The organism is Candidatus Palauibacter sp., from assembly GCF_965197445.1.
Classification (GTDB): domain Bacteria; phylum Gemmatimonadota; class Gemmatimonadetes; order Palauibacterales; family Palauibacteraceae; genus Palauibacter.
The window spans coordinates 576,716-633,946 of sequence record NZ_CBDANE010000003.1; the positions used below are offsets into that span (position 1 = coordinate 576,716).

Genomic DNA, 57,231 nt, shown 5'->3' on the forward strand with positions numbered 1-57,231 from the left:
CGGGCTAGCTGATCGAAGAAGAGGTGAACGAGTTGGTCGATGGTATGGTAGTGCCAGGGGTTGAACCGGATGAGCGTGGGAGACGGGTCTCCTGCGGACGAATCGGTTGTCTCAAGACTTTCATGGAGGAGGTTCAGGAAAGATGACTTGCCGGCACCCCAGGGAGCATGTAGAGCGAGCACGAGCGGCTCCTCGCTGCTGCTTGCCAAGAGATGCGCCGCAATCACATCTACGAGTTCCGACCGAGAAAGGAGTGGAGTTACCCCGGCGGTCTCAAGCGGTGAACGCAACATCTTGGCAGCGGCTGTTCAACTGCCGGGAGGTATGCGATGCGCCAACGGGAGAAGTACGGGAGGCTGAGCGAAGCGGACCGGGTCGAGATCGGGGACCGGATCAAGAACGGGCAAACACACGCCGAGATCGCCGCGGCGGTCGGGTGTTCGACCAAGTCGATCCAACGGCTGTTGATACGCACCGGCGGACTCGCGCCCCGGGGTCGAAATCGTTCGCCGCACCACCTTACGGTTGCCGAGCGAGAGGAGATCTCGCGGGGCCTGACGGCGGGAGACTCGTACCGGGCGATCGCCAGATCTGCGTCTGGGCAGGGCGCCGTCGACGATCTCGCGCGAAGTTGCCGCCAACGGCTCGAGAAAACGATACCGGGCCTGGAGGGCGGAGCGACGGGCGTCCGGGAAGGCCCGGCGCCCGAAGGTGGCGAAGCTCGCCCGGTGCCCCCGGTTGCGGCGGAAGGTGGAGCGTCTGCTCGCCGAGCGCTGGTCTCCGCAGCAGATTGCCCATCGCCTTCGGCTCGATCATCCCTCGGATCCCGAGATGCGCGTGTCTCACGAGACGATCTACCAGTCGCTGTACGTGCAGACGCGGGGAGCGCTCAGAAAGGAACTCACGGCCTGCCTGCGCACCGGCCGGACGCGACGACGATCCCCGAGGCACAGGCCCGGAGAGGGGCGGCTGAAGGACATGGTCTCCATCTCCGAGCGGCCCGCCGAGGCCGCGGACCGGGCCGTGCCGGGCCACTGGGAAGGGGACCTGATCCTCGGCAAGCTGGGACGATCCGCGATCGGAGTCCTCGTCGAGCGCCGCAGCCGCTACGTGCTCCTTCTGCACCTTCCCGGCGGACGGACGGCCCCGCATGTGCGCCGCGCGCTGGTCGAGCGGATGGTCACGCTGCCGGACCAGCTCAGGCGCTCGCTCACGTGGGACCAGGGCAAGGAGATGGCCGAGCACGTCCGCTTCGGCATCGAGAGCGGCGTATCGGTCTACTTCTGCGATCCGCGGAGCCCCTGGCAGCGCGGGACCAGCGAGAACACCAACGGCCTGCTCCGCCAATACTTCCCCAAGGGCACCGATCTCTCCACGCACTCGCAGGCCGACCTCGACGCCGTCGCCCGGCAGCTCAACGGCCGCCCTCGACAAACCCTCCACTGGCTGAAACCATGTGAAGTCTTCGCCAGGACCGTTGCGTTCACCGGTTGAGACCGCCGGGGTAAGTCCAGAGGTCGCGAGAGGTTGAGATCGGCTCGTCGGCGCCAAAGGCCGTGCTTGAGGGGCACACGTGCGGTTTCTCCTGTCGAGGTTGCCTCATGAAGGCTGGGGGTACGGGATTAGTGGCCATGAGCAGTCGGGTCGAAGGTACTACCTGCGGCGCTCGTACATCTCCGAGATACTAACGCAGACACGCACCGGTCTACGGCACCAGGGGCTGGATCCGTCCAAACTCGTAGTCCGGGGGCGGCTCGGCGCCGAGGAGGTGGCGGACGAAGTAGTCCCAGCGGCGGCGCATCATGTAGGGCTCGTTGCCGAAGCCGTGGCCGCGGTTCGGGAAGAGCAGGAGATCGAAGTCCTTGTTCGCGGCGATGAGGGCGTCCACGACGAGCATCGTGTTCGAGTGTGGGACGTTCGTGTCCATCGTGCCGTGCGCGATGAGGAGCTTGCCCTTCAGGTTCTCCGCCACGAGCTGGTTCGCCTGGTTGTCGTAGTTCGTGACCCCGTCGGCGTACTCCTCGAGCAGCCCCTGGTACTTCTCGCCCCAGTCGTCCTCGTAGTTGCGGTTGTCGTGGTTCCCCGCCTGGGAGACGGCGACCTTGTAGAAGTCGGGGTAGCGCAGGATCCCGGAGGTGGAGGCGAAGCCCCCGCCGGAGTGTCCGTAGATCCCGACCCGGTCGATATCGATCCAGGCGTGGCGCTCCGCCAGTTGGCGGATGCCGGCGATCTGATCGGGCAGCCCGTTGTCGCCCATGTTCCCGTAGTAGGCGTCCTGGAAGGTCTTCGACCGCCTCGGCGTCCCCATCGCGTCGAGTTCGATGACGACGAAGCCGAGTTCGGCCAGCGACTGCAGGTCGCGACGTGCCGCCTGGAAGCTGCGCGGGCCCACGCTCCCGCTCTGCGGCCCCGGGTAGAGGTAGTTGATGACCGGATACCTGGCGGTCGGATCGAAGTTCGAGGGACGGAACATCAACCCGTACAGATCGGTCTCCCCACCCCGGGCCTTCACGGTGAAGGGGATGGGCGGCTGCCAGCCGGCCCGCTCCAGGCGCGAGATGTCGGCCTGTTCGACGGTCTGCAGCACTTCGCCGTCCATGTTCCGCACGACCGTCACCGGCGGGATCGTGGGCGTGGAGTACTGGTCGACGAACGTCTCCCCGTCCGGCGCCAGCCAGACCACGTGGTTCGCGCTGTCGGGCGTGAGCAGCGAGACCTCGCCCCCGTCCAGAGACGCGCGATAGAGGTACGGGAAGTAGGGATCGCCCGGTTCCCGCCCGTTCCCCATAAAGAGGATCTCGCGGGCCTCCTCGTCGATCCTCTCGATGCGGTCGACGTTCCAGGCGCCCGACGTTGCCTGCCGCTTCAGTTCCCCGCTGCTCGCGTCGTAGAGGTAGAGGTGTCCCCAGTCGTCCCGCTGCGAGTACCAGAGGATCTCGTCGGAGGCGGAGAGATAGCGCCAGTTGGCGTGAGACTCGAAGAACGTCTCCACGACCTCCTCGAACAGGTCGCGGACCGCGCCCGTGCTCGCGTCGGCGACGCGGACGAGCGCCCGCTTGTGGTCGCGCGAACTCGAAACGAAGACGAGCCGGGAGCCGTCGGTGCTCCACTCGACGTCCGAGAAGGTCCCGCGGCACGCGACATGGTCGCACACGGTGGAGCGGTGCTGGTCCGGGGGCATGTCCAGGCGGACGACGCGGCTTCCCGCCGGCGCCTCCGTATCGATCACCACTCGGTGGATCCTGAAGATGACCGAGTCCTCCGGGAGCGGGTAGCGCCAGGCCTCCAGTTCGGGGTGCCCGACTTCGGTCGTGACCATGTACATCATCCCCACGCCGCGGCCGTCGTGCTGGAAGGTCGCGATGCGGCGCGAGTCGGGAGACCACTTGAGCACGGGGCGGTCGCTCTTCACCCAGCCCGCGTTGTTCGTCGCATAGCCGAAGTTCTCGATCCCATCCTCGGTGAGCTGGGCCGTCTCTCCCGTCGTCAGGTCGCGGAGCCACAGGTCGTGGTCGCGGATGAAGGCCGCCTTCGCCCCATCGGGCGACACGATGTCGAAGCGGCCGGCCGGCGTGGCCTCGGGCGACGGCACCGCCTCGCAGCGGTCGGGGTCGAGCCCGCAGGTGTACGTCTCCCCTTCGACCTCGACCTCGAAGCGAACCGACCCAGCCTCCGGAGCGAGATCTCCCAACGGGAGCGCGAAGGCGGTGTACTCCCCGCCGCTCGCCCCGGTGAGCGCGGCGGCCATGCGCGCATGGTCGAAGGCGCGCTCCCGCGTCCCCGCGGCCGGATCGATGATGACGTACTCGGTGCCACCCTCGAACCGGTTCCGATACCAGAACCGCCCGTCGTCCAGCCAGACGGGGAGCACGGAAGCCCCGAGCACGAGCGGGTTCGTGTGGTTCCCGAGCCGCCCTTCCGCCCGTGCGTAATCCGCCTCCGCCAGCGCTTCGGTAGATTCCTGCCCGGAAGCCGAGGAGGCGGGGACCGAGAGAACTGCCGACAGAACGAACGTGGCAACTACCGGGCGTGGGAGGGAGTACGCCGAGGAGTCCGAAGTGCGACGTACGCTGGACACGCGAAACATGATCACCGACCCTCCCGGTTGGGGACACGACGACTGCGCAGCGGGAAGGAAGATGTCGGCTGCCGGCTCGACGGGCCACCGCGAAACTGCCATGACGGGGCATCTGCCATGAAGGACTTGCCTCACCGGACGGTTGATCGGCGAAGTCACCCGCCGAGCCTTAGAAGCGGCCGCGAGTCTTTCCGGGTGGCCGGCAAGGCGGCGGATTTCACACTGCGCGACTATTGGCGTTGGAGCGGCTCGGATCTTCTTAGCAACGCGCAGAGGGGCGTCATGGCCGAGTTTCTGGTCGCCCGCGCACTCGGAACAGCGGAGACCCCCCGGCTCGAATGGGGCGCCTTCGACGTCCTCACACGCGAAGGTCACGCGATCGAGGTGAAGAGCGCAGCCTACTGGCAAAGCTGGCCTCAGGCGCGGCCATCGGTCATCGAGTTCGATATCGCGCCGCGCAAGCAGGCATGGGATCCCCTGACCAACGAGACGGAGACTTACGATCCGCCGCGTCGTACGGCGAGAGCCTATGTCTTCTGTGTCCTCGGCAACCCCGACCGCCCGAGCCCCGATCCGCTCGATGTTGACGAGTGGCGGTTCCTCGTCCTCGCCACTTCCAGGCTCGACTCCGAGAGACCTGAACAGCAGAAAATCAGGCTTAACCCTCTCCTGACACTAGGCCCGCGGGACGTGTCCTATGCCGGGTTGCGCGGGGCCGTCGAGGCGGTCATCGGGCTCGGCCGGTAAACATCTGCCCTGTCCCGTGCGTGGTCGCATCATGACCGTCCCCCCCGTCCGGCGAACGTTCCGCCACCCGCCACTCCCAACTGGTAGCGGCCTCCCGGCCCAGATCTTCGAGATCGAAGCCTTCGGGTATTCTGTTTCCCACATCGGACTTCGTGATGAAGCGCGTCACGGGCGACGCCGTGATCCCCCGCTCCCACAGCGCATCGCGGACGCGCACTCCGAACCGGTTCCTGACAGCCGGGTCGATCTGGCCCACCTCCCCTTCGTACACGGACCAGATATCCACGACCTCGTCGCCGTACCATGATTCGCGTCCGCGGATCCAGATGTCCGTGAACGTGACCTCCGGGAACGTCTCCCGCACCATTCGCCGGAGCAGCTCCCTGATTTCGGGCAGGTTGTCCTTCGTAATCGTGGCAATCATCGTCCGATCTCCTTTCGCCGGGTTCCACAGGCGATCCGACCTTCACCGCACCCACGTTGCACCGGACCCCCAACGTACCCCCAACTACGGTGTGTGACCGGTTTCGCGGAGGACGGCGGTCGATAGGTTGCAATGGTGGCCTCCGGGGAATCGACGCGGGCTGGCCGTGCGTGAACGGGGCGATGAAACCGAATGATGACCGACGCGCTGCAAGATCCTGAGCTTCTTCGCGTGGCAAAGCGCATGGTGTGGTTCAAGCCGCCAGAGGAGACGCTGCGCGACCCCGTGCTCTTCCTGAACCACGTCATGACCTGGGGTACGGTCGAGGACATCCTCGTCGCCCGGTCGCATTTCGACGACGACGACTTCCGGGCCGCCTTGAGGCAGGCTCATCCCGGGATATTCGATCCTCGCTCGTGATCGTATTGGCACCTGGTCCTGGGGATGGAGCCCGCTCCGCCCCTACCGGAGCGCCGCCTGCCCGAATCCAGGGACACCCCCGGGGTGGACACGACCGATGACGCCATCCGTCGCTATCAAGACCTCGCCCGGAGCAGACAGCGGACGGACGGAAGCGTTGTGGATGCGTTCATCGCGGAGCGGCACAAAGAGGCTGCCGAGGAGTGAGGCGCGATCACGGGCCGTGGATTGGCTGCCGTCAAGGCGAAGCCGACGCGTCAACGGTCGTGCGTAGCGCGTCGATGCGGCGGGCGACGCCTTCCTCGTAGCCGGCCTCCTCGAAGCCTTCGCGCTTGAACTGGATGACGCCCGCCTGATCCAGGTAGAACGTCGTCGGATAGCCGAGGATCTCGTAGTCCAGGGCGAGCCCCTGCTCGTCGAAGAGGACGGGGAACGTGAAGCCGCCCTCCTCGATCTGCCGCGCCACCTGTTCGCGCGGAGACCCCGCCGTGGCCACGGTGAGGAACACGACATCTTCGTCGTCTTCATACGTCTTCAGGAGTTCGACGAAGTGCGGGAACTCCTCGATGCACGGGCCGCACCACGTAGCCCAGAACTTGAGCACGACGATCTTCCCCTCGAGGTCGCTCAGCCGCCACTCGACCCCGTCCTGGTCCGCGATCGCGAACTCCGGGGCCTCGCGCTCGCTGCGCTGCCCGAGTTCCCGCCATTCCATCTCCTCCTCCACCACGGGGCGGCGCACGGCGAGCCGCTCCTCGACAGTTTCGGGAGGGAGGTCGGCCGCAGTGGCAGCTTCTTCAGCGAGGCCCTCGAACCAGGATCCGCCGAAGGCCATCGCCTCCACGAAGGCGTCCAAGGCCTCCACTGGCCGGTCCGTGCGGAGGAGATGACGCCCGTAGGCTCCCAGCGTGGTGGCATCCCGTGACTCGTTCGCCATCTGCTCGAACAGCTCGCCGGCCGCTTCGATCTCCCCGAGTTGCGTGAGTGCGCGAGCCTGGAGGATGCGAGCGCGATCGATCGCAACCTGCCGCGACCGCTCCCGCGCGTCGCCCCGGAGGCCGGGGTACAGGTATCCGGGACGGTGTGCTCGCAGGTCTTCCTCGATCGCGATCGCTTCCTCGAGCACGGTCTGCGGCTCGATCCCGAAGTAGAGCAGGCCGCGGAGCGCCGAGAACACGCCCTCCCGCCAGCGGACCACGGCCATCGAGGCATCGAACAGCCGCCCGGCCACCTCCGGTTCGAGCGGCGCGTGCGGGGGTTCCGCCGCGACGGTCGCCGCCCCCCACACCGTCCTGCTGCTCGGCGCATCACCGGTTATTGAAGCGAGCGCACGCTGCGTCACAACCGTGTGGTTGCGGTCTACCCACGCGCCGCGGCGCCCGAGATCCCGTGACTTCAACCCCTCGGCGGCGAGGCGCCCCATGTCGACCGTACTATCCGCATACCCGCGCCGGGCCATCTCGAAGTCGCTCGTCAAGTCCCAGTACCGCAGGTCGTCCGCCAACACTCCCCGGTCGGGCGCCGCCTCGAGTCGTTCCAGCCAGCGATCCGCGTCCTCTTCCCGTCGGAGGATCCCGAAGTCGTCGTATCCCGCCGCGAGCCGGTACAGAACCGGGGCCGCGACGTCCGCATCGTCTTCGGCCTCGGCCGCGAGCGCGTCGAGCGCGGCCCCGATCAAATCCCTCACGACCTGTGCCCGTTCGCGCTCCTCCCGTTCAGCGAACGCGACACGGAGCGCATCGGCGGCGTGGAGCAGGATCTGGTCATCCGGCCGCATCGCCCGCATCTCGGCGAGGATCGCGCCGTACGCGTCGAGCTGTCCGAGGTCCTCCGCCGCGTCCTGTGCTTCGTTGTAGATGACGGGCCGGTCCGGCGCGCGGCGGAGTGCCTCGGGGAGGATCTGGAGGATTTTCTCCCCGTACCTCCGATCGGTTTCGAAGATGCCGGCCCAGCGAAGATCGTGGATGTAGCCTTCCCACGCAGCGGAATCGCCGGGTTCCAGTTCGAGCACCCGCTGCCAGGCCCGCGCGGCTTCCGCATGTAGACTGAAGTCGCTGGCCAGCGTGGCGTACTGCCGGTGTGCATCGGCGTCATCGGGTGATGCGGCGCGCGCCGAGTCATAGCGGGCCATGGCGCGCTCGAACTCGATGGCGGCCGCGTCGGCGGCCGCGTCGGCCACCAGTTCGGCGTGCGAGCGGGAGTCGCCGCAACCCGTCAGGACCGATAGACACACCCCCGTGAGGGTCAGATGCCGTCTCATGGATTCGCTCCTGTGGACGTTGAGTCGCCCAGACGCGGGCGATGCCGGGATGGGTCGCACGACGCGGTGATCACGTCGGGTCCATTCTGGGTCTCACGATCAGGATGAGCACGGGTTCCCCCGCGGAGCGGCGAGCCGATCCCAACACCACCCTCTGACCGTCGCGGATCGTGACCGATGCCTCGAGAAGGGGCCCCGACAACCCCATCAGGACGACCCCTCCCTCACGCCCCTCATACCTCGAGGAGCCGGAAGCCCCTTCGGTGAGGATCACCTTGGCACGGACAGTCCTCTCGGAACGGCGTGCGGTGACCTCGGCGTGGATCGCCAAGGGTGTCTCGGAATCGTCAGCGAAGATTCTCTGGGACCCGCTGCCGCCAACGCTGACGTTTGAGATCCGTGCCAGGCCGACGTTCAGCATCGAAGTCGACAGGAGCCGGTATCCCTGGAAGTTGAAGAGCTTCCTGAGTTCGCTCACAACGTCGCTGATCTCGGGGTCGTCATCGGTGAAACCGTCCGCCTCGACCAGGTGAAAGATGAGCTGCACGTTCTGGACGGTCTCCGCGGCATCCTCGCGCTCCTGCGCGCTCGCGACGCCGGGATGGAGGCCGAAGGCCAGCGGCATGATCAAGGCATATCGGATACTTCGTTTCACGTACTCGATCATCAGTCACTCTCCTCCGGGCTGAGCAGCCATACGACGGCGATGTCGGGATCATTCGTCGGGAAGACCACGAACGGCCTGTCGGCCTCCACATCCATTTCGCTCACCATGCTCCGTGGGGGGGACGTGGGGGGGGCGCCGCCTTCTTCGATGACGCCGCCGGGCAACAGGATCAGGGCCGCCACGACCGCCGCCGCCGCGAGCGGCCCCACGGCCACGGCCCGCCTGCGCCACGCGGGTCGTCGGTGCACGGGCAGGGCGTGCTCATGCGGCACGTTGGGCAGGCCTTCGCCTAGCTGGTTTGCCATCGCCGACAGAACGGCGTGCATGTTCCGTTCGTCCCGAGCGATTCGTTGGGCGTCCCGATGCTCCCGGGAGTCCGAGCCGATGGCCGTATCGATGCCGTCCTCCAGACCCTTCGGCCCGCCGTCACGCTCAGCCATCAGTCCCCCTGGTTTCCGTCTCCCCGGGCTGCGCCAACATCTCCTTCCGCATCCTGCGCCGCGCGCGAAGCAGGTGTACCCGCAGCGTGTTCGGGTTCATCTCCAGCAGCCGCGCCGCCTCGGCGGGTCTCAGTCCCTGCAGGTCCACCAGATCGAAGACTTCCCGCTGTGTCATGGGCAGCCCTCGCAGCAGCGTCCGAATCAGTCGCAGCGTCCTCTTCATCTCGATCTTGTCCAGCGGATCGTCAAACTGCGGCGTCCTGGCCTCGGCCAACAATTCCGCCTTCTCGGCCAGCCGTTGCTCCTGCCGCTTCGCCCGCCGGTGATCCAGGCTGGCGTTCCGCGTAATCCGGTAGACCCAACTCGTGACTTTGGCACGACCATCGAAGCTCGCGATCGAGTTCAGCGTCTTCACCAGGACGAGCTGAGCGACATCCTCTGCGTCATCCGGATCGCCGGTCATGACCAGGGCCCACCGGCATACGAGGGGACGGAGAGCGCCCGCCAGCGTCTCGAGCGCCCCCCGCTCTCCCTTCCTGGCCCGTTCGGCTAACTCCAGGATTTCTCGGTCGGAGAGCATCGGGCTCTCGGTCCCTTTCCCCCTCGCGTGGTTTCGAGAAGTGAGACGCCGTCAGAGGGAGGAGCGTTTACCTGGCGTGCCGTCGTAGTAGCCGCGCGGTCAGTACGACGTAGTCCGTCGCGAACCCTCGTACTATCTGACGCTCTCCACCAGTTCGTAGAGGGCCACGGTCGGGACATCCAGTTCGTCACGCTGGCTCAGGAGCACCCAGTCGGGGCCGATGTGGAGGAGGGCCGCGCCCCTGGGGAGCGTTAGGCGCCGCAGCCACACGCCGTTCGCGTCCAGGAGGTGCAGTTCTTCACCGGGCGCCCTCCAAGCGTGGCTCTTGACCCATATCCCGCCGTCCGGCAGCGCGAGGAGGGATTCGTAGGCCGGGAAACGCTCGGGCAGGCGGTCCACGAGCCAGCGATAGGACTCGCCCACGCTTCTGTCTCGCCGTCGGGATTCACGCTGGCCGAGTTGAGCGCGCGCGTGTCGACCACGTTCCCTTCGCGATCCAGCTCGATAATGCGGTGCAGAATCCAGTCGAAGACAGTGATCGCCGCCCCCGGACAGTTCCGCAGGAGGCGAAGGCCCTGGTACTCGCCGGGTCCGTCGCCCTGTCGTCCTCGAGGCGAACCGCGCCGGTCACGTTACCGAAGACGTACTCCAGCGGGCCGTCGACGATGCCGATCCGTACCAGCGACAAGCAACAGGGTGCGCCGGAGACTCGTCGGCACCCGCATCGCACCCAGCGCGAATCGCTTCAAGGTCGCGGCCTGAACAGTAGGTGGGCCGCGAAGGCCCGTTGGTTCTGGCGGCTTACGTTCTCGAAGGCCCGCAAGGCCCCGCGGGCGCTTGCGATGAAGTCCTCCACATCCGACTTGAACAGAGTACCGTAAGGATCGTAATCGGCGGACAGCCGGACATCCTGCAGATCAACGAAGCGTTCGGCGATATCTCGGATCTCGTCGGGGAAGTCTCGGATGTTCGGATGAGAACACATGCGGCGGGCCATCCCGTGATCGAGGGCGCGGTACGCTCGCCGCCAGGCGCCTTTCCCCACTGCGTCACGTTGTGGACCCACGACCGCGTGCGCGCAGCATTGCGCCAAGCGGTGAAACAGCGCGTAGTATGCGGTGCTCGCCGCACGCCGAAGATCGGTCTCGAGCGGCCTGCCGCGACCGGAGGGAAGCTGTCTCTCTGCTGACCTCAGAAGATCGGAAGCCTTCAGCGGGAGGCCTCCCGGGATCTGCGCCCGTCTCTCCTCTTCGGCGAACGTTCCGCAACTCGCCACGCCCAGCTGGAAGCGGCCTCGCGGCCCATATCTTCAAGATCAAAGCCTTCGGGTATTCTGTCTCCCACGTCGGCCTTTGTAATAAAGCGCGTAACGGGCGAAGCCGTGATTCCCAGTTCCCGCAGTGCATCGAGGACGCGCACTCCGAACCGGTTCCTGACGTCCGGGTCGATCTGGCCCACATCTCCTTCGTAGACCGACCAGATATCCACGACCTCATCGCCGTACCACGACTCGCGTCCCCGGACCCAGATGTCCGTGAACGTCACGTTCGGGAAGGTCTCGCACACCATGTGTTGGAGAAGTTCCCTGATCTCCGGCAGGTTTTCCTTGGTGATCGTGGGGATCAACGTCCCAACTCCATCACTTTCAGGTTCTCGTACGGCATACGGTCCGGCGCGGTCCATGGGGCGGGTTCCGGCTTCACCCTACTCACGTTCCATGGAACCCTCAACGTGCTCTCAACCGCCCCGTCTCCACCAGTTCGTAGACGGCCACGGTGGGGACGTCCAGTTCGTCGCGCTGGCGCAGGAGAACCCAGTCGCGGCCGGCGTCCAGGACGACGGCGTTGCTGGGCAAAGTGAGACGTCGGACCCACGCTCCGTCCCGGCCCAGAAGGTGCATTTCCTCTCCGGGGGCCCGCCAGACGAAGGTCTTGACCCACACGCCGCCGTCCGGCAGCGCGAAGAGCGCTTCGTACGCGGGGAAGCGGTCCGGCAGGTTATCCCGTATCTCCGGCCAGGAGTCCCGCTCGAAGTCCCGGCGGCGCTCGGGGTCGTCGTACCTGGCGAGCCAAGCTTCGCGGTAGATGTCCACGCGGTCGCCCGTGACTGTGAGGTCAGGGCCGGCCCAGCGGGCCGTGCGAGTCACCTGTCCGGTCCAGTCCACCCGCTCGAGTGCGTAGTCGTCCGCCGTCCCGTACCACACACCCGTGCCACCGGGCGCATACACCATGTCCTTCCCCCACCACCGCGGACCGCTTCCTTCGGCGTAGTGACGGGTACGCTCGGCGCCCGGGATCCCGGAGAGCAGCGTCGCCACGTTGTCGCCCTGAACCGACATGAGGGACATACTCGAGCGGTAGTGCTCGCCCACGGGTACGGTCTCGTCGTAGCTCTCGACGTCCGCGGGAATGGGCGTGAACACGAGGCGGTCATCCGGCGAACAGACAGGGTCCGAGTACGGGTACACGCCCTCCGAAGCGAGTGAGCGGGTAGCAATGAGGTTGCCGTCGAGATCCAGCTGCGTGACCCGATGGACACGCCAGTCGAAGACGGTCAGCGGCACTCCCGGACAGTGCCTCAGCAACCGGAGCCCCTGGTACTCCCCCGGCCCCTCGCCCGACCGCCCGCTGGTCCACATGTGCTGGCCGTTCGCGTCGTACCGGCGGATGTTGCTGCTCTGTTCGTCCGCCACGACGATGCTCCCGTCCTCGAGGCGAACCGCGCCCGTCACGTTGCCGAAGATGTATTCCACCGGGCCGTCCACGATGCCGATCCGCACCAGCGGCTCGGCGGCCAGGGTCAGGTCGGGGTCGCGAGCGGCTGCGCTCTCGACCACTTCCTGCCCGCTGGTGGGTGCGGCGATGAGGGCCGTGACAACGAACGCGGCGTGCCTGCCAAGGGTGATCACCGGATCGCCTCCTCGCCTCGCGATGTGCACGGGAGGCGCCCGGAGATCGCCCGGAACTTCCTCCGTTCGCACCGGAGACACGACATCCGGCCGCGGAGTTGTCAGACGCGTGGACTCGGACGCCTGGCCTCAGCCGCCTGGCCGGGGCTCGATACGCGAGCGGAACCAGTCGGCGATGGCTTCCTCGTCCAGCTTGCCGGAGGCTAGAGTCCACATGCTCTCCACGACTTCGTCTTCGGGCGCGATGAGGTCGAATCCGTTGAGGCCGAGAAAGATGACCGCCGTCAGAAACGAGATCCGCTTGTTCCCGTCGCGGAAGGGGTGGCCGGTGCCGATTCCGAAGGCGTAGCCGGCGGCCAGACGCGGCAGATCCGACTCCGGGTCGTACGTCCACTTCTGCCGCGCTCGCGCCAGAGCTGCCTCGAGGGCATCCTCGTCCCGGAGGCCGATCAGGCCGCCGTGCTCTCGAACCTGGTCGAGTTGGACGGCCTCAACGACCAGTCGGGGAACCCAGCGCGGCTCCGGTCGCGTCACTTCGCGAGTTCTCTCAACGCCCTCCGGTACCGCTTCTGAGCCTCGACTGCGATGGCCAGCCCCTCTTCCACATCCGGATCGTAGGGGCTCAACAGGATCCCGTTCGCCGTCTCGACCGCGAGCACTTCATCGCCCGCCTCGAGGTGGAGGCGTTGCGCCATATCCCGTGGCAGCGTGGCCCCGACGGACCCGCCCATTCGCCTCAGTTTCACGCTTCGAACCATGAATCCCTCCAAGTAGCACCTCAATGCTACGCTATTCCAGGCCGCTCGTTCCTGCAAGGTGAAGGTCGTATGATGAGACGGACTCCAGTTCACTCTTGGTGCCGAGGTTCAGATGCGTTCCCTTCCCGTCGCCCTCATCCTTCCCGTGGCAGTGCTCGCGCTGCCGCTGGACGCGCCGCTCGCCGCCCAGCAGCGGCCGCTCACGTTCATGGATGTTCAGGAGATGAAGCGCGCCGGCTCGTGGACGCCGAGTCCGGACGGGGCGTGGATGCTCTACACCGTCACCACCCCCGATTGGGAGGAAGCCGAGTCCCAGACCGACATCCACCTCGTGTCTCTGGACGAGGGCGTCTCGTCGAGCCGGCAACTCACCTACACCGAGGACAAGAACGAGACGAGTCCGACGTGGGGTCCGGACGGATCGTTTTTCCTCTTCTCCTCCAACCGGGACGGGGACGAGAACCAGCTCTACATGATGCGGCACGATGGGGGCGAGGCCCGGAAGATCACCGACGCGGAGGAAGGCGTCTCGGGGTTCGCCTTCAGTCCGGACGGGGGCTGGCTCGTTTATCGCTCCGGAGAGTCGAACCAGGAGCAGCTTTACCGGCTGCCGGCCGACGATCTCGCGGGGGCCGAGCCCGAGCAGATGACCGACGGCGAGGCGGGCGTCGACCAGTGGAACTTCGCCCCCGACGGGAGCCGCGTCTACTTCGCGCGTCCCGACGCGTTCGATGAGGATGAGAAGAAGCGGCGCGAGGAGGGATTCACGGTCGACGTGCGGAACGCGATCACGCCCCTCTCGAGCCTGTGGAGCGTCGACGTCGAGTCGGCCACCGAGGAGCGCCTGGCCGACGATCCGTCCTACAGCATCAACAACTTCACGATCTCCGATGACGGCCGCTGGATCGGGATCACCGGCGGCTCACCGGAGCGCTATGAGCGCAACATCACGGGGCAGCGGCTCTACGCCGATCTCTATCTCATGGAGGTGGCCACGGGCGAAATCGAGCGCTTGACCGACAACTACGAGGTCGGCGAGGGCGGGCTCAGCTTCTCCCCCGACGGCCGCTGGATCGCGTTCTCGGCGCCGGATGAGATGGAACGCTACTCCATGACCGACAACCGCGTGTACATCCGCGAAGTCGGAGACCGGGGCGGTGCGTTCCGGAAGCTCGGCGCGGACTTCGACCAGAGTTCGAGCGTCGGGTTCTGGTCGGAGGACTCGAACACGATCTACTTCAACGCCGGCGTGAAGGTGACGACGCAGCTGCACGCGCTCGACGTGGAGACGGGCGCGGTGCGGCAGCTCACCGACGAGCGGGCCGCGCTCTCCGTGTCCCGGGATGATGACACCGGCACCCTCCTCCTCAACTACAGCGATCCGAAGACCCCGCCCACCGTGTTCACCGTGGCGAGCGTGAACGATGTCCCGGACCGCTCGGCGTGGACCCAGCTCGTCGATGTGAACCCGTATGTCAGGGACATAGCCCTCGGGGAGGAAGCCGAGATCGACTGGCGTTCGTCTGACGGAAAGATGGTCGGGGGCGTCCTCGTCTATCCCGTCGGCTACGAGGAGGGGACGCGCTATCCGCTCATCGTCGCGATCCACGGGGGGCCGGCGTCGGCGGATGTCCTGCGCTTCAACGGCGGCTACAGCGCGCAGGTGTACGCGGGCGCGGGCTACGCCGTGCTCAAGCCCAACTACCGCGGCTCTCGCAACTACGGGAACGCGCACCGCACGGACATCGTCGGCGACTACTTCACGATGGGTTACGAAGACATCATGGCCGGCGTCGACTACCTGATCGACGAGGGGATCGTGGACGGCGACCGCATGGGCGCTCTCGGCTGGAGCGCGGGCGGCCACTGGTCCAACTGGATCCTCACGCAGACGGACCGCTTCAAGGCGATCAGTTCGGGCGCGGGGACGATGAACTGGATCAGCATGTATGCGCAGAGCGATGTGCAGCGGAACCGGCAGTTCTACGTGGGAGACGGCTTCCTGTACGAGGACTTCGACACCTACTTCGACCAGTCCCCGCTCAAGTACATCGCGAATGCGGTCACGCCGACCATGGTCCACGTCGTGGAGGGCGATCCGCGCGTCCCGAGCCCGCAGTCGGTCGAACTCCACATGGCGCTCAAGAAGCTGGGTGTGCCGACCGAACTGTTCATGTATCCCGGCCGCAGCCACGGGATTCCGGACCCGCGCAACCGGCTCGTGAAGGCGGTGAGCGAGATGGCCTGGATGGACTACTACGTGCGCGGGATCGGCGAGAACTTCCAGTGGCGCCAGGTCCTCGAAACGCTCGAGGGCGAGGAGGGCCCCACCGTGGTCTCGGAGCGCTAGGGCATGCTGAGGCGCCTGATCTGGCTGGGGGTCCGGATTGCCGCCGCCGTCGCCCTCGTTGTCGTAACCTGCGGTTACGCGATCACGGGGGTCCACACCGACGTGTTGCTCGGAGCGGGGTGTGGGGTTGCCGTCGGCGTGGGCGTCGGCCTGCGCGGGGGGTCAGGGAGCCGCCCGTGGACCGGCTTCCTGATCGGCTCGATGGTTGGCGTCGTCACGGCGTTCCTGGCCGGAGGGCTGAGTGTCGGCTGGGGCGTCATCATTCCGCCCCTTCTCCCTCTGGCGGTCGGCTTGATCGACGGTCTCGGCCGGTCGTCTCTCTCCGGGTATCGGGATGTGATCCGGGAGGCGTTCATCCTGGCCGTCCTGCTGAGCGTGGGGTTCATCCCCGCGCTGGTCGTGGGCGACGTCTCCCTGGCGCCGCTGGTGGCGGCGGTCCCGCTCCTGGCCATGCCCTGGACGGCGCTCTTGATCGGCCTCCTCAGCCGGCGCCGCGAGGGATGGGGGGACGCCCGGCCTCCCCGGCTGCTGGTCCTCGGCGCGGCTGCGCTGCCTGTCTTGATGGGGCTCCTGTTCGGGTTCGGCGTCGTACGGGAAGATGTGGGGCTGTCGGGCATCGCTCACGTCCTTTGGATCGTCCTCATCCTGATCGTCTCGCTCGTAGTGCTTCCGCTGACCGGGTTTCTCGTGGGGCGCGCCGCCGCCACCTGGCTGCGTCCGCGGCTTCAGGTGTACGGCCAGCTCGCAGCCTACCTGCGGGTCATGTGGGTCCCCATCGGCGGGTTCGCGGCCGGCTACCTGACGATCATCTTTCTCTTCGCGGGGTTCTACGGAACGCTGGAGCGTTTTCGCCCGGGTGCGTTCTCCGACGCCGGCACGGGGCTCGCCGACTGGGTGTCCTTCGCTTTCTTCACCGCACTTGCCCAGGACTACGCGGCCATCATCCCGGTGTCGACCAGTGCCCGAATGCTTGTCGGCATGCACCTGATCCTGTCGGTAGGCTGGGCACTCGTGTTGTTCGCGGCGGTGATGACCTCCATCGAGCCGAAGCTCGCCCGGATCGCGCGGCGACACGCGGACGACGCCAGCGACTGACCAACGTTGCTTCGGGCGTCGGTGTTTCAAGGCCGTCCAGACTCGCGAAGCCTTGCTGGGCGGGTGGGCGCCGAGACACTTTTTCGCCCGTTACGCCGCCGTGCGCGGCGGGCATATCGATGCGCGTTTCGATACGAGTAATGAGGTGACTCCTCTCCGGGAGATGAGATGAACAAGCGAACCCCTCTGGCGATGTTCGCCGCCGGGCTTCTTCTGTCGACCACGACTCCGGCGCTGGGCCAGGAGGTGATGCAGTCGGCGTACCACGATTACCGGCTCGTCCCCGTGGTGGAGGACCTTGTCCGCCCGTGGTCGATCGCGTTCCTCCCCGACGGCGAGATGCTGGTCACGGAGAAGGAAGGAAGGCTCCGCGTGGTCCGCGATGGTCTGCTCCTCCCCGAGCCCGTGAAGGGTGTGCCCGAGGTCGTGTCGGCGGGACAGGGAGGGCTCCTCGACGTCGTACCGCACCCCGCATTCGAGGACAACCGCCTCCTCTACCTCAGTTTCTCGAAGCCGAACGAGACGGAGCGCGGGACCACGGCGGTCATCCGCGGGCGGTACGAGAACGGGGCCCTCACCGACATCGAGGAGATCTTCCTCGCGGTCTCCGAGGGGCGGGGACACTACGGTTCGCGCCTCGTCTTCGACGGACAGGGACACCTCTTCATCACGGTGGGAGAGCGCCAGGCGTCGACGCGCGGTGACGTCTACGCCCACCCGGCGCAGGATCCCTCGAACCATCACGGCACCGTCAACCGGGTGTACGAGGACGGCGGGATCCCGGAGGACAACCCCTTCGTCGGCGACCCGAACATCCGCCCGGAGATCTGGAGCTACGGGCACCGTAACCAGCAGGGGATGGTCATCAACCCGGAGACGGGCGACATCTGGGCCACGGAACACGGGCCGCAGGGCGGCGACGAACTCAACCTCGTCCAGCCGGGACTCAACTACGGCTGGCCGGTCGTGGGTTACGGGGTGAACTACGGCTCGGGCACCGCGATCCATGAGGGGACCCACAAGGAGGGGATGGAACCCCCGGTCCACGTCTGGGTGCCGTCGATCGCGGTTTCCGGACTCCTCCTCTACACGGGCGACCGCTTCCCGAATTGGAAGGGGAACCTGTTCGCGGGCGGGATGGCCGGCGAGCAGTTGGCCCGCCTCGCGCTCGACGGGCAGCAGGTCGTGCGCGAGGAGACGCTCGTCCAGGGTCTCGGACGCATCCGCGATGTCCGGCAGGGTCCGGACGGGCTGATCTACATCGCCATCGACGGCCGGCGGGGTGAAGCGACCGCGATCCTGCGCATGGAGCCGGTCGAGACGCGCTAGGCGTCGGGCGGCTGCCGGATACGCGGTAAGCCGTACTCGATGGGGCTTCAGCCAGGGGCGACGGCTCGCCGGTAGGCTTCCGACAACGCCCGGGTGATCTCGCCCGGGCGTCCGCTCCCCACGGGCCGGCCATCCAGTTCGACGGTGGGGCGTACCTCCGTCGTCGTTCCGGTGAAGAAGATCTCCTCGGCTCCCCGGAGTTCGTCCACCGTGAAGGCGCGCTCCGGGGCGGGGATCCCCAACTCCTCGCACAGTTCGAGCGCGAAGGCGCGGGTCACGCCGTGCAGGATGTGGTTCGTAGCGGGAGCCGTCGTCACCTCGCCGCCGATGACCGCGAACACGTTATTGTGGGTCCCCTCCAGCACCATCCCCTCGCGGATGAAGATGGCGTCTTCGACCGCCGCCTCCACCGCCGCCTGCTGCGCGAGCACGTTGGGCAGGAGGCCGGTGGTCTTGATGTCGGCCCGGGCCCAGCGCTGGTCGGGGACGGTGATGGCCGCGAACCCCCGCTCCCAGCGTTCGGGCGTGGTCCGGACGAGTTCCTTCGCGAAGGCGTAGACCGTGGGCGCGACCGGCGCTTTCGGGAACGCGTGCGTACGCGGCGCCGCGCCCCGGGTCACCTGCATGTAGAACACGGAGAACTCCGCGTCGAGAAGGTCGTTCCGCGCCATGAGTTCGTCGCCCACGCCCCCGAGGGGGGTCACGTCGGCCTCGATCCTGAGTGTGCGCAGGCCCCAGGCGAGCCGCGCCAGGTGGCGCTCGATCAGGAAGCAACGGCCCGAGTACGCCGGCACCGCCTCGTACACGGCGTCCGCGAACAGGAATCCGCGGTCCTCCACGGACACGACAGCCTCGCCGATGGGGAGGTAGTCCCCGTTCAAGTAGACGATGATGTGGGCACCGATGTGGGCAACGCCTCCGTGCGCGGGAATCGTCGACGCGTCGGCCCGGCGCCGACCGCCCGGCCCATTAGATGTCCGCACCGGACGCCGGGGGGCAAGGTCAGGCCGGATCTGGTTCGCGCTCTCCAGCCGGGTTAGGGTTCCAGCAGGGGCCCCGGCCCACTCTTTTCTTCCGCACCCGGAGGAGGACTGATGCAGTATTCCCGGCGCTTCAGCGGCGTTCGCGCCGTCGCGTGGCTTGCAGCCGCGGTCATCCTGCCCATGGCGGTGCTTTCGGCGCCGACGGTGGCGGCGCAGGAGGCGAAGACCCTCTCCTACGGCGAGCCGGAGGACGTGGGCATGTCGCGTGCGGTCCTCGAGGGAGCGCTCGGCCTGTACCACGAGGCGGTGGAACGCGGAGATCTCGTGGGGGCTGTCGTCCTCATCGCCCGGAAGGGCCGGATCGTCCTCCACGAAGCGGTCGGGATGCGCGACAAGGAGCGCGGCCTGCCCATGGAACGGAACACGCTGTTCCGCATGGCGTCGAACACCAAGCCGCTGGTCGCCACCGCGATCGCCCAACTCGCGGAAGAAGGCGAACTCTCGTACGACGACCTCGTCCGCGAATACATGCCCGAGTGGGACAACTATCGGGCGGGCTTCATCACCATCGGCCACCTCCTGTCCCACAGCAGCGGGCTCCGGATCCCCACCCTCTTTCTGCAACCGCTGGGCGACGATCCGACCCTCCAGAGCGAATCGGCCCGCTTCGGCGCGATTGGAGCGGAGGTGACGCCCGGAGAGTCCTACGCCTACAACAACCCCGGCTACAACACGCTCGGGGCGCTGGTCGAGATCGCCTCCGGCCAACTGCTCGAGGATCGGTTGATGGCGAAGGTCTATGGACCGCTGGGGATGGAGGATTCCTACAACCACCGGGCCGAGCACCCTGTGGGCGGCAAGCTCGATCGCATGGGCGCCGTCTACTACCAGCGCGGGCCGGACGGGGATTGGGCTCCCGGCGGCACGCCCGGAGGACCCGTCGCCTTTCCGTTCGCGCGCGCGTCAGGCGGCATGATCTCGACGACCTGGGACTATGCGGTCTTCTCGCAGATGTTCCTCAACGGCGGCGTCTACGACGGCTCCCGAATCCTCGATCCGGAGTCCGTCGAGATGATGACCTCGCCGAAGATCCACATCGCCGGAGAGGGTGAGGACGCGAGCTACTACGCCTACGGCTGGCGGCTTGCGGACGGCACCTTCGGCCATGGCGGCTCGGACGGCACCAACGCGTGGCTCGATCCCGAGCGCGAGATCATCGGGCTCGTGTTCACTCAGACGCCGCGCGGGGACAATCCGCTCGAGCGCTTCCGCGAACTGGTGAACCTCTCGATCGACGGAAACTGACCGGCGGCGCTGCCCGCAGCCCGCTGGATGCTAGAGGTCGCGGTAGCCGACCTCGCCATGCTGGGTCAGGTCGAGACCCTCGAGTTCTTCGTGTTCCTCGACCCTCAGGCCGACCAGGAGATCGACGACCTTCAGGATCACCACACTGACGATGGCGGTGTAGACGACCGTGAATAGTCCGCCGAGGAACTGGACGCCCAGCTGCCGTGGCATGTCGAGGTTCGCCATCGATCCGCCGAACGTGGTGGAGGAGAACACCGCGAGCATCACGATCCCGACGAAGCCTCCCACACCGTGCACCCCCACGACATCCAGCGCGTCATCGTACCGGAACCTGAACTTCAGGGAGGTCGCCGCGACGTAGCCCAACGTGCCCGCGACGAGGCCTATCGCTATGGCCCCGACCGGTCCCACCGTGCCGGCGGCGGGGGTGATCCCGGCCAGGCCCGCGATCGCTCCCGTAGCGAACCCGAGGGCGCTGGGCTTCCCCACCCTGATCGTCTCGATCAACATCCACGTGAGGGCGGCTACGGAGGGAGAGATCTGGGTGACGACAACGGCCATCGCCGCCTGTCCGCCCGCGGCCAGAGCGCTGCCCCCGTTGAACCCGAACCAGCCGACCCAGAGCATCGCGGTGCCGATCAGCGTCAGCGTGAGGTTGTGCGGAGGCCCGATCGAATCCGGAAATCCCCGCCTCGCGCCGACCATGACCGCGGCCACCAGAGCGGCCGTACCCGCCGTGATGTGGACGACGGCGCCCCCGGCGAAGTCGATAAGCCCCAGGTCTCCCAGGAAGGATCCTTCTCCCGCCCAGACCATGTGCGCGATCGGCAGGTAGCAGAAGATGACCCAGAGGGCGGTGAAGAGGAGCATGGCCGAGAACTTCATCCTCTCGGCGAACGCCCCGATGATGAGGCCGGGCGTGATGATCGCGAATGTGAGCTGAAACGCGAAGAAGAGCACCTCGGGGATCGTTCCCGTCAAGCTGTCGGCGGTCACGCCTCTGAGAAACGCCTTGGAGAAGGTCCCCACGAAGGCGTGCAGGCCCGATTCGCCTGCGGCCATGCCGGTGGTGTCGAAGGCAAGACTGTAGCCGAACGCGGTCCATATCAGCGTGACGATCCCGGTGATCGCGAAACACTGGAGGAGCACCGACACGACATTCTTCCTGCGCACGAGGCCGCCATAGAAGAGGGCCAGCCCCGGGAGGGTCATGAACAGGATGAGCGCGGTGGACGTCAGCAGCCACGCGGTATCGCCGGAATCCGCCGTCTGTGCGGCGAGGGGTTCGGCGGCGACGAGAAGCAGCAGGCAGAAAGCGAGAAAGACGGAAAGCGGGAGCGACAGCGGACGGGCGACACTCAACATATTCCCTCCCCATGGGTCGAACCGTATCAGGTCACCTAATCGGGTCGGGGTACTATCCTACTCGCGGACTATCTCCCCCGGCTAGGGCGGAACCTTGTCGAACGGTTTTCACGCCGACGCCCGGCGGCGAAGCCATTCGACGGTGAGCAGGAGCGCGAGCGCGAATACGACCAGGAACGTGGCCACCGCGAGGATCGCGGGGCTGATCTGTTCACGGATCCCGGCCCACATCTGCCGCGGGATCGTCCGCTGCTCCAGCCCGCCCATGAAGAGCACGACGACCACCTCGTCGAAGGAGGTGGCGAAGGCGAACAGCGCGCCGGAGATCACTCCCGGCGCGATCAGCGGCAGCTGGACGGTTCGGAAGGTGTGGACGGGGCCGGCACCCAGGCTGGCGGCGGCGCGGGTGAGGTTGCGGTCGAAGGCCGACAGCGTCGCGACCACCGTGATGACGACGAAAGGCATTCCCAGGGTGGCGTGGGCCAGAATCAGCCCGAGGTGCGTCTGCCCGAGTCCGAGGTTGCTGTAGAAGAAGAACATCCCCGCGGCGGAGATGATCACCGGCGTGATCATGGGCGAGATCAGCAGCCCGGTGATGAAGCGGCGGCCCGGCATGGCGGGACTCGACAGCCCCAGCGCGGCGAGTGTCCCCAGCGCGGTCGCGAGCACGGTGGCGGAGATGCCGATGACGAGGCTGTTCGTCAGGCTGCGCGTCCACTGTTCGTTGCCGAGGACCTCCCGGTACCACCGCAGCGACCAGGCCTCCGGGTCCAGGCGCAGCATCCCTTCGGTGAAGGTGAAGTACGGCTCCGCGTTGAAGCTCAGGGGCACGATCACGATGATCGGCGCGATCAGAAAAACGAACACGAGGACGCAGAAGCCGAGGTAGGCGAAGCGGCCGAGTCGTGATTCCGTCACGGGTATCTCAACCCAGACTCATGCGCTCGACGCCGATGAGCCGGTCGTAAAGCAGGTAGAGGATGAGGACGCCGGCCAGCATCACGGCCCCGAGTGCCGCCGCCAGCCCCCAGTTCAGCGACGTCTGCATGTGATAGGCCACCATGTTCGAGATCAACTGGCCGCTGCTCCCGCCCACGAGGGCCGGCGTGATGTAGTAGCCGATCGCCAGGATGAAGACGAGAAGCGAACCCGCGCCGACGCCCGGCAGCGTCTGCGGCCAGTAGACGCGGCGAAAGGCCTGGGCCGGCGTGGCTCCCATGGAGGCCGCGGCGCTCATGTGCAGGCGCGGGATGGAGCGCATGACCGAGTACAGCGGCAGGACCATGAACGGCAGCAGCACATGGGTCATCGCCACGAGCGTGCCGGTCATGTTGTAGATCATGGAGAGTCGGCCGTCATCGCCGATGAGGCCGAGCGCCACGAGCAGGTCGTTGATGACACCCTGTGTCTGAAGGAGGACGATCCAGGACGTGGTGCGGACCAGTAGCGAGGTCCAGAACGGGACCAGCACGAGCGCGAGCAGCAGATTGCCCCGACGTGGCGGCGCGTGGGCGATGAGGTGCGCAATCGGATAGCCGAGGATCACGCACAGGCCTGTGATCGCCAGGCTCACGAGCAGTGTGCGCCACAGCAGCGGCAGGTAGATCCGCCGCTCCTCGGGTTGTCGGGCGACGGAACCGTCGGGCAGCCGTTGCAGGTCGACGGCGTTCAGGTAGTGACGAGCCGTGAAGCGTTCGCCCGTCGCCTGGATCGCGTGCCAGGTGGCGGGTTCGACCCAGGCCGAGTCGAGGCCGGCCATGACGTCGCGCCATGGGCCGCCCGTGGCATCCGGCAGGCCCCGGGCAGTCCGCGTGAACATACTGCGCAGTCCACTCTCCAGCCGGTTCACGCGACCGGCAACCTGTCCCAGCGTTCTCGCCTCGCGCGCCACCTCGAGTTCCGCCGCGATGGCTTCGTAGGCGGCCTCCGGGGGCAGCCCTTCGCCGTCCCATCCTCGGAGCGCCGCCAGAGTCTCGGGCAGGGCAGCGGCCACCACCGGATCGTAGACACTCCGGAGCAGCATCGTTCCCAGTGGGGCGAGGAAGGTCACGCCGAGGAAAACGAGCAGCGGAAGGACGAGCGCGAGCGCCCGCAGTCGTTCGCTCACGGTATCAGCGCGCGAGCCAGGCGCTGAAGCGCTCGTTCAGTTCGTCCTGATTGTCCACCCACCACGACCAGTCGTTCCGCAGGGCGCGCGCGATGTTCTCGGGACTCGTCGGCATGTGCGGCGCCATCTCCACGCCCGTCGCCAGGTGGGTCGTGACGAGCGGCTCTCCCGAACGGCGGGCGGGTCCGTAGGAGATGCGGCGCCCCATCGCGGCCAGGGATCGTGCCGTCGTCGCGAAGCTGAGGAAGCGGAGGGCGTCGTCCAGTCTCGGTGTCCCGGCCACGACGCTGAGCTGACCGTAGTCGAGCAGCTGGCCGTCCCACACGATGACGAACGGCTGGTCCTCCAGGACCTGGGCGTTGAAGATGCGGCCGTTGTAGGCCGTACCCATCACGACTTCTCCATCCGCCAGCATCTGCGGCGGCTGCGCGCCCGCCTCCCACCAGATGACCTGATCCTTGATCGTGTCGAGCTTGTCGAAAGCCCGGTCCAGCCCTTCCGGCGTATCCAGCGTGGCGTACACCTCCTCGAGCGGCACGCCGTCGCCGATGAGGGCAAACTCCAGATTGACCTGCGGTACACGGCGCATTCCCCGGCGTCCGGGGAACTTCTCCAGGTCGAAGAAGTCGGCCATGGTCGAGGGCTTCTCGTCGCGGAAGAGGTCGGCGTTGTACGCGTACACGGTGGAGTAGAACAGCATCCCGGCCCCGCACTCCCCCTGCATCTCGGAATAGAAATCGTCCTTGGCCGGAGTCCCGTCCGGGGCGGGCGGCAGCATCTCGATGTCGATCGGCTCCAGCAGGCCTTCGTCGCAGCCGCGCATCGCGTCGGCCATCTCCAGATCGACGACGTCCCAGTAGACGCTGCCGACATCGACCTGTGCCCTTATCTGGGCCAGGCCGCCGTTGTAGTCCTCCATCGCCACCCGGACGCCCGTCTCCTCGCTGAAGGGGGTCTGGATGCCGTCCGCATACGCCCGGCCGTACGACCCGCCCCACGAGACGACGGTAATCTCCGGTCCTTCGGGCGCCTGGCTGGGTCCGCGGGCGAGGATGAAAACAAGCGCCGCTGCGCCGACCGTGGCGAGCACGGCGTCGCGTACCCAGTGGATCGGGCGTCTGTTCTTCATGCGTGGCTCTCCTCTTCCTCTTCGAAGTTCAGGGCGCGGCAGTCGTTGACGGTCCAGCCGATGTGGACCGTGTCTCCCACCACCATGGCGCCGTGTCCCACGATATTCGGAATCTTGGCGACGAGGTCGCGTCGTCCACAGGCGGCCAGACGTATCCGAAGATGGTCGCCGAGGAAGGTCATGTCCTCGACCGTGGCCTCGATTTCGTTGTGGTAGAGACCCTTACGGGGGTTGATGGCGATCCGCTCGGGGCGGATCGAGAGCGTGACCATGTCGCCGGGCTCGCAGGGGGCGATCTGGATCGCGCGAATCCGCTCGTCGCCGGCGTCGACTTCGCAGAGATCGTCCTCGATGCTGGCCACGCGGCCATGGAGCCGGTTGTTCTCTCCTATGAAGCGGGCGACGAACGCGCGCTCCGGCTCCTCGTAGAGCCCCTCCGGCCCGGCGATCTGCTCGATCCGACCGCGGTTCAGCACGGCGATCCGGTCCGACATCACCATCGCCTCCTGCTGGTCGTGGGTGACGTAGACCACGGTCACGCCCAGGCGCTGGTGGATGGAGCGGATCTCGTACTGCATCTCCTCGCGCAGGCTGCGGTCCAGGGCGCCGAGCGGTTCGTCCATCAACACGAGGCCGGGTTCGAAGACGAGGGCCCGGGCGATCGCGACTCGTTGCTGCTGTCCACCCGAGAGTTGGCCGGGTCGCCGGTCCTCCAGGCCGGAGAGGCGCACGAGGCTCATGGCGCGCTCCACCCGCTCCCGCCGCTGCGCTTCGGGGATGCCGCGCACATCCAGCGGGAACGCGAGGTTCGCGCCGACGGTCATGTGCGGGAAGAGCGCGTAGTTCTGGAAGACCATTCCAATCCCCCGTTTGCGGGGCGGGAGGTCCTGAACGGAGCGGCCGCCGATCCGGATTGCGCCGGAAGTGGGTGTCTGGAATCCGGCCAGCATCATGAGGATCGTCGTCTTCCCCGAGCCCGACGGACCGAGCAGGGTCACGAATTCGCCCTTCCCGATGCCGAGGGTCAGATCGTCCACGACGAACGTGCGACCGTCGTAACTCTTGCTCACGCCTTCGAACTCGACATGCATGGCGCCGTTGGTGCTGTCAGCGGCGCTGGGACCGGCATTCATCTGGCGGTCTTGCCTTTCGAACCGGAATATGGACAGGGACAACGGTCGCGTAGGCCGGGCAACTTGAAGTGACCGACGCGAAACCGCGAGGGCACGCTGTGAGCAGGAGGAACCGATGACGCAGAGGAATCCGATACTGGTCCGGACAACGTGGGCTGCCTGTCTGCTGGGTTCCCTCGCACTCGTCGCGATCGCGAGCGGTGCGGAAACGGACGCGGATCCCGTGGAACCCGTGCGGGTCGTCCCGGACGCGGCCTCGGCCGCCCAGGCGTTCATCTCGCTGCTCGATGAAGACGCGCGGGGGAAGACGCTTTATGCATTGGCTGACGAGGAGCGCTTCGACTGGCACTTCGTCCCCAGGACACGGAACGGCCTGCCGCTACGGGACATGACCGGAGAGCAGCGGTCCGCCGCCTACGATCTTCTCCAGTCGGCGCTGAGCAGCCAGGGGTACCTCAAGGCCAGCGCGGTCATTGAGCTGGAGCGGATTCTCGGCCTGCTGGAAGGCCGGCCCGAGCGACGTGATCCGGAGAACTACTACGTCACCATCTTCGGCGAGCCCTCCACGGACGAACCCTGGGCCTGGCGCTTCGAGGGACACCACGTGTCGTTCAACTTCGCCTCACCCTCGGGACAACTCACCGTAACGGGGCCCGCTTTCCTGGGCGCAAACCCGGCGCGCGTTCCATCGGGGCCGAAGGCCGGCTGGCGACCGCTGGGCCGGGAAGAAGACCTGGCCCGCGCGCTGGTGCTCAGCTTTACCGCCGACCAGCGCGAGCAGGCCACGATCGCCGCCGAAGCGCCAAGCGACATCGTCACGGGCAACGACCGCCGGGCTCGACTCGATGCGTTCGAGGGCCTGCCGGCTGACGCGATGACCGAGGCGCAGCGCGCGATCCTGTACGACATCGTGCACGAGTACGTCGGCAACACGACGACCGACTTCGAATGGATGATGCGCATCCAGACCGAGATTCCGGCGAGCGACATCTACTTCGCGTGGGCTGGGCCGACGGAGCCGGGGGCGGGACACTACTATCGCATTCACGCCCCCGTATTCCTGATCGAGTACGACAACACGCAGAATGACGCGAACCACGTCCACTCGGTGTGGAGGGATCTGGAGAACGATTTCGGGGGCGACGCCCTCGCCCGGCACTACGAGGAGTCAGACCACCACTAGCGTCCGCGGGCGACCGGCCCGCTAGTTGCCGATGATCCTCAGGAAACGGGGATCGTCGCGCACGCTCGCGAAGTCGTCGTCGCGGGGGAGGGTCCGGCGGCGACCGGGGTTCAGTTCCACCGCGCGCTCCAGGGCCTCGAACGCCGCATCCTCGCGTCCGCTCTCGAACAGCATGGCGGCCATCGACACCCAGACGTTGTCGTTCTCCGGAGACTTGCGGGTGGCCTCCCGGACGAGGGCCACGGCGCCGCGAAGGTCCCCGTCCCGGCGCATCCGGCCGGCCTCGCGCAGCATCTGACCCGACCGGTACATGTGCAGCACGCGGCGCAGCTCCACGAGCGGCTCGTCGTGGTCGTCCACGCGAATGTCCACGACGCGGTCGCTGTAGCCTCCGTTGACCCGCGGGGCCACCACGAGGATCGCACCGGACTGCATGCCGCGGGCGTCCCCGCCGGCCGCCTGCGCCGCGTCGAGGGCGTCCATGAGCCGCTCGGCCAGCGGCCCCGTCGAGGATTCGAACGAGGCGGCCATCGCATCCACGACCTCGGGGCCCGTGAGGATGTTCCCCTGAGCGCAGTAGTCCACGCCGCACTTGTGGCCCTTCCAGTCGCTCGCGCCGGTGCCGGTCCACGCCGCCGTGCGCCCCTGCTGATCGAGGATCGCCGTCTGGCGGCGGTCCCGGCCCTCGTCGCTCGCCACCATCATCGCGAGCGCCTCTTCAGGCGAGTAGCCGGCCTGGAGAAGCTCGATGCCGATGGCGCCGTACATCGGGTTCGCGGCCGCCTGGTGGGCGATGATCACCAGTCCGCCCTTCGCGTGCATTGCGCGGTTTCCCGCCCCGAACGCCTTGGACTGAACGCCCATGCCCAGCTGGCCGGTGTCGGGGTCGCGTCCGATGATCGAGAACGTGCCGAGGTAGTTCGGATCGTGGACCTGCGCCGCGGTCTCGGTAGTTTCGCCGTCCGGGTTCTCCTCGCTGGCGGCGGTCCGAACGCGCATGCCCTCGGTCGCGATCCGGAGCCCGCCCACGACGACCGGCTGCCCGCCCTCGAGGGCCCCGATCACAAACACGTCGTCATCGGAGCGCTGGAGCACGCGCACGGGCACGATCGTGACCAGCGTGTCGTCCCGAACGGCCCACACCTCGTCTCCGGTCCTCAACGCCGGCCGCCGCAGAACGAAGTACCGGCTCGGCTCGGCGCCATCGATCCGCACCTCGACAAACTTGCCCACGAGCAGAGGCGGGCTGCGGGTCCACGAAGCACCCTCGTCGGCCCCTTCCCGCGCGCCGGCCGCGAATGGCTCCGGGACGCGCACGATCACGTCGATCGTGCGGGTCTGCGCGTCCAGAGAAGCCTCGACCCGATCCACCTGCCCCTGCCACGCGTATCTCTCATCCCCGTATTCCGCGATCACGCGGGCGGCCACACGCGAGCCGCCGGACTCGAGTTCCCACAGCCCCGGGATGAGAGCTACGTCGGCGTCGGACAGCGGGACGACGACTTCGACGGCATCAGCCGCGTACAGCCGCCCCACGCCGACGCCCGCCGACACGAACTGCCCGATGTCGACGGCTTCGTCCCGCACTACGCCGTCGAACGGCGCCCGCACCGCGGTTCGACTCAGGGCCAGTTCCGCGTCGGCCAGACCGGCGCTGTCCCTGGCCAGCGCGGCGCGGGCGGCCTCGAGTTGCGGCTCTCGCAGCGTCAGCGGACTCGCGGTCGTCGAGGACGCTTCCCGGTTCCGGTACTGCGCGTATTCGGAGCGCGCGATCCGCGCTTCCTCTTCCGCCTGCAGCAGCGCGACCTGCTGGGCAGCCACATTCGCTCTGGCCTGCCTCACGCGGTTCTGATAGTCCGCGTCGTCGATGCGGAAAAGCACCTGCCCTTCGCGCACCCGTCCCCCGCTCTGGAAGGTCGGCGCGACCCACGAGACCTTCCCGTTGATCTCGGCGGCGACATTGATCTCCGCGCTCGGTCGTACAGTTCCGGCCCCGTAGACGGGGATCGCGCCCTCACCGGCCACCGCCGGCGCGGTGGCGGCGTACGGGATGCCGGAATCCGGAGGACGAAGGGGTGGGTCCGGCCTCAACGCGACCATGACGGCGGCAACGAGCACTGATCCAAGCAGGATGCCGCCCGCCGTGAGGTAGGTCCGTCTTCGGGTCACTTGTCTCCCCCCCTCGTCCTCGCCTCGCCTGACGCGGGGACCATGCGCGGTTCGGCGAGCGGCCCCGGGGACATCCAGGCGCCGCCCAGCGCCCGGTGCACGGCGAGCCGCGCCAGGGCCAGGTCGCGGCTCGCCCCCGCCAGCGCGGCTTCGACGTTCAGGAGTGTGCGCAGCGCGTCCAGGTAGTCGGTGTAGCCCACGACGCCCGCCTCGTACCTCTGCGACTGCAGGTCCAGGGAGGCCTGCGCTTCCTCACGCTGCGAGACGAGGAAGGCGTGGCGACGATCCTCGTTCGCCAGGCCGGCGAGGGTAGTTTCGACCTCGCTCACCGCCGTCACCACGGTCCGCCCGTAGGACGAGGCGGCCTCCTCGAAGTGACCCTGCGCGAGCTCGACATTGTTGCGTAGTCGCCCCCCCTGGAAGATGGGCGCGAGCAGGTTCGTGGTCAGATTCGTGAACCACTGATTCACGTTGAACAGCCCGTCCGCCTCCGCGCTCGCCAGGCCGATCGAACCCGACAGCGAGAGCGACGGAAGAAGCTCGGCCCTGCGGGCCCCCACGTTGTAGCGGGCCGCATCCAGCCGTTGTCCGGCGGCCCGCACGTCGGGCCGCTGGTACAGGAGATCCGCCGGGATCCCGGCGGGAACGGGGTCCGCGGCCTGGGCGGGAGCGAGGTCGTCGGGCAGGATCGCCTCCATGTCCGCGCGGTACCCGCCCAGCAGCACGGCGAGCCGCGCCTCGGCGCTGATGAGTTGGGTCTCCAGCTGCGGCAGGCCCGCCTGGGTGTTTCTCAGATCCTGCCTCACCTGATACAGGGTCCAGGAGTCGATCAGGCCGCGGTCGTAACGGGTAGAGGCCAGCGCCTCGCGCTCCAGAAGGACGTCGACAGTTTCCCGGGTGAGTGCGGTCTGTCGCCGAAGGCTGACAATGTCGAAGTACGTCGTGATCGTCTCCGCCAGGATCCCGATCCGCGCAGCCTGGAAATCCGACTCCGAGGCGAGGTATTCAGCCCCGGCCGCCCGAGCGTCGTTGCGGGCCCGGCCCCAGAAATCGAGCTCGTAGGCCAAGTCCGCGCTGATCGTGTAGGTCGTCAACTCGAAACGTTCGGGGAGCACGAAGCCCAGCGTCGAGTCCCCGGCCACCCCGCCCAGTCCCAGCGCCTGGATCTGGGCGCCGATGCCGGCGTTCGTCGGCGAGTCGATATCGTTGATCGCCCCGCTCGCGCCCACCGTCGGGAAGAAGGCGGCCCTCGCGATGCGGGCCCTCGCCCTGGCCTGACGCACGCGGGCCACCGCCTCCGCCAGATCGAAGTTCGAAGCCAGCACGGAATCGACGACCGTATCAAGGACCGGGTCCGCGAACGCCCGCCACCATTCCAGCGGCTCGTACTCCCCCGCGACCAGCTTCGCCGAGAAGTCGCCCGGCATTTCCGCTACCGGCTCGGGGAGAGAAGGCGCCGGGGCGAAGGAACACGCGAAGGAACACGCGGAAAGGAGCAGGAGCGGGGCGATCCGGTTCACTCTCATTCGCGTTATCGAGCGCCTTTCGGCTTCACGCAGGAATCTGGCGGGGCGGAGCCCCTACGCCCCGAAAGCTGCCCGCGCCGCATCAGTCGGCGCAAGCACGGCCAGCGAAGCGGGCTGCTACGGCGCGATGCTGATGGCGAACACCAGATGGGCGCGATCCTGGTCGGGGTTCAGGATATACGCGACGCTGACGGGCAACTCGAATGTCTCCGTGATCCGGAGCCCCTTGCTCGCCGTCACGCCCAGGTTCACGAGGGCCGCACCCGATGTGCCGTAGAAGTCGCTCTCACCGCCCACGAAGCCCATGTGAAGTCCCACGTCTACCGCCGCGACGGTGAAGGGGACGCCCGCCTCCACGTACAGATCGCTGCCTCCCGTGAGCATGCCGCCGAACAGGGTGACCGGGAACGTCTCCGGGCCGCTGAAGGCGAGCGATACCTCCAGCGTATGAGCGTTCCCGGTGCCGAAGCCCGCGTCCGCGTCGGGCGCCGGGAAGTAGTAGTCGGTGAGCCCGAACGCGACCGACAGTCCGGACGAAGCGGCCACCGTGTACGTGGCCCAGAGATCGTTCTCGTTGGCGGAAGCGCCGGAGGAGGAGATGGAATACGAACCCCACGCCCCGAACTCGAGACCGCCGGCCCCGAACGTGATCGCGGGCTGGACGGCCATGGATTCTCCGAAGTCGACGCCGCGCCACACATAGCGGCTGACCACGTCCGCGCCGACCGATACCTGACCCCAGGCCGGTGATGCGAGGACGAGGAGTGCGACCAGAGCGAGGGGGAGTCGAAGACTTCGGGGTGAACTCCGGTGAATGCGGATCAGGGACACGGTTCTCCTCCTCTTGGGGATTCGGTTGAGGGCGCCTCTGGAGGCGCCAGGTCAGGCGGTACTCCTCTGTCGAGCGATGCGGACCCGAGTGCGCAGCATGGATTCCGCGGCTCCCTGGAAGACACCGCGCGTGGGGGGTACGTCGGCGTAGTCTCGTCCCACCGCCACCCGTACGTGCCGGTCGTCGTACTGGGTGTCGTTCGTGGGATCAAACCCGAGCCAACCCGAGTCCGGGAACCAGCTCTCCACCCAGGCGTGGCTCTCTCCGGTGGCAAGATCCCCGCTGTGTCCCCCGTCCGGCCCAAGGTATCCGGACACGTAACGCGTAGGGATGCCCCACCCTCGCAGGATGGAGGCCATCACGTGCGCGTAGTCCTGGCAGACTCCTTCGCGACTTTCGAGAATCCGCTCGATCGGCGAATCGACCGCGGTCGTCCCGGGAAGATAGTCGAACAACTCGTGGAGCCGGGTCCGGAGCGCAAGCGCGCTGGCCAGCGGATCCTTCCCGGGCTCGAGACCGCAACTGGCCATGAACTTGTCGAGCAGCGGCGAGGGACGCGCGAAGCGGCTCGGCTGCAGCATCAGTCCCAACTCCGGCGCCGCCTGCACGGCGCGGCCCAACGTTTCCCAGGCGTCCGCCCGGAGCTTCCGGGGCGTCTCCGGAATCGGGCCGACCTCCACCGTCGACCGCGCGCGGATCGAGAGCCGCCGATGCCGACCTGGCCGGTCGAAGAAGTGACCGCGGTTGTTGAGGCACCCGTCGAAGTCGAACACCGGCCCCGGGGGATCCGTCTCGATCGAGAAGCCGCGCACAAGCTGATTGCGGTCCTGAATCGGGCACAGGTAGAGCGTCATCATGGAAGCGCGAACCGGGGCGCTGTACACAAACTCGATCGAGTGCTCCACCGAGTAGCGGGTGATCATGACGGCAGCCTCGCGGTCACCGGGTAGTCGACGTAGGTCGCCATGATGACGTCGTGCAGATCCCAACTGTCCTTTATGAGCGAGCTGAAGCCGGAGGCATCCGAAGCTTCGAGCGAGGCGGCCGTGCGAAGCACCAGCCGATGCGGCGCGGCAAGCGGATGGCGCGCGCCTCCCGGGTGGATGCCGCGGAGCATGGCATCGATCCGCTCCGTCGCGAAGCGGAGTGAATGCGATATCTCGGGGTTGCGGATCAGAAAGCCGAGCACGGCTTCCCGCTGCAACGACAGTGAACGGTCGCGCCGGTAGGGCTCGAACGCGCCGCACACGCGCAGGAGATCGGCCCAGGGCGCCGCGGGCCCCTCGTTGCCCCGGCGGCCGATCCGGTCCCAAACGTCGAGGAGCACGATCTGTTGCTGCAGCCGTTCCACGTAGCGGCCCAGCTCGAGAAAGCGCCACGCATCGTCGCGCGCCATGCTGGAGTCCACCACGCCCGCCAGCAGCCGCAGTCGGTCGATCGCCTGGCTGACAAGGGCGACCGGTCCCTCGGCCCACACGTCCGCGAACTCGGTTTCTCTGAGCCAGAGGTACCCCTGGTTGAGGCAGACCCACACCCGCAGGGGAAGCCTGGGTCGGATTTCCCTCGCGTTCTCCCTCGCCATCTCCCAGCACGAGATCATCGAAGCCGGATTCGTCGTGTCCTCGACGAGACCGCCGGTGAGGGTGTAGGCGTCGGCGATCAGGAACGCCTCCGCCTCGTCCACATCGGCGGGAGCCGCGGGCGGGGGCTGGCTCAGCGTACGATACACGACGCGCCATCCCAAGGCCAGTTCGTCGGCGTCAGTGTCGACGAGCCGCACCAGCTGATATTCGAGCAGGCGGCCGGTGTTCTCGGTCCGCTCCACGTAGCGCCCCAGCCAGTAGAAGTTGGCCGCCATGCGGGCTAGCATCGGAGGATCCAGAGGTCCTTGCAGCCCCCGCCCTGGCTCGAGTTGACGACAAGGCTTCCCTTGCGGAGCGCGACACGGCAGAGGCCACCCGGCACCACGTGCTGTCTGTCCCGGCCCTGAAGCACGAAGGGGCGCAGATCCACGTGGCGCGGCTGGAGGCGCCCGTCCACAAAGCAGCCCGCACGCGAGAGCGGCAGCACCGGCTGAGAGATGAAGTTCGTGGGGTCTTCCCGCAGCCTCGCAGCGTATTCCTCGCGCTCGGCCGCCGAGGCGTGCGGGCCCACGAGCATGCCATACCCCCCGGAACCGCCGACTTCCTTCACCACCAGTTCGTGCAGGTGCTCGAGCGTGTAGGCGAGGCCGTCCGGCTCACGGCAGAGGTGGGTTTCCACATTGGCCAGAATCGGCTCCTCATCGAGGAAGTAGCGGATAATCCGGGGCACGTACGCGTACAGCCCCTTGTCATCCGCCACGCCCGTACCCGGTGCGTTGGCGAGCACGAGGTTGCCGGCACGATAGGCGTGGAACAGGCCGGGCGCCCCGAGTACCGAGTCCTCGCGAAACGTCACCGGATCCAGAAAATCGTCGTCGATTCGGCGATAGAGGACGTCGATCCGCCGCAGCCCGGCCGCGGTACGCGCGTACAGGGTCGCGTCGTGTACGACGAGGTCCCGCCCCTCGACCAGGTCGACTCCCATCTCTCCGGCGAGAAAGGCGTGCTCGTAGTACGCGGAGTTATACCGGCCCGGCGTCAGGACCGCCATCCGGGGCGTCCCGGAAGTCAGTGCGAGCGACGCCAGCGTCGAGTAGAGCCTTTCGGGGTATTCCGCCACTTCCCGCACGCCATACGCGCGGTACAGGTAGGGGAACGCCCACTTCATAGCCGTGCGGCAGGCGAGCATGTATGAGACCCCCGACGGCACCCGCAGATTGTCCTCGAGGACGGCGAAACTGTCGCCGACGCGCACGATATCGGTCCCGCACACCGCGACGTAGACATCGTGCGGCACCCTCAACTCGCGCATCTCCAGGCGGTACTGCGGACACCCCAGCACGAGGTCGGTCGGGACCACGCCATCGCGCAGCGACTTTCCTTCGTGGTAGACGTCGTGCAGGAAGAGGTTGAGGGCCGTCAGGCGCTGCTTGAGTCCCCGCTCGAGGTGGTCCCACTCCTCGGCGGTGATGAGACGCGGGACGCAGTCGATGGGGATGATCTGCTCGGAAACGTCCTCCACCCCGAGGACCGTGAACGTGATCCCCTCATGGACGAATCGGCGGTAGACCCCGTCCTGGATCCTCTCCAGATCCTGGAGCGGAATCCGGGACAACGCAGCACCCAGGCGGCGGACCCGCGCCCTTGGCGTCCCGTCTTCATGGAACAATTCGTCGTGGAACGTCGAGTCCAGCTCGTAGTCCCGGAACGCCCCGGACCCTGCCGCGAGGGCAGGATCCGGATCATCGCGACCGGCGTCGACAAATCTGATCGTCGACATGAATCGATCTCTTGGTCGTTACGCGAAGTTCATCCCGCGTCGCGGAAGTCGTCTTCTTCGTCCGGATCCACCATGAGCACGAACTCGGGATAGGCGTCGAGGCCGAGTTCGGCCGCGTCCTGGCCTATGGATTCGACGCTTCGCGAGACCCTGACCCCCATCACCCTGTCCAGCACCATCCACAGAATCCACGAGACGGAGAAGGCGAACGCGCCGACGCTCAGGACGCCGACGAGCTGGGTGACGAGGTTGCCGCCCGCCGCGATGCAGGTGGCCAGCGTGCCCCAGGCTCCAGCGAACAGGTGCGCGGGCACCGCCCCGACGACATCGTCGATCCTCCGCGCCTCCAGCACCTTGAGTCCCACCATGCACACGAGGGAGCCAACCGCGCCGATCAGGATCGCCCACAGCGGGTTGTCGATGTTCGGCCCCGCGGTGATCGCCACCATGCCCGAGATGGCGCCGTTGAGCGTGGCGAAAAGGTCCACGCGGCCGAGGATCGGGCGCGAGGTGCAGAGCGCGGTAATGACACCGGCGGCCGCCGCGAGGTTGGTGTTCACGAGGATGTTGCTCATGGCCACGGCGTCGGCGACGCCGGCCAGGGCGAGCTGCGAACCGCCGTTGAAGCCGAACCACCCCATCCACAGGATGAACACGCCGAGCGTGACCACGGGGATGTTCGACGGTGGCGTCGCCTTGATCGAGCCGTCACGGCGGAACTTGCCCCACCGCGGCCCCACGACGAGCGCTCCGGCCAGCGCGGCCCAGCCTCCCGTCGAGTGCACGATGGTCGATCCGGCGAAGTCGGTGAAACCCATCTGGTAGAGCCAGCCCTCGCCCCACGTCCACGCGCCGACGATGGGGTAGACGAACGCGGTGAGCACCGCCGTGAAGGCGAAGAAGGCCCACAGCTTGACCCGCTCGGCCAGCGCCCCGGAGACGATCGAGGCCGTCGTGGCGACAAACACCATCTGGAAGAACCAATCCGACATCACGGCATGGCCGTTCTCCACTACGGCGGCCGCCGCGCCCTGATCGCCGCCGAGGAGTGCTACCTCTTCGGCGGACGGGCCGTAGAAGAAGTCCAGAGAACCGATGACGCTCCCCACGTCGGTGTACATGATGCCGTAGCCGATGATGTAGTAGGCGAGGCCCGCGATCGCGTAGAGTCCGATGTTCTTCATGCAGATCACGGACGCGTTCTTGGACCGCACGGACCCGGCCTCGAGCATGGTGAAGCCGGCGCACATCCACATCACCAGTACGCCCCAAACCAGAAACGAGTAGGTGTTGAGGACGAAGCCGAGGTCTCCCGCGCCGTCCTGCGCGGCGAGAGTCGCCGGAGCCAGAAGGAGGCCCGCGCTCGAGAGCAGCGCGGTGATCGCTACGTACATTCCCGCTCGCACTCGGCGGGGCCGGCGTACCTGATGCCTGATCACGGGTGCTCCTCCCTCGGCAGGTTTATGGTCGTGCGTGATCGTTTCGCCTTGTTTCTTCCCGGAGAAATCTCCGCGCGTCTAGGTTGGGCCTCGACTCGGGATCACGCAACGCCCCTTTGGGGCGCCGGTAGCCTGAAGAATCGATCCCGTTATCTTCTCCTGCGATCGGGCTGCACCGGAATCTTCGACGGGGAGGGCAGATCATCATGTGGAAACGCTCAATCAGGGTGACCGCCGGTGCATGCCTGGGGTTGGCGCTTGGCACCGTGTCCCCTCTGCTCGCCCAGGAAATCCGGGCGCGCGGCGGCTCCACCGTGACGGTAGGCGCCAGGATTCAGGCTCAGTACGAGGCATCGAGCGTCGACGGGACCGCCTCATCCTTCTTCATCCGCCGTGCGTGGGTGACGATGGACGGAAAGCTCAACGACCTCGTGGGCGCACGGGCCCAGTTCAACATCGACGGCGCGTCCGTGCTGGAGGCCTACCTCGAACTCACTCCCAGCGAGGCGCTGGAGATCCAGATCGGGCAGTTCAAGAAAGGCATGTCCTACTTCTGGCTGGTGCCGAATGCCTGGCTCCCGGTCATCGAGCGGGACGCGCGGGTCACGGGCGTGGACCACTGTCCCGGCGTGGGCAGCGTCTGTTCGTTCGGCCGCCTGACGGGGGCCCTCGGCCTCGACAACTACGAGCCCGGTCTCCTCGCGCAGGGTCGCGTGAGCGAGCGATTCGGATACCGGTTCACGCTGACGAACGGCGAGGGGATCGGGAACAGGGACGTCAACCACGGAAAATCGGCCTCGGGCCAGCTGTCCCTGTTCCCCGCCGGGAACGCCCGCGTGTCCGCCTATTTCGCCCTCGATGAGACGCTGAACATGCAGGGCGAGACGATGGGCGTGCCGGCCTATGGAGCGGAGGTCGAGATCGGCACCTGGCTGGACGGCCCGCACCTGATCGCCAACGGCCTGAGAGGCCGCAACTGGAAGCTCAACGACGACGCGAAGTTCTCGGCGTTCCAGCTCATGGCCTTCTGGTATCTGCCGATGGCACCGGAGTCCCGGTTTGCGGCGATTGAGCCCATGCTACGGGTCAGCTGGGTCGACTCGGGTGCCGAGAATCCCGACAAGGTGACGGGAACCGTCATCACGCCGGGTGTCATGGTGTACTTCGTGGGCCGAAACGGGATCTCCACGAACGTGGACTTCTACAGTTCCGGCGATCGGTCGGACTGGTCCCTGAAGGTTCAGGCGTTCGCTTTCTTCTGAGACCTGGCGGACGGCTGAGGCACGCCGGTCCGCCGTTCGGCGTGCTCTTGCTCCTGTCCTAGGCGAAGCTGGCTTGAGCTTGCTCCACCGTGTCGAAGACCTTCGTCAGACGAACGAAGCCGCTGACTTCCAACACTTCGAGGATGTTCGCGGGTACCTGGCACAGGGCCAATCCGCCGCCGGCCTGGTTGGTCTTGCGGATCGCGATCAGGAGCGCCCGAAGCCCGGCACTGCTGATATAGCGGAGGCTCCCGCAGTCAAGCACCAGGTTGGTTGCCCCTCCGTCTATGATGCCGGAAAGCTCACCGTCGAAGTCCTTGGCGTTGCTGGAGTCTACGCGTCCGCTGATCACCCCCACGGCGGTATCCCCGGAATAGCTGGTCTCAATGTTCATCTGGCGGTTCCTCTGGTGGTTCCTCGGTTTCGGCAGCACCCAGCGGCTGCGTCAGGGTCAGGCAGTTGAAACCATCCACCCGCTTGTACGCAAGCTTCTCAATAAACGCTCTTGTCAGGTGAATGCCAAGCCCGCCGATCGGACGGTCCTCCGCGGCAAGACTCAGGTCGGGTGTGGCGGCGTCCTCGAGCGGGTTGAACGGTTGGCCGTTGTCTCGGATTACGACGTGAATGTTGGCCTCATCGAGGCGGATGTCCACCGTAATGACCGGCTCTTCTTCGACGCCTTCGAATCCATACGAGATGACGTTGGTCAGCAGTTCGTCCATCGACAACTGGAACTTGAAGATGATGTCCTGCGAAAGCCCGCGGTCGAGGCACAGGCATTCGATTTCGTCCACGACGCGCCGGGGCTCGCTCGGGTCCCGCTTTACGGCGATCCGCACCCTGATCCGCTCCTTCGTTGGCTCTTGCCCGAGAAAGGGAAACCCCCGCGCTACCGAAGGTACCCACTCTCTCGCCGGGTCCTGCATATTGCGCGGTCGGTCCCCGTTTGTGGAGATTCTGCGCACGAGGCATCGGGACCGTCTCGCGAATCGACAGGGACGATGACGACTCGACTCGGGTCGAGACAAGAGCAGGAGCCGAAGATCCGCCGGGAGCCGGAATTCAGGGTGGCTCGCCTCCCGACCCTCCTTCACCTCAACTGAGGTTCTGATGCCGAAGATCCTTGTTGTAGACGACGAACCCGATCTCGAGCTGCTGCTCCGGCAGAAATTCCGGCGCCGCATCCGATCGGGGGAGTTTACGCTCGTATTCGCCCAGAACGGCGTGCAGGCTCTGGAACAGCTCGAGCGCCACCCCGATGTGGACATGGTGCTCTCGGACATCAACATGCCCGAGATGGACGGACTCACTCTTCTCCACCAGTTGGACCAGCTGAACCTCGACCTCCGGGCCGTCATCGTCACGGCGTACGGGGACATGAAGAATATCCGGACCGCGATGAACCGCGGGGCCTTCGACTTCGTCACCAAGCCGATCGACTTCGGGGACCTGGATACGACGATCGCGAAGACGCTCGACCACCTGCAGGTGATGAGGGATGCGCTCCGCTCCAGAGACGAACTGGTCGCGCTGCGACAGGAACTCGGGGTCGCCGCCCGAATGCAGGAGTCGATTCTTCCGACCGTATATCCCAAAGACCCTCGCTACGAACTTCATGCGTGGATGACCCCCGCCCGCGAGGTCGGCGGCGACTTCTACGATTTCTTCCGGCTCGAGGACGACCGGATGGGGATCGTCATGGCGGACGTGTCCGGGAAGGGCGTACCCGCCGCCTTCTTCATGATGGTGAGCCGGACGCTGTTGAAGGGGACCGCGATCGGGGAGAGCGACCCTGCGAAGTGCCTCGAGGAGGTCAACCAGCTTCTCGTGAACGAGAACGAGGAGGCGATGTTCGTGACGACGTTCTACGCGAAGTTCAACCCCCGCTCCGGCCTCGTAGACTTCTCGAACGGCGGGCACAACCTTCCCTTCATCATCAAGCTTTCCGGCAAGGTCGAGCAGATCGAATGCGAGCCGGGGCTGGTTCTGGGGATTATGCCGTCCATTGATTTCCCGAGCGGATCCGTCCAGATGGAGCCGGGCGACGCGTTTTTCTTCTACACCGACGGCATATCGGAAGCGATGGACGAGAACGGCGCCGAGTTCGGGGAGCGGGAGCTGGCCGAGGTCCTCTCGGAGTGCGGGGGGCTGAGCGCTTCGGACATCAACCGCCATGTCGTGCAGGCCGTGCAGAACCACGCGGGTGAGGCGCCCCAGTCGGACGACATCACATGCCTCACGCTGCGGTACCTGGGGAACTGATGTCGGGCGGCCGGCGCCTCGTCCTGGGCGCTGCGGCCCTGGCGGCCGCCGCGATCCTCCCGGCCGGCGGCGCTTCCGCGCAGGAGGGCGGATCGGGGGGCGACGGTGTATTCCCCGACTCCATCGTCTTCGGCCAGTCGGCGGCGCTGAACGGTCCGGCCGAGGAACTGGGCCGCAACATGAACCTGGGGATCCGCGCGGCCTTCGAGGAGGCCAACCGCGCGGGCGGCGTGAACGGCCGCGTCCTCCGCCTCCTCGTGCGCGACGACGGATACGAACCCGAGGCGGCCGTCGCCAACACGCGAGAACTCATCGCGCATGGCGTGTTCGGCCTCATCGGCGCGGTCGGAACCCCCACCTCCAGGGCGGCGGAACCCGCCGCCAGTGACGAGGCCGTACCCTACATCGGCGCTTTTACCGGGGCCGAACTCCTGAGAGCCGATACTCAGCGCTACGTCGTGAATCTGCGCGCATCGTACTACCAGGAAACGGAAGAGATGGTGGAACGGCTGGTCCGCGACCTGGGATTCGGACGGATCGCCGTCTTCTATCAGGACGACAGCTACGGCCTGGCGGGCCTGACCGGGGTCCGCATGGCGATGGACAAGCGCGGCATGGAGTTGGTGAGTGAAGCCGCCTACATGCGGAACACGCTCGCGGTCAAGCGCGGACTCCTCGACATCCGGGCCGGCGCCCCGGAGGCGGTCATCATTATCGGCGCCTACGCCCCGGTGGCCCATTTCATCCGCTGGGCGCGGAAGATCGGCCTGGACGCGGTGTTCGTGAACATCTCCTTCGTCGGCAGCAGCGCCCTGCTCAGCGAGTTGGGGCGCGCCGGGGATGGCGTCGTCGTGACTCAGGTCGTGCCCTTCCCCGGAGATACGAGCCGGCCTGCCGTCGCGCGGTATCAGGCCGCGTTGAGGGCGGTGGATCCGGACGCGCGACCCGGGTTCGTATCGCTCGAGGGGTACCTGGCCGGTCGTCTGGTCGTCGAGGCCCTGGAGGCCGGCGATCCCGAGACTCCGCCGACGCGGGAGTCTTTCCTGCGTACGCTCACCGAATCGGGTTCCATCGATCTCGGGGGCTTCGTGGTCAGCTACGGAGAGGGGGACAACCAGGGCTCGGATCTGGTGTTCCTCACCGTGATTCGGGGCGGCGAGTTCGTCCCCGTGACCCGGCTCTCCCGATGAGCACGCAGGACCCGACAGTGAAGACGGTCAACGACCGCATCTACTCCGTCTTCGAGTGGATTCTGGGCCGCATCCCAGGGAAGCTCGGCGAGAAGGCGCGGAAGGCGACCGGGGGCCGCTTCGGGATCGGGAGCCAGGTCGTCGTGGGACTGGGCGGGGGCGTCACCCTCACCCTCGGGGCGATTCTCCTCGTCCTGCTGCTGATGAGCGTCGTACAGCGCGGACAGAGCGAAGTCACGCAGGAGCAGATGCCGGCCCTCGTCGACGCCTTCCGGTTGTTCGAGCATAGCGAGGCGCTCGTGCGCGCGTCGCCGCAACTCCTGGCCGCCGCGAGCCCGGAGGAACTGGAGAACGTGCGGTCCGCGGTCATCTCCGAAGAGGACAGCCTCCTGGCCCTGGTCGGGCGGGTCGGCATCGAGGGGAGCGAGGACGGAGGCGTCGGGAGTCTGGCCGAAGATCTTGTAGAGAGCCTCAACGAGATCCACGAGTCGGTCGGCAACCGGATGAGCCATCAGGCGCTCCTCGGCCAGATGGGAGCCGAAGTGGAGGCGGCGGGTTTTCGGCTGCAGTCGCGGCTCGAGGAGGAGGTGGACGACCAGTACTTCTTCATCCACACCGGGCTCCGGGAACTCGACGATGTGCCCGCCCCGCTGGCCCGCCGGACCGCCCTCGCCGAGTTCGAACACTACTCCGGCCTGCTCGGCTTCAAGGCGTCCCAGAACGAGGCCACGACGCTGATTCAGCAGGCGTTCACGGAGACGGACAGCGAACTGCTTCTCGCTGACCAGGAACGGGTCGCGACGGCGCTGAGCGACGTTCAGGAAGCGCTCGAGGAGATCCGGCCCCCCATGCGGGACAGTCTTTCTCTGCAGGTCGATGTCCTCGCGGACCTGTATGGGGGACCGACCGGCATTTTTTCGACCCGCCGACGCGAACTGGAAGAGATCGACCGGGCCGAGGACCTGCTGGCCCGGAATCGGACCACGACGGCCCAGCTGGTGTCGAGCGTGGAGGGGCTGGTGGACGGCGTCCAGGTGGCCGCGGCACAGGCCGCAAGCCGTTCCAGCCTCCTCGTGACACTCGGATTCTGGTTCCTCCTCGGGGTCACGGTGGTGACTCTCGGAGCGGCCCACATCGCCTGGAGGCATTTCGGACAGCCCTTGATCGTCAGGCTCCACAGACTGTTCGAGACCACCCGGCGGATGTCGGAGGGCGACCTCGAAGCGCAGGTCCAGGTCGAGGGCAACGACGAGGTCACCGACATGGCGGGCGCTCTGGAGGTGTTTCGGCAGCATGCCCTCGAGGTCCAGAGGTTGAACCTCGTGGAGCAACTCGCCGAGGAGGTCCAGGCCAAGAACTCGGCCCTGGAACAGACACTCGAGGACCTTCGCCGCACCCAGCAGCAGGTTGTCACGCAGGAGAAGCTCGCGTCGCTGGGCGCGCTCACGGCGGGGATCGCCCACGAAATCCGCAATCCGCTCAACTTCGTGAACAACTTCGCCGCCCTGTCGAGGGAACTGGTCGACGAGTTGAAGGAGGAGATGGCCGACGGGACGGGGAGCAACGGCGAATTGGACAAGGGACTGGTAGTCGAAATCCTGGACGACCTCGACATGAACATGAGCAAGGTTCGCGAGCACGGCGGTCGGGCCGACCGCATCGTCGAGGGGATGCTGGCCCACTCCCGCGACGAGCCGGGAGGGGAGGAGACCATGAACGTCAACCGGGTCGTGGACGAATACGCGAAGCTCGCCTACCACGGACTCCGCGGCACCGACTCCGCCTTCAACGTGACGCTGGTGAAGGAATTCGATGAGAACGCGGGACAGGTCACGGGAATCGCCCGGGATCTGAGCCGGGTCTTCCTGAACATCGTGACCAACGCCTGTCATGCCACGGCGGCCCGGCGCGAGGATGAGGACGACCCCTCCTATTCGCCCACCGTGACGCTCAAGACCCAGGGCCACCAAGACCATGTCGTCGTGAGCGTGCGGGACAATGGCACCGGGATCCCCGATTCCATCGTCCGGAAGATCTTCGAACCTTTCTTCACAACGAAGTCCGGGACGCAGGGGACGGGCCTCGGACTCTCGATCTCACGGGACATCGTCGTCGGCCACGGCGGCGAACTCGAAGTCGAGAGCGAGCCGGGAGAGTTCACCGAGTTCCGCATAAAGCTGCTTCGGGAGAGCAACATCGCGGAGGTGACCTCCGCTTCGTGACTATCCCGTGGGCCCAAACCAATGGAGAAACCATGAGAACCATTTGGAATTGCCGCCGCGCCGTGATTGCCGCCGCGGTCTTCCTGTTCGTTGCCGGGTCTGCACGCGCGCAGGACGAACGACCCGAGACGACACCCCGCGGCGCCGACGAGGGCGACGGTCCCTACGATCGCCTGATCCTCCGCGGCGTGACCTTGATCGACGGCACCGGTGCGCCTCCACAGGGTCCGGTGGACATCGTCATCGAGGGCGACCGCATCGCCTCCGTGCGCAGCGTCGGGTTCCCGGGGCTGGACATCAATGAGGATCGCCGCCCTGACGTCGAGGTCGAGGACCGCCCGGACGCGAACGTGCACGAGATCGACCTGTCCGGGCACTACGTCATGCCGGGGTTCATCGACATGCACGCGCACACCGGCGGCGTGCCCAAGGCGCCCCAGCCCGAGTACGTGTACAAGCTCTGGATGGGGCACGGAATCACGACCTCCCGCGGGGTCGGCCACGGGCCGATGATGTGGGCGCTGGAGGAGAAGGCCAGGGCCGCCCGCAACGAGATCGTGGCGCCGCGCATGTACACCTACGTGCGACCCGGCGAGGCCTGGGACGAGGGGTCTGTGGACTCGCCGGAGAAGGCGCGGGAGTGGGTACGCTGGGCCGCGGCACAGGAGGTCGAGGGCCAGAAGATCGACGGCCTGAAGCTGGGCTCCTACGACCCCCCGATCATGGAAGCGCTCATCGATGAGGCGCACCAGCACGGACTCGGCACCGTGGCCCACCTCGGCCAGATGGGGGTGGGGCGGATGACCGCGCTCGACGCGGCAGAGGTCGGGCTGGACATGATGACGCACTACTACGGACTCTTCGAGTCGATGCTGTCGGACTACAGCATCCAGGACTGGCCGCTCGACTACAACTACCAGAACGAGCAGCACCGCTTCGGTGGCGTGGCCCGCCTCTGGGACCAGGTCGACGGGCCGGGTTCCGAGAGCTGGAATGCGCTCCAGGAACGCTTCCTCGAACTCGGGTTCGGCCTCGATCCGACGATGACGATCTACGAGGCGAGCCGGGACGTGATGCGGGCGCGCAACGCGGACTGGCACGAGGAGTACACGCTCCCGAGCCAGATGGATTTCTACCAGCCCAGCCGGGCCGCGCACGGGTCGTACTGGTTCTACTGGACCTCGGAGGACGAGGTCGCATGGCGGAACTTCTACACGGTGTGGATGCAGTTCCTGAACGAGTACAAGAACCGCGGCGGCCGGGTGACTACGGGCTCGGACTCGGGCTTCATCTACAAGCTCTACGGCTTCGACTACATCCGGGAGTTCGAGCTGCTCCGCGAAGCGGGATTCCACCCGGTCGAGGTCATCCGCTCGGCGACGCTGCACGGCGCGCAGGAGCTGAACGACCCCAAGGGGATGGCGCCCGATTTCGGGATGATCCGCGCCGGACTCAAGGCGGATTTCGTCGTTGTCGAGGAGAACCCGCTCGAGAATCTGAAGGTCCTGTACGGGACCGGAGCCGTGAAGCTGAACGACGAGACCGGTGAGGTGGAGCGGGTCGGCGGTATCAGGTTCACAATCAAGGATGGGATCGTCTACGACGCGAAGCAGCTGCTGGCCGACGTGCGCGACATGGTGCGCGCGGCCAAAGCGGAGCTCGCGACGCAGGAAGACAACTAGCTTTGCTACACCGGATCTGCCTCGTGTTTCTGACGCTGGCGGCGTGCCGCACGGCGGCCGGCGACAGGGAGATACGAACGGTGCAGCCGGGCGCTCCCGGCCAGGCTTCCCGCCTGCTCACCGTGGAGGAAGCCGCATCGCTCGGGCACCCTACGTTCAGCCCGGCGGACGTGCGCTTCATGCAGGGCATGATCCCGCATCACGCTCAGGCGCTGGAGATGGCTGCGCTCATCCCGGAACGAACCGGCCACGAACGGCTCCACCTGCTCGGCCGCCGCATCGAGATCTCACAGCGAGACGAGATCGCCTGGATGACGCGCTGGCTCGAGCGGCGGGGCGAGACAGCCCCGATGGTAGGCGCCGCACACGCGCACGGACTCGGCGAGGGCGCCCTCATGCCGGGGATGCTGTCGCGCGAGGAGATGGCCGCGCTCGCCGCGGCGCGCGGGGCCGAGTTCGACCGGCTCTTTCTCGAGGGAATGATCAAACATCATCAGGGCGCGCTGATGATGGTGGCCGAGTTGTTCGGGAGCGTGGGCGGCGGCCAGGAGACCGAGATTCACCGCTTCGCGGCGGATGTCGACGCCGACCAGGACATGGAGATCCTGCGCATGCGGGAGATGCTGAACAGGATTCCCTGACCGGCGCGGGAACGCCGCTGTAGAGGGAATCTGCGGGACTTACTCACGGGAGGTAACGAGATGTCAGGCAGAACGACGTTGACGGCGCGGAGCCGGATCACATGGAGCGCCCTCCTGCCGGGGCTGGCGCTTGCGGGGCTGGTGAACGTGGGCGACCTGGCTGCACAGGACCCGCCCCCGCCGCCTCCCGAAGCCGTGTGGGAGTGGGATCCCGACGATCCCCGCATCGGGCTCGCGCCCGGCCTCCACGATGCCGGCATGGCGATCGGCAACCTCGAGCGGCTGATCAGCCTGCCCAAGCCCGACCCGTTCCTCACCGACGAGGCCGGCGGGCGCGGACCGACGAACTCGGACCTCGCGTTCCAGGGGGATCTCGTCTTCCAGGGCAGTTACTGGGGCTTCCAGGTCTTCGACGCCTCGGATCCCGCGCAGCCGGAACTCGTCGTCGCCGTCGTCTGCCCCGGCGGGCAGGGTGACGTGAGCGTGCACGAGAACCTCCTCTTCATGTCGGTCCAGCAGACCTCGGCCCGGCTCGACTGCGGCACGGAAGGGGTCCAGGACACCGTGAGCGCCGTGCGCCTGCAGGGGATCCGGATCTTCGACATCTCCGACATCCGGAATCCGCGCCAGGTGAAGACCGTGCAGAGCTGCCGGGGCTCCCACACGCACACGCTGGTCACCGATCCGAACGACGATTCGCACGTCTTCATCTACATCTCGGGGACGGGGCGCGTGCGCTCGGCGAGCGAACTTCCGGGCTGCTCGGGCCTTCCGGCCGAAGAGGACCAGAACACGTCGCTGTTCAGGATCGAGATCATCGAGGTTCCCGTCGACGCGCCTGAGAACGCCGAGATCGTGAACATGCCGCGCATCTTCTCGGACGCCGAGACGGGGGATATCGCCGGCCTGTGGTCGGGCGGCGACCACGGAGAGGGAAGCCAGAGCACGCGTCTCACGAACCAGTGCCACGACATCACCGTGCGGTCGGACCTTGGACTCGCCGCCGGCGCCTGTGCGGGCAACGGGATCCTGCTCGACGTCTCCGACCCGGCGAACCCGGTGCGCATCGACCAGGTGGTCGACCCCAACTTCGCCTACTGGCACTCGGCCACCTTCAACAACGATGGCACAGCCGTGATCTTCACGGACGAATGGGGCGGCGGCGGGGCACCGCGATGCCGGGGGTCGGACCCGGAGACGTGGGGCGCCAACGCGATCTTCACGATTCGCGACCGCAAGATGGAACTGGCCGGCTACTACAAGCTGCCGGTCCCGCAGACGGAGCAGGAGAACTGTGTCGCGCACAATGGCTCAATGATTCCGGTTCCCGGCCGCGACATCATGGTGCAGGGCTGGTACCAGGGCGGCCTCTCGATCTTCGACTTCACCGATCCCGAGAATCCGTTCGAGATCGCCTACTTCGACCGGGGTCCGCTCGACGCGGTGGAGATGCTGAGCGGCGGCTACTGGTCGGCCTATTGGCACAACGGATCGATCTACGGCGCGGAGATCGCACGCGGCGTGGACGTGTTCCAGCTGGCGGCGAGCGAGCACCTCTCGCAGGCCGAGATCGACGCGGCCATGTCGGTGATGGTCGGCGACTCCAACGTGCAGAACCAGGAGCGGTTCACCTGGCCCGCAAGCTTCGCGGTCGCTCGATCCTACCTGGTCCAGATGCAGCGCAGCAGCGGCATCGGGACTGAGCGCGGAGAGCGTGTGGCGACGCTGCTCGACCAGGCGGAGAGCCAGTCGGGGACGGAGCGAAGCGCCACGCTCGACGAACTCGATGCGGTGGCCGGCGCACTCGACGAGGACGCGCGGCGCGCGGCGAACGCGGCGGGGCCGGGAGACGCCCGGCGCCTGGCACTCCTCGCCGACGCGATCCGCGAGCTGACGGCCTCGGTGCGCTGAGCCGTACTCTGCCGGCAGGCTCCGGGGGCCCACGCGGCCCCCGGAGCGAACTCGGAGGCCGCCCTGCGATGCTCTCGAAACGACCCTTCCGGTTTCCCGCTCCGGCAGTCGTCTGCGCAGCGGCGCTGTCGTGCGGAGAGAGTCCCGCGGAGCCCGCACCTCCCGCGCCACAGGCGACGTCGGTCTCGATCCGTCCCTCGACCATTCAGCTGTCGGCGCTCGGCGAGACCCTGCAGTTGGCGGCGGACGTACGCGATCAGTCGGGCCGCGCTATTCCTGGGGCCCAGGTGGCGTGGTCGTCAAGCGACTCGGCCGTCGCGACGGTGGGCGCCGCAGGACTGGTGACAGCGGTCGGCAACGGCGCAGCGGAGGTGACCGCCAGCTCCGGCGAGGCAAGCGCGAACGTCCCGGTCTCCGTCCGCCAGGCCGCCGCCACCGCCGTCATCTCGCCCGGTCAGATCAACCTCGCGGCGCTCGGGGATACCGCCCGGCTCTCGGCCACCGTGCTGGACGCCCGCGGCAACGTCGTCCGCGACGCGAACGTGGGTTGGTCGTCGAGCGATCCCGCCATTGCCGCGGTGGACTCGACCGGGCTCGTGGCCGCGGTCGGAAACGGCGAGGCGACCGTCACGGCGACCTCCGGACAGGCCGAAGCGGCCATCCCCGTGTCCATCCGTCAGGAGGCCGCGTCCGCCGCCATATCTCCAGACCCGCTGAGCCTCGAGGCGCCGGGGGATACCGCCCGGCTCGCTGCCACGGTGCGGGACGCCCTGGACCACACGATCCAGGGGGCGGAAGTCGCGTGGTCATCGAGCGACTCCGCCGTAGCCAAGGTGGATCCGACCGGGCTCGTGACCGCCATCGGCAAGGGCGAGGCGACGGTGGCCGCGACCTCCGGACCGGCGAACGCGACCGTCTCCGTGTCCGTGCGGCAGTCCGCTCATACGGTCGCCTGCGTCGATGGAAGGGCCGGCTTCTATCCCTGTGAGGGTCTGGACCTTCTCGGACGGCTGACAGTCGGCGCACTCCGACCCGGATCGTACCCGCACGACCTGAACGACGTGTGGGGCTGGACCGACCCCGTGACGGGGACGGAATACGCGCTCGCAGGGAGGACCGACGGACTGGCAATCGTCGATCTCTCCGATCCGTGGGACCCGCAGCCGCTCGCGTTCCTCCCCTCCCCGACGGATCCGAGCAGGTGGCGCGACGTCAAGGTCTACGCGGACCACGCCTACATCGTGGCCGACAACGCTCTGGAGCATGGCGTCCAGATCCTCGATCTCACGCGCCTGCGCGACCTCAGCGAGTTTACCGAGCTCCAGCCCGACGGTCGCTACACGAGGGTGAGTTCGGTCCACAACATCGCGATCAACGAGGAGACCGGCTTTGCCTATGCTGTCGGGAGCCGCGACGGGGGGGAGACGTGCGGAGGCGGCCTGCACATGATCGACCTCTCGAACCCGAAGATGCCCGCCTTCGCCGGTTGCCACGCCACACGGGGCACGGGATGGCGGGGGGGCGGCTACACGCACGATGTCCAATGCGTGACCTATCACGGCCCGGACGCGGCGTACGCGGGGCGGGAGATCTGCGTCGGGTCGAACGAGACGAAGATTGTCGTGTCGGACGTCACCGACAAAACCGATCCGACGACGGTGTCGACCGCCGACTATCCGCATGCCTCGTATGTCCACCAGGGATGGCTCGACGAAGAGCACCGGTTCTTCTACCAGAACGACGAACTCGACGAGTACTACGGGCTGGTGCCGAACTCCCGCATGCTGGTCTGGGACCTGACGGATCTCGACGATCCCGTCCTGGCCGGCGAGCATTACGGACCCAACAAGGCCATCGATCACAATATCTACGTGCGCGACGACCTCCTCTATTCCTCGAACTACAACTTCGGGATCAGGATCCTCGATATCACCACCAGGGAGAGCCCGGTGCAACTCGCCTTCTTCGACACGGTACCGGGCACGAACGCGGCGGACTTCGGCGGCTCCTGGTCGAACTACCCGTATTTTGAGAGCGGCCTTTTGATTGTCACCAGCGAGGCCGAAGGCCTGTTCGTACTGCGCCTCCAGCGCTAACCGCACGGAACCCGGAGCGCACAAAACCGTATGACGGCCTGACCACGCCGAGTTCGAGCCACGCGCACGAAGTGAGACTGTGACGAACCACGACATCCTGACAGATCCGAAACCTTCCCCCGCATTGACTCAGGGCATTGTCCCTGGAGGCACCTGCCTCGCGGACTTCCTTTACCCGGCCCCCGCCGAGCGTCGGATCGGGGCCATCATCGGCTGGTGGGAGAAGCGTCGCCTCCCCTACAACCTCATTGTCGGCACCACCGGACTCGTGACGATGACGGTTGGTGCGCTGTTCACGGCGCTGGTGGCCGAACTTCAGCCGGTCGACATGTTCCGCGGGGCCATTTGGTGGGGCGTGATGGCGAACCTGTGCTATTCACTGGGTCCCGTGGCCGAGATCGCGCTGGAGAAGATGTTCGGCGGACGCCTCCTCCCCGCCGGACCCCTCCTCTTCCGGGCGGGCGTGACGATCGCCGTCGGCGTGACCCTGCTTCCCATTCTCCTGTTCATGATCGGAACCGTCGCGACCCTTCTGGGTTTGTAGCTGTAATGAAGCATGAAAACCTGACAGATACCGCCCTCGGTGACTTCCTCTACCCGGCTCCCGCCGAGCGCCGCGTCTGGGCGATCATCGGTTGGTGGGAGAAGCGCCGTCTTCCCTGCAACCTCATCGTCGGCGCGACCGGAATCGTGACGATGACGGTCGGTTCGCTGATCATGGGCTTGAACGGCGATTTCGAACCCCTGTTTTGGGTCCGGTCCGGCATATTCTGGCTGGTCGCGGCGAACGTGTCCTACACGCTTGGCCCCATAGCCGAGATCGGACTCCAGAAGCTCTTCGGCCGCGGACTCTTCCCCGCCGGCCCCCTGCTCTTCCGGGCCGCCGTGACCACCGCGGTTGGCGTCACGCTGCTCCCCATCATCTTCATCGCGCTGGTGTACGTCGCGATGAGTCTCGGCATCGGCCCCTGAAGCAGCGGAGCCCCCGTTGACGTTCCCGCGGGAACGCTTCTCTCAGTCGACGCCGATGGAGTGGGGGCCGATGTCGGCGAGGGACGGAGTGCCGACGGCGCCCATCGTGATCCGCAACTCCTCGATCAGGATCTCGAGGACCCGTTCGACGCCCGCCTGACCGAACGCGCCCAGTCCCCACAGGTAGGGGCGGCCGATCGCGACGGCAGTGGCGCCGCGCGCGAGGCCCTTGAAGAGGTCCGTTCCGCGGCGGAAGCCCCCGTCCACAATTATCGGCACCTCGCCGGCAACGGCCTCCGCAACCTCTGGTAGCGCGTCGATCGTCGCGCGGCCGCTGCCCTCTGCGCGGCCGCCGTGGTTGGAGACCCAGATGCCGTCGACACCCTGCTCAAGGGCCAGTTCCGCGTCCTCGCGGGTGACGAGGCCCTTCACGACGATCCGCTGGTCGGTGATATCCCTGAGCCGGTGCACGTAGTCCCACGTCATCGTCGGGCCCCCGCTGTCCGGCGGACCCTGCGGCAGCCCCTCGTACATCGGTTTGACGGGGTCCGCGCGCCCGCCGCTCCGGTGACAGCTCTCGCAGTTGCGATCGTCGATCCGCCGATACCGCTCCAACGTGAGTCGGTTGCTGCCACCGAGCAGATCGACCGTGAGCACGATCACGGGGCAGCCGGCTTCACGGACCCGGTTCACCAGGTCGACGGTGGCGTTCCAGTAGCGCGGCGCGTAGAGCTGATACCAGACGGGTTCCCCCCTCGCCTCGTTCACCGCCTCGACGCCCGTCGAACTCACGGATGAGAGCGTCTGCAGGTGGTTACGGGCGGCCGCGGCCCGCGCGGTGGCCAGTTCGCCGTCGCGGTGGAAGGCGCCCTGACTCCCCGCCGGCGCGATCATGAGCGGCGTCGGCCACTCCCGACCGAAGATCGAGACCCGCATGTCCAGATTCGAGACGTCGACCAGGCGACGGGCGCGAAGATAGATCCGCTCCAGCGAGGCCCGGTTGTTCGCCTGCGTCCCCTCCCCATCGACACCCGTCTTGATGTATCCCCAGTGAGCGGTGGGCACCGTCTGCGCCGCGACCTGTTCGAGGTCGAACACATCGAGCGCCTCCTGCGCCGAGGCGACGAGGTCGTCCAGCGACCGGGACGACGCCTCCTGCGCTATCGCCTGGCCGATCAGGCCCAGATCGCAACCGCCGAACGAGGCCAGGAGAGGGCTGGCCGCTAGCCAGCGGAGGAAGTCACGACGTTGTACCTGGCTGGCCTCCATACGGCGCTCCTCGCGAAAGGGTCGTACGTCAGGGTGCTCACGGGGAGAGCCCGCGTCAACGCGGATTCGGACAATCCGCTCCGGGCAACGCCGGAATTCGATAAGCTGTCCATCCATGCGGCCGCCCGTTGTTGGCGCTGATACCTGTTGGAGAGGAGGGGAAGCACCCGAAGTGAGTCACGACATCGAGGCGATCCAGGAGAAGATCCGCGAGCACAGTGCCTTCGTCGAGCGGCTGGTCGACGAGGTGGGACGCGTCATCGTGGGCCAGAAGTACATGGTCGAGCGGTTGTTGATCGGACTGCTCGCCGATGGCCACGTACTGATGGAAGGCGTGCCCGGACTGGCGAAGACCCTCACGGTGCGCACGCTCGCCCAGGCGATCGACACCGGCTTCCAGAGGATCCAGTTCACACCGGATCTCCTTCCCGCCGACCTCATCGGAACGCTGATCTTCGACCCGAAGCGCAGTGAGTTCCTGACCCGGAGAGGTCCCATCTTCTCGAACATCATCCTGGCCGACGAGATCAACCGATCCCCCGCCAAGGTGCAGTCGGCGCTGCTCGAGGCCATGCAGGAGCGGACGGTGACGATCGGGGACGAGACCTACCCCCTCGACGACCCGTTCCTGGTGCTCGCGACGCAGAACCCGATCGAGCAGGAGGGGACATATCCGCTGCCCGAGGCGCAGGTGGACCGCTTCATGCTCAAGCTCTCCGTCGGGTATCCGGACAAGGACGAGGAGCTGGAGATCATGCGGCGCATGGGCGTCGGGTCCGCCCCGGAGACGCGGCCGGTCGTCACGCCCGAAGAGATCCTGCGGGCGCGCGGCGCCGTCGACCTCATCTATATGGACCATCAGGTCGAGCGGTACATCGTGGAGCTCGTGTTCGCTTCGCGTGACCCATCCGGGCACGGACTCGAGGATCTGGCGGACCTCATCGCCTACGGAGCCTCGCCCCGTGCCAGCATCTGCCTGTCGCGGACGGCCCGCGCACACGCCTTTCTCCGTCACCGGGGCTACGTCACGCCCGAAGACGTGCGCTCCGTCGCCCTCGATGTGCTCCGCCACCGCGTCCTCATCACCTACGAGGCCGAGGCCGAGGAGGTCACGAGCGAGGATGTCGTGAACCGCATCCTCGACAGCGTCGAGGTCCCCTAGGCATTCGGAGGCTCGGGGGCGAGGGATGATTCCACGGGAGATCCTCAGGAAGGTCCGCCGGATCGAGATCACGACCCGAGGGCTCGTGGACCAGGTGTTCTCGGGCGAATACCACTCCGTGTTCAAGGGGCGCGGGATCAACTTCGCCGAGGTCCGCGAGTACGACTACGGCGACGACATCCGCACCATCGACTGGAACGTCACCGCGCGCACGGGCACGCCACACGTCAAGATCTTCGAGGAAGAGCGCGAACTGACGGTCATGCTGCTCGTGGACGTGAGCGCCTCCGGCGACTTCGGCACGAGCGAGCGCATGAAGGGAGACCTCGCCGTCGAAGTGTGCTCCCTTCTCGCCTTCAGCGCGATCAAGAACAACGACAAGGTCGGACTCATCATCTTCAGCGACCGCGTGGAGAAATTCGTCCCGCCACGGAAGGGACGGAGGCACGTCCTGCGCGTGCTCCGCGAGATGCTCTACCACAGACCGGAGGGTCGGGAGACGGATGTCGGGGCGGCGCTCGAATACCTTTCGCGGCTCATCCGGCGGCGCGCCGTCGTCTTCGTCGTGTCGGATTTCATATCGAGACCGTTCGCGAAGGCACTCGGGGTGGCCGGGCGCCGGCACGACCTGATCGCGCTCCGCGTGCGGGACCGTCGCGAGTCCGAGCTTCCGCCGGTCGGCCTGATGGAACTCGAGGACGCGGAGACCGGCGAGCGGCTCGTCGTCGACACGTCGGACCGGGAGTTTCGCGCGGCGCTCGCAGATCGGGGGGCCGAGGAACGCGCCAGGCAGGACCGAACGTTCCGGCGCAGCAACGTGGACGTCGTGGATCTGAGCCCGGGACGCCCGTACCTGCGTCCGCTGATGAGATTCTTCGAGGACCGGGGACGGCGCGTATGAGGCCCGTCCTTGTTGGCGTTGTCGGTGTCGTGTTGGCGTTCGCGGCGGCCGAGGAGGGACGCGGACAGGCGCCGCGCGTGACGATCGAGGCCGACACCACCGAGATCCACGTGGGTGACCCGCTCACGCTGCGGCTGTCGGTCGAACACCCGGCCGACCTCTCCGTGCGCTGGCCGGATTCGCTGGGGCTCGGGGCGTTCGAGGCGCTGACGCTCGAGGTGGGGGCCCCTGAAGCCTCCGGGGGCGGGCTGCGCACGCCGGCGCTCCTTCGCGTGACCGCGTTCGAACTCGGCGAACTCGAGGTGCCTTCGTTCGACCTCGAACTCACGGACGGTGCGGACCGGACCGTCACCGTCTCGACCGATCCGGTGGTAATCGGCGTGACGACCGTCGGACTCGACGAGGGCGGGGAGATCCGCGACGTGAAGGGGCCCCGCACCATAGCCCGCAACTGGCTGCTCCTGTGGCCGTGGATACTCCTGGCCCTGGCGCTTGCCGGCCTCGGGTTGTGGTGGTTCCGGTGGCGGCGGCGCGCTTCGGACGCCGGCGGCTCCGAGCCACCCGAGCCGGCCCGGCCGCCGCACGAGATCGCGCTCGAAGCGCTGGGCCGGCTCGAGCGCTCCCCCCTGCTGCAACGGAGCAAGATCAAGGAGTACCACATCGAAGTCTCCCAGATCATCCGCACCTACATCGAGGGACGCTACCGGATCTGGGCGATGGAGATGATTACGCCGGACGTGATCTCCGGGCTGGGGCGAGCCGGGGTCGACCCCGAAACGAGAACGGCGTTCCAGCGCTTCCTCGAGGCCTGTGACCTGGTGAAGTTCGCCAAATGGCGGCCGGACGCCGCAGCCTGCCGGGACATCCTCAAGGACGCGCGAGAGCTGGTCGAGCGGACGAAGTTCGTCCCGCCGCCCCCGGTCGAGCCGGAACCGGTGGAGGCGGCGGTCCCATGATCTACCGGTTCGCGGACCCCGCGTTGCTCCTCCTGCTCCTCCTCGTGCCAGCGCTTGCGTACCGTCACCTGGCGAGGGGCGGTCGGAAGAGCGGTGCCCTGCGCTATCCCGACCTGTCGCTCCTGCGCCGTGCCGGCGCCGGGCGGACGGGTCGCACACGGCATGTGCCGCTGGTGCTGCGACTTCTCGCGCTCGCCGCGATGGTCATCGCTTTCGCCCGTCCGCAATCCGCCTCCACGGTCGAGAACGTGTCGACGGAGGGGATCGACATCGTCATGGTCCTCGACATCTCCAGTTCCATGCTCGCCCAGGACCTGACCCCCAACCGACTGGAAGCCGCCAAGGAAGTCGCGGCCGACTTCGTCGAACGCCGCCGCAACGACCGCATCGGGCTCGTCGTATTCGCCGGGCAGGCGTTCACGCAGGCCCCGCTCACGATCGACCACCTCGCCGTCTCCGCCGTGATGGCCGAACTGGAGGTGGGCATGGTCGAAGACGGGACCGCGATCGGACTCGGGCTCGCCACCGCCCTCAAGCGTCTCGAGTCGAGCCAGGCCGAGTCACGGATCATCGTCCTCCTCACCGACGGCCGGAACAACCGCGGGGAGATCGATCCGGCCACGGCCGCCCGTATGGCCCAGGCGCTGGGGGTCAAGGTCTACACCATCGGGGCCGGCTCGCGGGGGACGGCCCCGGTCCCGGTCGACGACCCGGTGTTCGGGCGGCGTCTCGTTTCGATTCCGGTGGACGTCGACGAACCCACGCTCACGGAGGTCGCCGAGGTCACCGGCGGACGGTACTTCCGCGCCACGGACCGAGAGAGCCTCGCGGACATTTACGAGGAGATCGACCAGCTCGAGACGACGGAGATCGACGTCCAGAGCTTCACGAGATACGGCGAGCTGTTCCACTTCCCGCTCGCCGCGGGACTCGGTCTCCTGCTGATCGAGATCGGGCTCGCTCAGACGATCCTCAGAAGGCTGCCCTAGGAGGATGGTGTAGTCATGTTTCGGTTCGGGTTCATCACGGCACTGTTCGGACTGGCGCTGATCCCGCTGGTGGCCGCGCTGATGTGGCGGGGCGCAGCCGACCGGCGCCGTGCCCTGTCGCGTTTCGGCGACCTGGCTCTGGTGCGGCAGCTGAGTCGGACCGTCAACCACCGGGCGCGGGTCTGGAAGGGGGTCGCGCTTCTCGCGGTCCTGGGGTTCGCGGTCGTGGCCATGGCGCGGCCGCAGTTCGGCTCACGAGTGGAGACCGTCCGCCGCGAAGGCATGGACATCGTCGTGGCGCTCGACCTGTCCACGTCGATGCTGGCGGAGGACATCGCCCCCAACCGCCTGCAGCGCTCCAAGCTCGAGATCCAGCGCCTGATCCAGCGGCTGGACGGGGACCGCATCGGTCTCATCGCCTTCGCCGGCCAGGCGTTCGTCCAGAGTCCCCTGACCTCCGACTACGGGGCCGCGCGGCTCTTTCTCAACGCGATGGACACGGAACTGGCCCCGGTTCAGGGCACAGACCTCGGGGCCGCGCTCGAACTCGCCCTCGACGCGTTCTCCGATGCGCCGGTCGAGGAGCGGATCATCATCGTGGTCACGGACGGCGAAGATCACGAGGGGGGGATCGAGACAGCGGTGGAGCGAGCGGTCGAGATCGGGGGTCACCATCCATACGGTGGGCATCGGTTCGACGGACGGCGTGCCGATCCCGGAATTCGACGGGCGCGGCGCGCAGACCGGCTTCAAGCGCGACGAGGAAGGCGCCGTCATCACCACGCGCCTCGAGGAGGCGACACTCAGGCAGATCGCCCAGCGTACGGGTGGACAGCTGTTCCGCAGTACTCCGGAGGCGAGCGAACTGACGGCGCTCATCGACGAGATCGCGGCGCTCGGCGGGCGGGAGATCGACGCTCGCGAGGTCACTCAATTCGAGGAACAGTTCCAGATCTTCCTCGGGGCGGCGATTCTTCTATTGTTTCTGGAGGGTCTGTGGAGCGATCGAAGACAGACGACGCGGGCCTGGAGAGGGAGGTTTTCGTGAGCATGGCTGGTGGCGGACTCGGGGGACGCGCGTGGTTCTTCGTTATCGCGGCTGTCGCGGCAGGGGCACCCGCTG

52 protein-coding genes and 2 pseudogenes (2 of these 54 only partly in view) are annotated in these 57,231 nt (G+C 67.0%); 25 read left to right on the forward strand and 29 right to left on the reverse strand.

What is annotated here, in order from left to right; translation table 11 throughout:
• A protein-coding gene (locus tag ACN9M6_RS03230; protein ID WP_419161471.1) for a KAP family P-loop NTPase fold protein crosses the window boundary here: on the reverse strand, positions 1-227 show its beginning. It extends 766 nt beyond the left edge of the window; 227 of the gene's 993 nt are visible here — the first part of the coding sequence; its start codon is at positions 225-227; the stop codon falls past the left edge of the window.
• 102 nt (positions 228-329) lie between these two features.
• Here ACN9M6_RS03230 and ACN9M6_RS03235 point away from each other — a divergent pair.
• A pseudogene (locus ACN9M6_RS03235) lies at positions 330-1,494 on the forward strand (IS30 family transposase).
• Between the two features lie 211 nt (positions 1,495-1,705).
• Here ACN9M6_RS03235 and ACN9M6_RS03240 read toward each other — a convergent pair.
• Positions 1,706-4,087: a DPP IV N-terminal domain-containing protein gene (locus tag ACN9M6_RS03240; protein WP_419161595.1), complete on the reverse strand. Its 2,382-nt coding sequence runs from the start codon at positions 4,085-4,087 to the stop codon at positions 1,706-1,708.
• A gap of 186 nt (positions 4,088-4,273) precedes the next feature.
• On the opposite strand from ACN9M6_RS03240, the gene ACN9M6_RS03245 reads away from it, so the two are divergent.
• On the forward strand, positions 4,274-4,825 hold the full coding sequence (locus ACN9M6_RS03245) for a hypothetical protein (protein ID WP_419161472.1): 552 nt from the start codon (positions 4,274-4,276) through the stop codon (positions 4,823-4,825).
• Here the strand turns inward: ACN9M6_RS03245 and ACN9M6_RS03250 are convergent.
• Entirely contained in the window at positions 4,806-5,249 is a 444-nt protein-coding gene (locus ACN9M6_RS03250; RefSeq protein ID WP_419161473.1) for a hypothetical protein, read from the reverse strand. The two genes, ACN9M6_RS03245 and ACN9M6_RS03250, sit on opposite strands and share 20 nt — an antisense overlap.
• 192 nt (positions 5,250-5,441) lie before the next feature.
• Here ACN9M6_RS03250 and ACN9M6_RS03255 point away from each other — a divergent pair, with 192 nt between their 5' ends.
• Positions 5,442-5,669 carry a hypothetical protein gene (locus ACN9M6_RS03255; protein WP_419161474.1) on the forward strand — a complete coding sequence of 76 codons (228 nt, stop codon included), beginning with the start codon at positions 5,442-5,444 and terminating at the stop codon, positions 5,667-5,669.
• A 238-nt stretch (positions 5,670-5,907) separates the two neighbouring features.
• On the opposite strand, the gene ACN9M6_RS03260 is transcribed toward ACN9M6_RS03255, so the two are convergent.
• From ACN9M6_RS03260 to ACN9M6_RS03305, 10 genes are all read right to left on the reverse strand, one after another.
• Positions 5,908-7,929 (reverse strand): redoxin domain-containing protein, encoded by a 2,022-nt coding sequence (locus tag ACN9M6_RS03260; RefSeq protein ID WP_419161475.1) that lies wholly within the window; start codon positions 7,927-7,929, stop codon positions 5,908-5,910.
• 70 nt (positions 7,930-7,999) lie between these two features.
• Positions 8,000-8,596: a hypothetical protein gene (locus ACN9M6_RS03265; protein ID WP_419161476.1), complete on the reverse strand. Its 597-nt coding sequence runs from the start codon at positions 8,594-8,596 to the stop codon at positions 8,000-8,002.
• Positions 8,596-9,036: a hypothetical protein gene (locus ACN9M6_RS03270; RefSeq protein WP_419161477.1), complete on the reverse strand. Its 441-nt coding sequence runs from the start codon at positions 9,034-9,036 to the stop codon at positions 8,596-8,598. The genes ACN9M6_RS03265 and ACN9M6_RS03270 overlap by 1 nt, the downstream gene beginning before the upstream one ends.
• The gene (locus ACN9M6_RS03275; protein ID WP_419161478.1) at positions 9,029-9,616 is read right to left on the reverse strand and encodes an RNA polymerase sigma factor; all 588 of its coding nucleotides are present in this window, start codon (positions 9,614-9,616) and stop codon (positions 9,029-9,031) included. The genes ACN9M6_RS03270 and ACN9M6_RS03275 overlap by 8 nt, the downstream gene beginning before the upstream one ends.
• Positions 9,617-9,748: 132 nt before the next feature.
• Positions 9,749-10,039, reverse strand: a complete 291-nt coding sequence (locus ACN9M6_RS03280) for a hypothetical protein (RefSeq protein ID WP_419161479.1) — start codon at positions 10,037-10,039, stop codon at positions 9,749-9,751.
• A 322-nt stretch (positions 10,040-10,361) separates the two neighbouring features.
• Positions 10,362-10,613, reverse strand: a complete 252-nt coding sequence (locus ACN9M6_RS03285) for a hypothetical protein (RefSeq protein ID WP_419161480.1) — start codon at positions 10,611-10,613, stop codon at positions 10,362-10,364.
• Between the two features lie 212 nt (positions 10,614-10,825).
• Entirely contained in the window at positions 10,826-11,242 is a 417-nt protein-coding gene (locus ACN9M6_RS03290; RefSeq protein WP_419161481.1) for a hypothetical protein, read from the reverse strand.
• A gap of 100 nt (positions 11,243-11,342) precedes the next feature.
• Entirely contained in the window at positions 11,343-12,524 is a 1,182-nt protein-coding gene (locus ACN9M6_RS03295) for a hypothetical protein (RefSeq protein ID WP_419161482.1), read from the reverse strand.
• Between the two features lie 129 nt (positions 12,525-12,653).
• Entirely contained in the window at positions 12,654-13,058 is a 405-nt protein-coding gene (locus ACN9M6_RS03300) for a type II toxin-antitoxin system death-on-curing family toxin (RefSeq protein ID WP_419161483.1), read from the reverse strand.
• The gene (locus tag ACN9M6_RS03305) at positions 13,055-13,282 is read right to left on the reverse strand and encodes an AbrB/MazE/SpoVT family DNA-binding domain-containing protein (RefSeq protein ID WP_419161484.1); all 228 of its coding nucleotides are present in this window, start codon (positions 13,280-13,282) and stop codon (positions 13,055-13,057) included. Before ACN9M6_RS03305 ends, ACN9M6_RS03300 begins: the two co-directional genes overlap by 4 nt.
• A 112-nt stretch (positions 13,283-13,394) precedes the next feature.
• On the opposite strand from ACN9M6_RS03305, the gene ACN9M6_RS03310 reads away from it, so the two are divergent.
• From ACN9M6_RS03310 to ACN9M6_RS03320, 3 genes are all read left to right on the forward strand, one after another.
• Positions 13,395-15,632 (forward strand): S9 family peptidase, encoded by a 2,238-nt coding sequence (locus ACN9M6_RS03310; RefSeq protein WP_419161485.1) that lies wholly within the window; start codon positions 13,395-13,397, stop codon positions 15,630-15,632.
• Between the two features lie 3 nt (positions 15,633-15,635).
• A complete protein-coding gene (locus ACN9M6_RS03315) occupies positions 15,636-16,727 on the forward strand; it encodes a hypothetical protein (RefSeq protein WP_419161486.1) in 1,092 nt (363 codons plus the stop codon).
• 168 nt (positions 16,728-16,895) lie between these two features.
• Positions 16,896-18,056, forward strand: coding sequence for a PQQ-dependent sugar dehydrogenase (locus ACN9M6_RS03320; RefSeq protein WP_419161487.1), 1,161 nt, complete (start codon positions 16,896-16,898; stop codon positions 18,054-18,056).
• A gap of 47 nt (positions 18,057-18,103) precedes the next feature.
• On the opposite strand, the gene ACN9M6_RS03325 is transcribed toward ACN9M6_RS03320, so the two are convergent.
• Positions 18,104-19,039 (reverse strand): aminotransferase class IV, encoded by a 936-nt coding sequence (locus tag ACN9M6_RS03325; RefSeq protein ID WP_419161488.1) that lies wholly within the window; start codon positions 19,037-19,039, stop codon positions 18,104-18,106.
• A 111-nt stretch (positions 19,040-19,150) separates the two neighbouring features.
• On the opposite strand from ACN9M6_RS03325, the gene ACN9M6_RS03330 reads away from it, so the two are divergent.
• A complete protein-coding gene (locus ACN9M6_RS03330) occupies positions 19,151-20,344 on the forward strand; it encodes a serine hydrolase domain-containing protein (RefSeq protein WP_419161489.1) in 1,194 nt (397 codons plus the stop codon).
• A gap of 30 nt (positions 20,345-20,374) precedes the next feature.
• On the opposite strand, the gene ACN9M6_RS03335 is transcribed toward ACN9M6_RS03330, so the two are convergent.
• From ACN9M6_RS03335 to ACN9M6_RS03355, 5 genes are all read right to left on the reverse strand, one after another.
• Positions 20,375-21,712, reverse strand: coding sequence for an ammonium transporter (locus ACN9M6_RS03335; protein WP_419161490.1), 1,338 nt, complete (start codon positions 21,710-21,712; stop codon positions 20,375-20,377).
• 108 nt (positions 21,713-21,820) lie between these two features.
• Positions 21,821-22,636, reverse strand: coding sequence for an ABC transporter permease (locus tag ACN9M6_RS03340; RefSeq protein WP_419161596.1), 816 nt, complete (start codon positions 22,634-22,636; stop codon positions 21,821-21,823).
• Between the two features lies 1 nt (position 22,637).
• The gene (locus ACN9M6_RS03345; protein ID WP_419161491.1) at positions 22,638-23,819 is read right to left on the reverse strand and encodes an ABC transporter permease; all 1,182 of its coding nucleotides are present in this window, start codon (positions 23,817-23,819) and stop codon (positions 22,638-22,640) included.
• Positions 23,820-23,823: 4 nt separating this feature from the next.
• The gene (locus ACN9M6_RS03350) at positions 23,824-24,948 is read right to left on the reverse strand and encodes an ABC transporter substrate-binding protein (RefSeq protein WP_419161492.1); all 1,125 of its coding nucleotides are present in this window, start codon (positions 24,946-24,948) and stop codon (positions 23,824-23,826) included.
• The gene (locus ACN9M6_RS03355) at positions 24,945-26,081 is read right to left on the reverse strand and encodes an ABC transporter ATP-binding protein (RefSeq protein ID WP_419161493.1); all 1,137 of its coding nucleotides are present in this window, start codon (positions 26,079-26,081) and stop codon (positions 24,945-24,947) included. The genes ACN9M6_RS03350 and ACN9M6_RS03355 overlap by 4 nt, the downstream gene beginning before the upstream one ends.
• Before the next feature lie 115 nt (positions 26,082-26,196).
• Between ACN9M6_RS03355 and ACN9M6_RS03360 the strand changes: the two genes are divergently transcribed.
• Positions 26,197-27,264 carry a DUF3500 domain-containing protein gene (locus ACN9M6_RS03360; protein WP_419161494.1) on the forward strand — a complete coding sequence of 356 codons (1,068 nt, stop codon included), beginning with the start codon at positions 26,197-26,199 and terminating at the stop codon, positions 27,262-27,264.
• Positions 27,265-27,285: 21 nt separating this feature from the next.
• Here ACN9M6_RS03360 and ACN9M6_RS03365 read toward each other — a convergent pair whose 3' ends face one another.
• The 7 genes from ACN9M6_RS03365 to ACN9M6_RS03395 all read right to left on the reverse strand — a co-directional run bounded on the left by ACN9M6_RS03365 (position 27,286) and on the right by ACN9M6_RS03395 (position 36,593).
• Positions 27,286-29,433, reverse strand: coding sequence for an efflux RND transporter periplasmic adaptor subunit (locus tag ACN9M6_RS03365; RefSeq protein WP_419161495.1), 2,148 nt, complete (start codon positions 29,431-29,433; stop codon positions 27,286-27,288).
• The gene (locus tag ACN9M6_RS03370; protein WP_419161496.1) at positions 29,430-30,959 is read right to left on the reverse strand and encodes an efflux transporter outer membrane subunit; all 1,530 of its coding nucleotides are present in this window, start codon (positions 30,957-30,959) and stop codon (positions 29,430-29,432) included. The genes ACN9M6_RS03365 and ACN9M6_RS03370 overlap by 4 nt, the downstream gene beginning before the upstream one ends.
• A 117-nt stretch (positions 30,960-31,076) precedes the next feature.
• Positions 31,077-31,790, reverse strand: a complete 714-nt coding sequence (locus tag ACN9M6_RS03375; protein WP_419161497.1) for a TorF family putative porin — start codon at positions 31,788-31,790, stop codon at positions 31,077-31,079.
• 51 nt (positions 31,791-31,841) lie between these two features.
• Positions 31,842-32,714, reverse strand: a complete 873-nt coding sequence (locus ACN9M6_RS03380; protein WP_419161498.1) for a transglutaminase family protein — start codon at positions 32,712-32,714, stop codon at positions 31,842-31,844.
• On the reverse strand, positions 32,711-33,661 hold the full coding sequence (locus ACN9M6_RS03385; protein WP_419161499.1) for an alpha-E domain-containing protein: 951 nt from the start codon (positions 33,659-33,661) through the stop codon (positions 32,711-32,713). Before ACN9M6_RS03385 ends, ACN9M6_RS03380 begins: the two co-directional genes overlap by 4 nt.
• Positions 33,655-35,154 (reverse strand): circularly permuted type 2 ATP-grasp protein, encoded by a 1,500-nt coding sequence (locus ACN9M6_RS03390; RefSeq protein WP_419161500.1) that lies wholly within the window; start codon positions 35,152-35,154, stop codon positions 33,655-33,657. The genes ACN9M6_RS03385 and ACN9M6_RS03390 overlap by 7 nt, the downstream gene beginning before the upstream one ends.
• A 29-nt stretch (positions 35,155-35,183) precedes the next feature.
• Positions 35,184-36,593: an ammonium transporter gene (locus tag ACN9M6_RS03395; RefSeq protein ID WP_419161501.1), complete on the reverse strand. Its 1,410-nt coding sequence runs from the start codon at positions 36,591-36,593 to the stop codon at positions 35,184-35,186.
• Positions 36,594-36,799: 206 nt separating this feature from the next.
• Here ACN9M6_RS03395 and ACN9M6_RS03400 point away from each other — a divergent pair, with 206 nt between their 5' ends.
• Positions 36,800-37,855: a hypothetical protein gene (locus ACN9M6_RS03400; RefSeq protein WP_419161502.1), complete on the forward strand. Its 1,056-nt coding sequence runs from the start codon at positions 36,800-36,802 to the stop codon at positions 37,853-37,855.
• A gap of 58 nt (positions 37,856-37,913) precedes the next feature.
• Here the strand turns inward: ACN9M6_RS03400 and ACN9M6_RS03405 are convergent, their stop codons facing one another.
• Both ACN9M6_RS03405 and ACN9M6_RS03410 read right to left on the reverse strand, forming a co-directional pair.
• Complete coding sequence (locus tag ACN9M6_RS03405) at positions 37,914-38,249, reverse strand: STAS domain-containing protein (protein ID WP_419161503.1); 336 nt, start codon at positions 38,247-38,249, stop codon at positions 37,914-37,916.
• Positions 38,239-38,694: an ATP-binding protein gene (locus tag ACN9M6_RS03410; RefSeq protein WP_419161504.1), complete on the reverse strand. Its 456-nt coding sequence runs from the start codon at positions 38,692-38,694 to the stop codon at positions 38,239-38,241. Before ACN9M6_RS03410 ends, ACN9M6_RS03405 begins: the two co-directional genes overlap by 11 nt.
• Positions 38,695-38,965: 271 nt before the next feature.
• On the opposite strand from ACN9M6_RS03410, the gene ACN9M6_RS03415 reads away from it, so the two are divergent.
• The 9 genes from ACN9M6_RS03415 (at position 38,966) to ACN9M6_RS03455 (ending at position 50,831) form a co-directional block, all read left to right on the forward strand.
• Positions 38,966-40,117, forward strand: coding sequence for a PP2C family protein-serine/threonine phosphatase (locus tag ACN9M6_RS03415; protein WP_419161505.1), 1,152 nt, complete (start codon positions 38,966-38,968; stop codon positions 40,115-40,117).
• A complete protein-coding gene (locus ACN9M6_RS03420) occupies positions 40,087-41,307 on the forward strand; it encodes an ABC transporter substrate-binding protein (RefSeq protein WP_419161506.1) in 1,221 nt (406 codons plus the stop codon). The genes ACN9M6_RS03415 and ACN9M6_RS03420 overlap by 31 nt, the downstream gene beginning before the upstream one ends.
• 17 nt (positions 41,308-41,324) lie before the next feature.
• Entirely contained in the window at positions 41,325-43,529 is a 2,205-nt protein-coding gene (locus tag ACN9M6_RS03425; protein ID WP_419161507.1) for a sensor histidine kinase, read from the forward strand.
• A gap of 32 nt (positions 43,530-43,561) precedes the next feature.
• Positions 43,562-45,211: an amidohydrolase family protein gene (locus ACN9M6_RS03430; RefSeq protein WP_419161508.1), complete on the forward strand. Its 1,650-nt coding sequence runs from the start codon at positions 43,562-43,564 to the stop codon at positions 45,209-45,211.
• 23 nt (positions 45,212-45,234) lie between these two features.
• Positions 45,235-45,852, forward strand: a complete 618-nt coding sequence (locus tag ACN9M6_RS03435; RefSeq protein ID WP_419161509.1) for a DUF305 domain-containing protein — start codon at positions 45,235-45,237, stop codon at positions 45,850-45,852.
• Between the two features lie 60 nt (positions 45,853-45,912).
• Complete coding sequence (locus ACN9M6_RS03440) at positions 45,913-47,763, forward strand: LVIVD repeat-containing protein (protein ID WP_419161510.1); 1,851 nt, start codon at positions 45,913-45,915, stop codon at positions 47,761-47,763.
• A gap of 68 nt (positions 47,764-47,831) precedes the next feature.
• A complete protein-coding gene (locus tag ACN9M6_RS03445) occupies positions 47,832-49,859 on the forward strand; it encodes a choice-of-anchor B family protein (protein ID WP_419161511.1) in 2,028 nt (675 codons plus the stop codon).
• Between the two features lie 124 nt (positions 49,860-49,983).
• Positions 49,984-50,403 (forward strand): hypothetical protein, encoded by a 420-nt coding sequence (locus tag ACN9M6_RS03450; protein WP_419161512.1) that lies wholly within the window; start codon positions 49,984-49,986, stop codon positions 50,401-50,403.
• Between the two features lie 5 nt (positions 50,404-50,408).
• Complete coding sequence (locus ACN9M6_RS03455) at positions 50,409-50,831, forward strand: hypothetical protein (RefSeq protein WP_419161513.1); 423 nt, start codon at positions 50,409-50,411, stop codon at positions 50,829-50,831.
• Between the two features lie 42 nt (positions 50,832-50,873).
• Here the strand turns inward: ACN9M6_RS03455 and ACN9M6_RS03460 are convergent, their stop codons facing one another.
• Positions 50,874-52,100: an alpha-hydroxy acid oxidase gene (locus ACN9M6_RS03460; RefSeq protein ID WP_419161514.1), complete on the reverse strand. Its 1,227-nt coding sequence runs from the start codon at positions 52,098-52,100 to the stop codon at positions 50,874-50,876.
• Between the two features lie 172 nt (positions 52,101-52,272).
• Between ACN9M6_RS03460 and ACN9M6_RS03465 the strand changes: the two genes are divergently transcribed.
• From ACN9M6_RS03465 to ACN9M6_RS03495, 7 genes and pseudogenes are all read left to right on the forward strand, one after another.
• Positions 52,273-53,262 (forward strand): AAA family ATPase, encoded by a 990-nt coding sequence (locus ACN9M6_RS03465; protein WP_419161515.1) that lies wholly within the window; start codon positions 52,273-52,275, stop codon positions 53,260-53,262.
• A gap of 25 nt (positions 53,263-53,287) precedes the next feature.
• Positions 53,288-54,163, forward strand: a complete 876-nt coding sequence (locus ACN9M6_RS03470) for a DUF58 domain-containing protein (RefSeq protein WP_419161516.1) — start codon at positions 53,288-53,290, stop codon at positions 54,161-54,163.
• Complete coding sequence (locus ACN9M6_RS03475; RefSeq protein ID WP_419161517.1) at positions 54,160-55,119, forward strand: hypothetical protein; 960 nt, start codon at positions 54,160-54,162, stop codon at positions 55,117-55,119. Before ACN9M6_RS03470 ends, ACN9M6_RS03475 begins: the two co-directional genes overlap by 4 nt.
• Positions 55,116-56,108 carry a vWA domain-containing protein gene (locus tag ACN9M6_RS03480; RefSeq protein ID WP_419161518.1) on the forward strand — a complete coding sequence of 331 codons (993 nt, stop codon included), beginning with the start codon at positions 55,116-55,118 and terminating at the stop codon, positions 56,106-56,108. Before ACN9M6_RS03475 ends, ACN9M6_RS03480 begins: the two co-directional genes overlap by 4 nt.
• A 318-nt stretch (positions 56,109-56,426) precedes the next feature.
• Positions 56,427-56,702, forward strand: a pseudogene (locus ACN9M6_RS03485) (VWA domain-containing protein); the annotation flags it as partial.
• A gap of 88 nt (positions 56,703-56,790) precedes the next feature.
• Positions 56,791-57,156 carry a hypothetical protein gene (locus tag ACN9M6_RS03490; RefSeq protein ID WP_419161602.1) on the forward strand — a complete coding sequence of 122 codons (366 nt, stop codon included), beginning with the start codon at positions 56,791-56,793 and terminating at the stop codon, positions 57,154-57,156.
• A gap of 2 nt (positions 57,157-57,158) precedes the next feature.
• Positions 57,159-57,231, forward strand: partial view of a tetratricopeptide repeat protein gene (locus ACN9M6_RS03495; RefSeq protein WP_419161597.1) — the beginning only. Its footprint extends 656 nt past the window's final position; only the first 73 of its 729 coding nucleotides appear in the window; the start codon lies at positions 57,159-57,161; its stop codon lies off the right edge, out of view.

What these genes read in the sequence shown, in the direction of transcription:
- ACN9M6_RS03335 (WP_419161490.1), bottom strand. Translation starts at nt 21,712, where the DNA reads ATGTTGAGTGTCGCCCGTCCGCTGTCGCTCCCGCTTTCCGTCTTTCTC.
- ACN9M6_RS03475 (WP_419161517.1), top strand. Translation starts at nt 54,160, where the DNA reads ATGAGGCCCGTCCTTGTTGGCGTTGTCGGTGTCGTGTTGGCGTTCGCG.
- ACN9M6_RS03250 (WP_419161473.1), bottom strand. Translation starts at nt 5,249, where the DNA reads ATGATTGCCACGATTACGAAGGACAACCTGCCCGAAATCAGGGAGCTG.
- ACN9M6_RS03255 (WP_419161474.1), top strand. Translation starts at nt 5,442, where the DNA reads ATGATGACCGACGCGCTGCAAGATCCTGAGCTTCTTCGCGTGGCAAAG.
- ACN9M6_RS03320 (WP_419161487.1), top strand. Translation starts at nt 16,896, where the DNA reads ATGAACAAGCGAACCCCTCTGGCGATGTTCGCCGCCGGGCTTCTTCTG.
- ACN9M6_RS03305 (WP_419161484.1), bottom strand. Translation starts at nt 13,282, where the DNA reads ATGGTTCGAAGCGTGAAACTGAGGCGAATGGGCGGGTCCGTCGGGGCC.
- ACN9M6_RS03265 (WP_419161476.1), bottom strand. Translation starts at nt 8,596, where the DNA reads ATGATCGAGTACGTGAAACGAAGTATCCGATATGCCTTGATCATGCCG.
- ACN9M6_RS03310 (WP_419161485.1), top strand. Translation starts at nt 13,395, where the DNA reads ATGCGTTCCCTTCCCGTCGCCCTCATCCTTCCCGTGGCAGTGCTCGCG.
- ACN9M6_RS03400 (WP_419161502.1), top strand. Translation starts at nt 36,800, where the DNA reads ATGTGGAAACGCTCAATCAGGGTGACCGCCGGTGCATGCCTGGGGTTG.
- ACN9M6_RS03480 (WP_419161518.1), top strand. Translation starts at nt 55,116, where the DNA reads ATGATCTACCGGTTCGCGGACCCCGCGTTGCTCCTCCTGCTCCTCCTC.
- ACN9M6_RS03415 (WP_419161505.1), top strand. Translation starts at nt 38,966, where the DNA reads ATGCCGAAGATCCTTGTTGTAGACGACGAACCCGATCTCGAGCTGCTG.
- ACN9M6_RS03390 (WP_419161500.1), bottom strand. Translation starts at nt 35,154, where the DNA reads ATGTCGACGATCAGATTTGTCGACGCCGGTCGCGATGATCCGGATCCT.
- ACN9M6_RS03270 (WP_419161477.1), bottom strand. Translation starts at nt 9,036, where the DNA reads ATGGCTGAGCGTGACGGCGGGCCGAAGGGTCTGGAGGACGGCATCGAT.
- ACN9M6_RS03350 (WP_419161492.1), bottom strand. Translation starts at nt 24,948, where the DNA reads ATGAAGAACAGACGCCCGATCCACTGGGTACGCGACGCCGTGCTCGCC.
- ACN9M6_RS03470 (WP_419161516.1), top strand. Translation starts at nt 53,288, where the DNA reads ATGATTCCACGGGAGATCCTCAGGAAGGTCCGCCGGATCGAGATCACG.
- ACN9M6_RS03440 (WP_419161510.1), top strand. Translation starts at nt 45,913, where the DNA reads ATGTCAGGCAGAACGACGTTGACGGCGCGGAGCCGGATCACATGGAGC.
- ACN9M6_RS03315 (WP_419161486.1), top strand. Translation starts at nt 15,636, where the DNA reads ATGCTGAGGCGCCTGATCTGGCTGGGGGTCCGGATTGCCGCCGCCGTC.
- ACN9M6_RS03370 (WP_419161496.1), bottom strand. Translation starts at nt 30,959, where the DNA reads ATGAGAGTGAACCGGATCGCCCCGCTCCTGCTCCTTTCCGCGTGTTCC.
- ACN9M6_RS03445 (WP_419161511.1), top strand. Translation starts at nt 47,832, where the DNA reads ATGCTCTCGAAACGACCCTTCCGGTTTCCCGCTCCGGCAGTCGTCTGC.
- ACN9M6_RS03455 (WP_419161513.1), top strand. Translation starts at nt 50,409, where the DNA reads ATGAAGCATGAAAACCTGACAGATACCGCCCTCGGTGACTTCCTCTAC.
- ACN9M6_RS03275 (WP_419161478.1), bottom strand. Translation starts at nt 9,616, where the DNA reads ATGCTCTCCGACCGAGAAATCCTGGAGTTAGCCGAACGGGCCAGGAAG.
- ACN9M6_RS03330 (WP_419161489.1), top strand. Translation starts at nt 19,151, where the DNA reads ATGCAGTATTCCCGGCGCTTCAGCGGCGTTCGCGCCGTCGCGTGGCTT.
- ACN9M6_RS03420 (WP_419161506.1), top strand. Translation starts at nt 40,087, where the DNA reads ATGCCTCACGCTGCGGTACCTGGGGAACTGATGTCGGGCGGCCGGCGC.
- ACN9M6_RS03460 (WP_419161514.1), bottom strand. Translation starts at nt 52,100, where the DNA reads ATGGAGGCCAGCCAGGTACAACGTCGTGACTTCCTCCGCTGGCTAGCG.
- ACN9M6_RS03240 (WP_419161595.1), bottom strand. Translation starts at nt 4,087, where the DNA reads ATGTTTCGCGTGTCCAGCGTACGTCGCACTTCGGACTCCTCGGCGTAC.
- ACN9M6_RS03285 (WP_419161480.1), bottom strand. Translation starts at nt 10,613, where the DNA reads ATGGCCCGCCGCATGTGTTCTCATCCGAACATCCGAGACTTCCCCGAC.
- ACN9M6_RS03360 (WP_419161494.1), top strand. Translation starts at nt 26,197, where the DNA reads ATGACGCAGAGGAATCCGATACTGGTCCGGACAACGTGGGCTGCCTGT.
- ACN9M6_RS03385 (WP_419161499.1), bottom strand. Translation starts at nt 33,661, where the DNA reads ATGCTAGCCCGCATGGCGGCCAACTTCTACTGGCTGGGGCGCTACGTG.
- ACN9M6_RS03430 (WP_419161508.1), top strand. Translation starts at nt 43,562, where the DNA reads ATGAGAACCATTTGGAATTGCCGCCGCGCCGTGATTGCCGCCGCGGTC.
- ACN9M6_RS03405 (WP_419161503.1), bottom strand. Translation starts at nt 38,249, where the DNA reads ATGAACATTGAGACCAGCTATTCCGGGGATACCGCCGTGGGGGTGATC.
- ACN9M6_RS03380 (WP_419161498.1), bottom strand. Translation starts at nt 32,714, where the DNA reads ATGATCACCCGCTACTCGGTGGAGCACTCGATCGAGTTTGTGTACAGC.
- ACN9M6_RS03355 (WP_419161493.1), bottom strand. Translation starts at nt 26,081, where the DNA reads ATGAATGCCGGTCCCAGCGCCGCTGACAGCACCAACGGCGCCATGCAT.
- ACN9M6_RS03260 (WP_419161475.1), bottom strand. Translation starts at nt 7,929, where the DNA reads ATGAGACGGCATCTGACCCTCACGGGGGTGTGTCTATCGGTCCTGACG.